Origin of the sequence: Psychrobacter sp. M9-54-1 (assembly GCF_016613355.1) — a bacterium.
GTDB classification, from domain to species: Bacteria; Pseudomonadota; Gammaproteobacteria; order Pseudomonadales; family Moraxellaceae; genus Psychrobacter; species Psychrobacter faecalis.
Map to the genome: position 1 here is coordinate 230,686 of NZ_JADGFW010000006.1, position 57,671 is coordinate 288,356.

Sequence of the window (57,671 nt, forward strand, 5' to 3'; positions counted from 1 at the left end):
AGCACAAATGTCTGAGCTGTTTGGTCGTGACCAATCAGTGATCTCACGTCATATTGCCAATGCTATAAACGATGAAGAGATCGCTGAAAAAAGCAATATGCAAAAAATGCATATTGCAAATTCTGATCGCCCTGTGACGTTTTATGACTTAGATGTGGTTATCTCAGTGGGTTATCGCATCAAATCTCCCCAAGGTGTGCAGTTTAGACGCTGGGCAACCCAGCGCCTACGTGAATACTTGGTTCAAGGCTACACGCTCAATCAAGCGCGCTTTGATAAAAACTCAAGCGAGCTACAACAAGCATTGAATTTAATTCGAAAAACCGCGCAAAGTCCCGAGCTTAAAACCGATGAAGGCCGCGGCTTGGTTGAGATTATCAGTCGTTATACGCAGACATTCTTGTGGCTACAGCGCTATGATGAAGGCTTGCTTGACGATCCTGCAGGGGAGGATGGCGGTATCTTGCCCAGTCCGACTGAGGCAATGGCAGCGCTGACGGATTTGAAAGCGCAGCTGATAGATAGAGGTGAGGCGACTGAGCTATTTGCCAAGCCTCGCGGTGATGGTTTGGACAGCGTGCTAGGTACTTTAGAGCAAACGGTGTTTGGCGCGCCTGCATACCCGACCATCGAGAGTAAAGCGGCGCATCTGCTGTACTTTATGGTCAAAAATCATCCCTTTACCGATGGCAATAAACGCAGCGGCGCTTTTTTGTTTGTAGATTTTCTGCATCGGAATAATCGACTGCTCAATGATAAAGGTGATATGGTTATTAATAACACGGGGCTTGCTGCTTTAACCTTGTTGGTTGCCGAGTCTGACCCTAACCAAAAAGAAACCTTGATTAAATTGATTATGAATATGTTGTCGTTAGAATCTTGATAAACAGGTTTATTGTCAGCACGATTTAACCCCTTAAAAACACATAACGCTAATAATAAAAAGCACAGCCTAAAGACGAAATTAAAGGAAATTCAATATGTTTAGCATGATAAAAGACTGGCGCGAGCAGCGCATATTGGACAACAGCGAGTTTACCCATGCTGACTGGCTGCAAGCGGCCAAGCGTATTGTGATACTTGAGAGGCTAAACGAGGATGAGCTAACACGCTTATTTGAGCTGGCGACGTTGTTTTTGGCGGATAAGTCGATTACTGGCGCGCAGGGTTTAGAGATTACCGATGCGGTTAGGCAATCTATCGCCTTACAAGCTTGCCTGCCTATTTTAAACCTAAGCCTTGAGTGGTACGCTGGCTGGTCGGCCATTATTATTTATCCGGGTTCTTACAAAAGCGAAACCACCACCGTGGATGAGTTGGGGGTTGTCCATGAGGGCAGTCAGCACCGTAGCGGCGAAGCATGGCTGCGTGGTCCTGTTATTCTGTCATGGAAGGATGCCAAACACTCAGGCGAGCGCGATGGTCACAATGTTGTCATTCATGAGTTTGTACATAAACTTGATATGCTAAATGGTCGCGCTAATGGCTTTCCGCCGCTGCAACCGGATATGGATCCTGCGCGCTGGACTGAAATTATGAGCCGCGATTTTGAAGATTTTCAAAGCCATCACAAATCAGGTCTCGACCGTTATGGCGCGACCAATCCTGCGGAGTTTTTTGCGGTACTCAGTGAGGTGTTTTTTGAAACGCCGCAAAAGCTGATTGATGCTTATCCTGATATTTACGACATAATGGTGAAGTTTTTTCGCCAAACGCCGCTCTAATCAAAAGTGAATATATAGCAATAAAAGCAAATAAAAAGGGCAGTGTATTGACTTAATAGCACTGCCCATTATTGTTGGCTTTTATGACTGTAAGCGCTTGTTTTTGTATCTAAAAATTATTTAAACCGTCCATTGTTCATTGACGATAGCGACCAAATAGCGCTTGCCTTGGTACTCATCAAACACTAAGCGTAGGATACGCCAATCCATACCAGAGTATTGCTCTGAGCCTTTATGGTAAAACTCAACAAACTCAGAATTGGGATAAATTTCTTTTAAATTATTAATCATATTGCCGCTGTGCTTAAACTCGTTAACGCTGATACTGGCATTGTTATAGGTATCGCCATCGACCCACGTTTCCAAGTATTCTGGGAGCGGAATCACTAACGGCTCACCAGACCCATCACGTTCACCCCAAGTAAAGCGGATTTTAGATTGTTGTAAGTACTGCGCAAACTGCTCGCGGCTAAAGACTTTATCAGTCTCAGGGCGCACATAGGCATACATGGAAAAACGCACGCCGCGCGTCGGATGAATGTCGTTGGTAATGCGCGCAAAGTCGTTGTTCGCTAGGGCTCGCTGGATACGTAAAGCTTGCTGCTTAAGCGTTTGCTGGCTCATATCGGAGACAACGGGTGCTGAGGTGTTGCCATTTTGTTGGCTGGGTATTTTGACGCTAGACTCAGCGGAAGATGAGCAGCCAGTCGCGAAAAGTATGGAAGCAAAGCACGCAGCAGTGGTTAATTTATACAAACCTGACTGAAAAATATTAAAACGAGATGATGCCTTCATAAAAATATCCTTATCGTAGCTTATTAAAATTAGAATAGCTTGAAACCTAGGTTATTACTGGTTTACATCGGTGTTCGCTTATCAGTAGCGATTATTTATCAATAGTACTCATAACTGCCTAAAGTTGATAATGTTGCTGTGTAAACGGGGTTTTGGTTTAAAAGCTTAATTGACATAATAATAGCGTAAAACGATGGTTTATATTTCTTTTTATGAATATAATACATAGTATATTGTAGCCGATGGAGAGCGCCATGCAGAAAACAATATTTTCTATCATGATGTTAATCATAGGGTTTTTTGCCATGTCTGCGACCGCCAATCTAACAGAAGCCTTGCAGACGACGTTTGCCATGAAAGTCACGACCATCGCAGATATGTACCAACAAGATATCGATAATCAGGGTCAGGATTATCCAGTGGTTTTGCACCAATATGGCAGCCAAGAGCTAAAAGCAGCCATGGAGCTTGAGCGGGATTATTTTGATAGAGAGCAAATGTCTTGTCATATCGGTTATGATGTTTTATGGAGTTCGCAAGATCCTGATTATGAGCAAGATAAGCAATTTGCAGTGACCGAGCAAGGATTGGTGCAAGTCAGTTTGGCACAAGGCGATGATGTGTATTATGAACTGTCATGTAAAAGCGTTGGTCATGACGTGGCTTGCCAAGTGACGGATGTCATCCTAGATAAGGATGGAAAATCTTTACGCGAGTATTTGCTAGAGCATTGTCGTTAGCTGGCGCTGAGGTTTTAAATGAATTTTAAAGTCGGTGCTGGTATTAATATTAAATGCGAAGATGAATATTGTAGATATTTAAGTTTGGCTGGAAACGAACGACAATTATGACAGATGAAGTTAGATAAAAATGTTGTGTACATAACTCTTAAGACCGTTGGTTTGTTTTCGCATAATGTATATTATGTTAAATAAGCACTCTGGGAGTCTTGCTAGCTATGGCTTTTCATTAAAGGGCTTTTTATTAAAGGATAAGAATTTAAAAAGCCGCTGATACCATATAATAAATAGCATTGTGTGGTATCAGCGGCTTAAATTATAGAAGCTCTCTTGACTCCAAACTATCTTATCTTTCTCAACCATTATTGGCTCTAGCCGATAACAGTGCCGCTATCAACTTCACTTGTTGTTAAAGGCTTTCCTAAATTTTGCTGCATATTTTGCAACACTTCGGTTGCGCCAGCAGCGCGCTTTATCAGCAGATCAACTGGCGCATCAGGACTCAATGTGCCAAAGGCAAGTCCATGCTCGCCTGTAAGCCGTGAACGACAAAATGCCTCTGCAATTTTCGTATTGTCGCTTGATAATAAAATTGACGCTTGCAGCATTAATGCTAAGCGCTCAATCACATAGCGACTGCGAAACTCTAAGGTCTCAATGTCATCAAAGCGTCCTGCTAACAGGCTAAGCTCGGTATCAAAATGCTGGTTTTTGCCAGCGGCTTTTTGTAGCTCGGCGAATAGAACATCACGGGTTTCGGGCTCTTTATTTAAGGCGCGCAGCACATCTAGACATTGCACATTACCACTACCCTCCCAAATAGAGTTTAAGGGCGCTTGGCGGTAGAGACGTGGCATGATATTTTCTTCAACGTAACCATTACCACCTAGGCACTCTTGCGCTTCATTAATAAGCACGGGCGTGCGTTTGCATATCCAGTACTTGCCAATCGCAGTAGCAATGCGTGCAAGGGCGGCCTCATGCGGGTCGCTTTCTATCATGCCTACCGCGCGCGCGATGCGCATCGTCAGCGCCAATGCCGCCTCCGACTCTAGCGCCAAGTCAGCAATCACATTGCGCATAATCGGCTGGTCAATCAGTAACTTACCAAAGGCTTCACGCTGACTGGTGTGATGAATGGCTTGTACAATCGCTTGACGCATTTGGGCAGCAGAACCAATCATGCAGTCCAAACGAGTCAGCGCCACCATTTCAATAATGGTGGCAATGCCGCGACCTTCGACGCCGACCAATTCACCAAAAGCGCCATGAAATTCGACTTCTGATGAAGCATTTGCCCAGTCGCCAAGCTTATCTTTAAGACGCTGAATACGAACGGCGTTTTTTGTACCATCAGGACGAAAACGCGGCACTAAGAAGCAACTTAGACCGTTTTCAGACTGCGCTAACACCAAATGCGCATCACACATTGGCGCTGAGAAAAACCACTTATGACCGATAATTTCATAAGTACCGTCTTCTTGGCGTGTTGCTCGCGTGGTATTGCGACGTAAATCGGAGCCACCTTGCTTCTCAGTCATGCCCATACCCATGGTACAACCGAGTTTTTGTTCCATCGGCAAGCTACGTGGATCGTATTGTTGCGATAATAGTTTGGGTAGCCATTTCTCTGCAATTTGTGGCGTATGGCGTAAGGCAGGAATGGCAGCATAGCTCATCGACATCGGGCAACCAAAACCTGCCTCAGGCTGCGAGCCTAGATACATTACAGCAGCGCGGGCTACATGGGCGCTTTCGCGGTTTTCATTGCGCCAGGCAAAGTTATTCATCCCGTACTTCACGCCAGCCGTCATAAGCTCATGATAGGCTGGATGAAACTCAACTTCATCTAAGCGGCGACCATAACTATCAAACGCCCTTAATTTAGGTGGGTTTTCATTGGCTAAAAATCCACTAGCCATCATATCACCGCCAGTAAGAGCGCCAAACTCGATTAAATGATCTTTCGCCCACCCTGCTCCTTCGCGCGCGACCGCTTCCATCAGAGCTATATCCGTGAGCCAAGCGTTATAGTTCGCAAGCGTAAAAGGTTGATTATTGACTTCATGCGTATTAAATTGATTTGTCGCTGCCATAACTGCTATCTTCCTTGATTTTGGCTTATATATACTATTTTAAAACGCTTAGTATTACATCATACTGTTTATTTCGTCAAGGAATGTAATATGAATAACCCTAGTCCCCGTCTGCTCATTATGCGCTTGTTGACGGTAGCGGATAACCATACTCTTAATATTAGTGAAGCTATTTTGGCAGGCACGGTATTTGGTATCACAGAAAACAGCATTCGTGTCACTATGGCACGCTTAGTCCAATCAGAGCTTGCTGAGGCAATCGCACCTGCGACTTATCGATTAGGCCCTAAAGCACAAAAACTAGGCGATGATGTGGCTTCATGGCATACGTCCAATACAAAAACTATGAAATCAGACGGTTCGTGGATAGCAGTAGCAACAGGTGGTTTGCCGCGCAGCGATCGCAAAATACTCCGCGCTCGTGACCGCGCTTTATCCTTATTAGGATTTCGCCAGCTGGATAAAGGACTATATATACGCCCAAATAATCTACACGGCGGTATAAATGGCGTGCGCAAACGTCTATTAAATTTGGGATTAGACGAAGAAGCCATCATCTTTAAGGCTGGTGATTTTGATGCGTTAAGACAAGAAAAGGCTTTGGCGCTGTGGTCAGATATGCAATTGGTAACACACTATAAAGAAATGTCTGCTCAATTGAATGAATGGTTAGCCAATAAGGATAATTTGAGCGCGGATACGGCTTTGCGCGAGGTATTTATGCTTGGCGATGCCGCTATCCGCAGTGTGATATTTGACCCATTATTACCTGCGCCTTTAGTAGATGAGACGGCACGGCAACAGTGTTTTGATACGGTACGGGGCTTTAATGATGAAGGCCGCCGTCTATGGTTAGCGTTTTTTGCGGCAAATACGGTGAAGATTGTGCAATGATTTTTAGGATGAGCGTAAGAATTAACAGATAAACGGTATCAAAACACAAACTTGTTGATCAAACCCCCTTTTATCTCAGCTTAGTCATTAGTCTCACGATACAAGGTACTTTGCGACTCTTGTCTAAAGTCCTCGTATGTGATCACAGGCTCAGGCGTCGATTCATCTTCTGAAACATTGATAGCAGCGGCTTGTTTATTATTAGCCCCTTTGACGTCAGTGTTTGCTATATTGGGCTGGGTATCTACCGTCGACTGATTGCTGCTATAGGCACTATTGTTTGCTGTATTTATGGTATTACTCTCGCTGTTATTGCTACCGTTCGACGTGCCAGCGTTATCAGATGCCACCACCTTAGATACAGGTGCAGGCGCTGTGGTTGACGTTGATAAGATACCCGTAAAAATAAGCGCCAATACCACCGCAGCAATTAATAATGAGCCCACTATCATGCCGATAATGAGCGGTTTTTTGCTACTTGCCAGCTTTTTATTTTTTGAGAGAATAAATGCGGTTGGGTTTTGTACCACCAAATGGTCGTTATCAATACTTTCATCAGAGCTTTCAGAAATGTGCTTGGCATCATCTAAAGAGTCTGTACTGGAAAAGGAGGCTTTTTCTTTTACCATAGCATCATGAGGTAGGTCAGCTTCATTGCTTGCTGTACCACTTACCTCTAGACGCTCATCTTCATCAAAGAAATTCAAATGAACGCCTGTACTTTTGCTGCTCGTTCGCTGTAGGCTGCTCTCTTGTTGAAAATCCTCTTGCTGACTGGCAAACAATTCGAGCTCCGCGGCACTCAAAGGCTCGTATGAGGACAGTTTATCAGCGTTTTTTAGCGGTGCGAGCCTACCGTTGCCACTAATGCCATTAGCTTGTGCGCCGCCATCTTCGTTATCATTGCTGTCCACATTTTCGACACGCGTAATAAAACGCTCATAGATATCGTTTTTACGCGAGCGTCGGCGCGGCTTAGCATTAGCGATTTTAGCCAAATTTGCCTCTAGATCAATGCTTTTCTTGCTTTTTTTGTCGCTCATGAAGAGATACCAGAACAGTGAATGCCACAAAAATTAGATGATTGCTAAAATTAGGGTAAAAATATTTTTTTAACCGTTTTATCTATATAACTAATTTACATCAATTGTTTGCTAAATTGTAACACTATCGTTGCCACACAATATAGTGGGTCGCCTCCTATCCTTCAAGTATAATTTTAGCTAGGTCATTGCTATTTGTATAAAATAGCGACACTCTCTGATTAAATAAGCATCATAAACAGGTCAGCATCATCATATGGATTTAAAACAGCTCAATGCCTTTATCGCTATCGCTGATCTCAAAAGCTTTAGCGCAGCTGCTAGCAAGACGGGATTGTCACAGCCGACGCTCAGCCGGTTGCTCAAGCAGCTTGAAACCGATATGGGGGTAGAATTAATCGACCGCTATCATAGACCGCTGCACTTGACCGAAGCGGGTGCATTTTTTTACGATAAAATCAGCGCCATCCTGACAGAGATTGATACCGTCACCAGTATGACCCAGCGCCTATCTGCACCAAGTGCGGCTTTAAATATTGGCTTTGTGCCGTCGGTGCTGTACGGGCTATTACCCGAGGTTATCGCTAAGCTTAAGCAATCTAATCCGGATATCGAGGTCAATCTCAAGGACATCAGCTCCTATCAGCAAATTGACGCCCTAAAAAGCGGTGAGATTGATATTGGCTTTGGGCGTTTTGCGCATCAAGATCCGTGGATTCAGCAAATACTATTGCGTCATGAGCGTTATCTGGTGGCGCTACCTAAAGCGCATCCGCTTGCCGATAGCGATGAGCAGCGTCTGATTGACTTGGCAAATAACCGCTTGATTTTATACCATCAAACCCATCTACCTATTTCGACGACCGCGATACCTATTAAGCCTTCTAACGATCAGCCTTCTTTTGAGCCAGTCACTGAGCCTTTGCTGTATCTATTTGCCCAATATGGTATCTCGCCATTTATGACCACCACCGTCAGTGATTTACAAGTGGCGCTCGGTTTGGTAGCCGCGGGAGAAGGTATTACCTTGGTACCCGCCAGCCTAAAAACGGTGCGTACCGAGCAAATCGTCTATCGTCGCCTATTGCATGAAAATGCCACCTCTCCTATCTACCTGCATACCCTTAAAGACTTTGTCCATCCAAAAATCCCCGACTTACTTAGCGCGATTTATCAAGTCTATGAGCGCCGCGGTATCACTTATCGCAAGCAAAGTTTTACCTCGCAAGGGTAAAGAGTATTAAAGTACGTCGAAGCGTTTTAAATCGTGCGAAATGGCAGCTATCGGCAGCATATTGTGGTATAAAGAACCGGCAAAAAACTTGGCGCTAACCCTTGATATCCATAAATTATTATGCTAACCATCAAGAATAGGCATGCAAACTATTAGTAATAATAATTAAAATAATCCTTATCTTGCTCAGCAGCAGTATGCTAAAGTCGATACAAGATGAATCGTTTTATATTTATAGTTTAACTGCTATATATATTGTATAAACCGTTTCTCTCATGATCACTGGCAAACTGACACAGGTAAGTGATGTTTTGCCGTTTTAACCATTTCGAGGTATTCATGACCACACAACCACTCAACACTCCAAGCGCCACCGACGATGGCGCAACTGGGCACGCTGTTCCCCAGCAAGAAGGATTTAGCTGGCGGATTTTTGGCCCCGGTATATTAATGGCGACTGCTGCTATCGGTGGTTCGCATCTGATTTCATCGACGCAGGCGGGCGCGCTATATGGCTGGCAGCTGGCGATTATGATTATTTTAGCCAACGTCTTTAAATATCCGTTTTTTCGCTTCGGCACCGATTATGTTTATGATACGGGCGAGAGTTTGATCGCAGGCTATGCCAAACGCTCAAAGGCCTATCTTTGGATTTACTTTATTCTCTCCATCCTATCAGCGGTGATTAGTACGGGTGCGGTGTCCCTAATAGCAGCGGTTATCTTAGGCTTTATGCTGCCCGCCTCTCTGCAGCTCTCAACCATGAGCTTGTCGATGATTATCGTAGCAGTATCATGGTTCTTCTTGATTGCTGGTCACTATAAGCTACTCGATGGCGTGACCAAGTGGATTATGATTGCCCTGACCACAGCAACGGTCGCCGCGGTGGTGATTGCCGCTGGCAAGCCAACTGTTATGGTGACAGATTTTGTCGCCGCATCTCCTTGGAACCTTGCGACCTTGGGTTTTATCGTCGCGTTGATGGGCTGGATGCCAGCGCCACTTGAGTTTGCGGCGATTACCTCGATGTGGACGTCAGCCAAAAGAAAAACCGACAACACCACTCACCGCCAAGGTTTGTTAGACTTTAACGTTGGTTACGCAGTGTCGGCTATTTTAGCCCTGTTTTTCTTAGCGTTAGGCGTGTTCGTACAGTATGGCTCGGGTCAAGAGATTGAACTGGTCGGCGGCGCTTATATCAATCAGCTGATTAACATGTATACCGCCACCATTGGTGAATGGTCACGCCTACTGGTCGCCTTCGTCGCCTTTATGTGCATGTTTGGCACCACAATTACCTGCGCTGATGGTTATGGGCGTGCCAATGCTGAATGCTGGCGTTTGATTAAAGGTCAAAGTGAGATTAATAAAAAACAAATCGCTTTTTGGACCACTTATGCGATTGGTGGCGGATTGGTGATTATCACTTTCTTTACCGGACAATTAGGGGCGATGCTCAAGTTTGCCATGATATCGGCGTTTGTCTCGGCGCCTATTTTTGGTTGGCTTAATTACTCATTGGTTAAAAACCATAAAAAACTATCAATGGGTATGAATGCCTTATCGATTGCAGGGTTGATATTCTTGACAGGTTTTGCACTTTTGTTCCTTGCCAACCTTGCAGGATTTATTGGTTAAGCAATATTTACCATTAAGATTCTATGATAGAAGTAAAAAAAGCCCTTTTAGCCCTGCTATGAGGGCTTTTTATTGTTAAGTGATTATTTTTTTTAAGAGTTGACTGACAAAAAATCCAGCTATTTGTAACTAAATGTAAATTAATTAATATGGTAAAGATGACGACTTTAGTAATATGAATAACTATTATGATAAAGGTTTAAAAAATGGATATTACTATTCTATAATTGAATATATTTAATATAAGTAATAACTATTTAAAGTAAGTTTAATATAAGCTTGCGAAACACCGCTTTGCAGTCATGGATAATTGGGTATAATCAAGCACAACAATTTTATCCTTCATCACACGATAAGATTACCCTCCACGTAAGGACGACGATATGACCTCTTCAGCTGGCGCTCGCTTTCGCAGTGCAATAAAACAAAAAAACGATAACAACCAACCATTACAAATTGTCGGCGCGATCAACGCTTATACGGCGATGATGGCGACCCAAGTCGGTCATCAAGCGCTATATCTCTCAGGTGCGGGCGTGGCCAATGCCTCATTTGGTCTGCCTGATTTGGGCATGACCAGCCTTGATAACGTCTTAGAAGACGCACGCCGTATTACCGATGCAGTGGATACGCCGCTATTGGTTGATATCGATACTGGTTTTGGCGGCGCTTTTAATATCGCTCAAACCATCAAAAAAATGGAAAAAGCCGGCGTTGCAGCCGTTCATATCGAAGACCAAGTGGCGCAAAAACGCTGTGGCCATCGTCCAAACAAAGAAATCGTGAGTATCTCTGAGATGGTTGATCGCCTAAAAGCGGCGCTTGATGCCAAAACTGACTCTGACTTTGTAGTAATGGCGCGTACTGACGCCCTATCTGTTGAAGGGCTTGATGCAGCGGTTGAGCGTGCCGTTGCTTTTCAAGAAGCGGGTGCTGACATGATTTTTGCCGAAGCACTGACCGATATCGAGATGTACCGTAAGTTTACTGACGTACTTGATATTCCAGTCCTTGCCAATATGACTGAGTTTGGTCAAACCGACCTTTATACCACTGAGCAGTTATATGGCGTTGGGGTTGATATGGTACTGTATCCCTTATCAGCGTTTCGTGCGATGAACAAAGCGGCATTAAACGTTTATCAGCATCTGCTTGATGATGGTACGCAAGAAAAAGTCGTCGATACCATGCAAACGCGTATGGAGCTTTATGACTTCTTAAACTATCATGAGTTTGAGCAAACGCTAGATAAGCTGTTTGCCAATAGTAAATAAGCATTAAGTCAACCATAAGCAAAATCATCTACCTTTGGTTTTGCTTATTCACTTTTAGTCATCTTTATTTTTTAACTCAAAAAGAGCTACCAACAAAAGGAATTTAACATGGCAGCACAGAACCAATCAACAAAAGTATTGTCAGGCGCAGGTCTACGTGGTCAGGTCGCTGGCAAGACAGCACTATCGACGGTCGGTAAATCAGGCTCAGGGCTGACTTATCGCGGTTATGATGTGTCAGAGTTGGCCGATAAATGCGTCTTTGAAGAAGTGGCTTATTTGCTACTTTATGGCAACTTGCCAACCCAAAGTGAGCTTGATGCTTATCAGACTAAATTGAAAGGTTTACGCGGCTTACCTCAAGCATTAAAAGATGTGCTTGAGCGTATTCCTGCGGACGCCCATCCGATGGATGTATTACGTACCGGTTGCTCAATGCTTGGTAACCTTGAGATGGAAACTGACTTCTCACAACAGAACGATAAAACCGACCGCATGCTGGCGGTATTCCCATCAATCATCAATTACTGGTACCGCTTTACCCACGACAATGTGCGTATCGAAACCGAAACCGATGATGATACGATTGGCGGTCACTTCTTACATCTGCTTAAAGGTGAAAAACCAAACGAGCTGCATACCAAAGTTATGAACGTATCGCTCATTCTTTATGCTGAGCATGAGTTTAACGCCTCAACCTTTACCGCACGCGTGTGTGCGTCTACCCTATCTGATATCCACTCTTGTATCACTGGCGCGATTGGCTCATTACGTGGTCACTTGCATGGCGGCGCCAATGAAGCGGCGATGGATATGATTGAAGGCTTTACATCAGCCGACGAAGCTGAAGAAGAGATGATGGCAATGCTGGCCCGTAAAGACAAAATCATGGGCTTTGGTCATGCCATCTATAGCGAATCAGACCCACGTAACGTCGTTATTAAAGGTTGGGCTGAGAAGCTAGCCGCCGATGTTGGTGATGAGGTGCTATACCCAGTATCAGTACGCTGTGAAGAAGTGATGTGGCGCGAGAAAAAACTCTTCTGTAACGCCGATTTCTTCCATGCGTCTGCCTATCACTTTATGGGTATTCCAACCAAACTGTTCACGCCAATCTTTGTTTGCTCGCGTCTAACAGGCTGGGCCGCTCATGTGTTTGAGCAACGTGCCAATAACCGTATCATTCGCCCAAGTGCGGAATATACCGGTGAAGAATTGCGTCCAGTACCAGAGATGAGTGCGCGTTAATTTTTCGTGATATAGAAGGTTTGTAGGGTGTGCTTCATCTTCATCTTCATTTTTAGTAAAACAGCTGAAGACACGCCCTACAAATCCCTACCTTCAATGTTTAAAAAATTAATGCTTAAAAGTTTTTTTAGCAAAGTCTGATTTTATTTTGACGCTTTTACTAAAAAAATTTACCCCTTTTTAGCCTCATTGCAACCAGCCAACAGCCAAAGGTGACTTATGGACAATGCCCTCGTACAACCGATGAATGAACAATTTAAAAAGCCATTACCTGGCACAGACTTGTATTACTTTGACGCTCGTGAAGCGATTGAAAATATCGAAGCTGGCGCCTATGACAAACTACCGTTCTGCTCAAAAGTATTGTGTGAAAACTTGGTACGCCGCTGCCCACCAGAGGACTTAACCGCAGCGCTTAAGCAACATATCGAAGGCAAGCAAGACCTCGATTTTCCGTGGTACCCTGCCCGCGTCGTTTGCCATGATATTTTAGGTCAGACCGCATTTGTTGACTTAGCAGGTCTTCGTGATGCTATCGCTGAGCAAGGCGGTGACCCATCAAAAGTGAATCCAATCGTTCCAACGCAATTGATTGTTGACCATTCATTGGCCGTTGAGCATGCAGGCTTTGAAGAAAACGCTTTTGAGAAAAACCGCGCCATCGAAGAGCGCCGTAACGATGACCGTTTTCACTTTATCAACTGGTGTCAGTATGCCTTTGATAACGTCAACGTCGTACCGCCTGGTAACGGCATCATGCATCAAATCAACCTAGAAAAAATGTCGCCAGTGGTGCAAGTGGTACAAAACAAAGCCGGTGAACAAGTGGCGTTTGCCGATACCTTGGTCGGTACCGATAGCCACACGCCGATGGTTGATGCTTTAGGTGTGATTTCAATCGGTGTTGGCGGGCTTGAAGCCGAAAGCGTCATGCTAGGTAATCCATCTTATATGCGCCTGCCAGATTATGTTGGTGTTAAGTTAACGGGCAAATTGCAAAAAGGCATTACTGGTACGGACTTAGTATTGGCAATGACCGAGTTCTTGCGTGATGCAGGCGTAGTCTCTACTTATATCGAATTCTTCGGTGAAGGGGCACGCCAATTAAGCGTTGGTGATCGTGCGTCTATCTCAAACATGACCCCAGAATATGGCGCAACCGCCGCGATGTTCTATATCGATGAGCAAACCATCGATTATTTGCGTCTAACGGGCCGTAGTGAAGAACAAATCAAACTGGTTGAGCAGTATGCTAAGCAAACCGGTCTGTGGGCTGACGGTATGGAAAATGCCATTTATCCACGCGTTCTTGAGTTTGATTTATCAAAAGTCGTTCGTAACATGGCAGGTCCTTCGCGTCCGCATGCGCGCGTTTCAACCACAGACTTGGTTGCGAAAGGCATTGCTCACGGTGAAGGTGACAAATTACCTGAACCAAAAGATGGCTTAATGCCAGATGGCGCCGTGATTATCGCCGCGATTACCAGCTGTACCAATACGTCTAACCCGCGCAATATGGTTGCTGCTGGTCTGGTTGCGCGTAATGCTAATAAAAAAGGCTTATTGCGTAAGCCTTGGGTGAAATCATCTTTAGCACCCGGCTCAAAAACGGTCAAAATGTACCTAGAAGAAGCTGGCCTGATGCCAGAGCTACAAGAGATTGGCTTTGACGTGGTTGGCTTTGCTTGTACTACCTGTAACGGTATGAGTGGCGCGCTAGATCCTGATATCCAACAAGAAATCATCGACCGTGACCTATTTACCACCGCGGTACTATCTGGCAACCGTAACTTTGATGGTCGTATCCACCCGTATGCTAAGCAAGCGTTTTTAGCGTCACCGCCATTAGTGATTGCCTACGCTATCGCCGGTAACATTCGCTTTGATATCGAAAAAGACTCATTAGGTAAAGACACGGATGGCAATGACGTGTATTTAAAAGACATCTGGTTTGATGACGATGAAGTTGATGCTATCGTCGCGGCAGCCGTGAAGCCTGAGCAATTTAATGCCGTGTATATCCCAATGTTTGATGAAGCCAAAAAAGACACCGGCAAAGCGCTAAGCCCACTTTATGACTGGCGCGAGATGACCACTTATATCCGTCGTCCGCCGTATTGGGAAGGCAAAATGGCGGCAATGAATAAGCTAAAAGGTATGCGTCCACTGGCGGTACTTGGTGACAATATCACTACTGACCATTTATCACCGTCTAACGCGATTTTGGGCGATTCGGCCGCTGGCGAGTACCTTGATACCATGGGTCTGCCTGCGGAAGACTATAACTCTTATGCCACCCATCGCGGCGACCATTTAACTGCCCAGCGTGCGACCTTTGCCAACCCTAAATTGCTCAATGAGATGGTACGTGACGAGAAAGGTGAAGTCATCCAAGGCTCATTAGCCCGAGTCGAGCCAGAAGGTCAGGTCATGCGCATGTGGGAAGCGATTGAAACCTATATGAACCGCGAGCAACCGCTGATCATCATCGCCGGTGACGGCTATGGTCAAGGCTCAAGCCGTGACTGGGCTGCCAAAGGTGTACGTCTGGCTGGCGTTGAAGTCGTGGTTGCAGAAGATTTTGAGCGTATCCATCGTCAAAACTTGGTCGGTATGGGCGCGCTCCCCTTGCAGTTTAAAGAAGGGGTCAATCGCAATACCTTAAATATCGATGGTACTGAAATATTCGATATCGAAGGCGAAGTATCTGCTCGTGGTGAGATGACGCTCGTGATTCACCGTAAAGACGGCAGCGTTAATAAAGCACCCGTTATCTGCCGTTTAGATACCGCTGATGAGGTGAAAATGTATAACGCTGGCGGTATGCTACAACGCTTTGCCAAAGAGTTTATCGATGGCACGTTAGATATTGCGTAATCCGCATGAATTTTGAGTAATCAAAGAGCCGATGTTGTATAAATTATACGGCATCGGTTTTTTAATCTTTGGATATGAAAAATAATGAGCCTAGTGCTTTATAACGAGCATTAAAGTATTAATTTAACATTCCGATAAAAGTTTTCATGTGGGCCAAACATTAACAAGGTAAGGACAAGTTGACCATCATCGATTTGATAAGCCAATAACGTTAACTGCTTTAGCATTTTAAACTTATAAATTCGTACTGATGATAAGTCACCTACCTTTTGCACACCTATATCAGGATGGTCAATGATGGCACGTACAGCATCATCTAAATCAGCTTTCTGATTATTGTGCAATTTTTTAACGGCTTTTTTAAAACTATGCGATTGAATAACACTTAAAGACTGAGTCATTGTTTATCCAAAGTAAACTATCCAAATTCGTAGGGTTCAACCATACCAGCATCAACTTCTGCTTGCGCAATCAAAAGATGACGAACAAATTCGTAAGACAGATCAGGGTTGTCTTCCATAATTTGCCCAATGGTAGCCCAATGCTCTATTTGCTTTGGCGGGGTACGATGTTGTGCTTTAGATATCGCATAGGCTTTATCAACTAGCGCCTTGTTAAGACGTATGCTTGCAGTGGACATAACTTTCTCCATATTCAAAATATTAATCCTTGTGGCATTTTACTACAAAAATAGTGTATTAACGACTCTCATCCTCATAAACAGATATAAGGAATAAGAAATGACCCAATCAACTTTAGAAAACACACCAAAATTTGCCCCACAAGTCTCCGTCCCCGCTACTTATATGCGCGGCGGTACTTCAAAAGGCACGTTTTTTAAATTATCCGACTTACCAGAGCGTTGCCAAGTTGCTGGCAAAGCGCGTGATAATTTCCTTTTGCGGGTCATTGGTAGTCCTGATCCTTATGGCAAGCAAATTGACGGCTTGGGTAATGGTAGCTCTAGCACTTCAAAGACGGTGATTTTGTCTAGAGCATCACGCGCAGATCACGATGTGAATTACCTGTTTGGACAAGTCAATATCGCCAAACCTATGATTGATTGGGCGGGAAATTGCGGTAATTTAACCGCAGCAGTTGGTGCTTGTGCGCTTAATATGGGCTTAGTTGATGCTGATAAAGTTACTAATAGTATTGATGACAGTAGTGAGAGTGGCATTTGCGAAGTACGCATTTGGCAAGAAAATATCAGTAAAACCATTATCGCTCATGTGCCTGTTTACTTAGATGCGCAAGGCAAGGTACAAGTGCAAGAAACCGGCGATTTTGAATTAGACGGTGTGACCTTTCCTGCTGCCGAAGTAAAGATTGAATTTATCGACCCGGTAGATTCATCAAGCGATATGTTCCCCACGGGCAACCTAATCGATGATTTTGATGTGTCTGGCTGTGGTCTAAATACCGATAGCGTCAAGGCCACCTTTATCAGTGCCGGTATCCCAACCATCTTTATGAAAAGCGCTGATTTAGGCTTTACTGGTACTGAGCTGCAAGGCGACATCAATAGTAGTAGCGAAACCTTAGCTAAGTTAGAGGCAATCCGTGCCAAAGGTGGCGTTGCGATGGGGTTATTTAAAGACGTCAGTGAAGCACAAAGTAGTCAACATATTCCAAAGATTGCTTGGGTTGCCCCTGCACAAAGTTATAGCGCCTCAAGTGGCAAAGCCGTTGATGCCGCAGACATTGACTTAGTCGTACGCGCGATGAGTATGGGACAATTACATCATGCGATGATGGGTACGGCAGCGGTGGCGATTGCCGCAGCAGCGACCACACAGGGTACACTGGTCAATGAAGCGGCAGGTGGTAGCGAATTAGGTGAAGTGCGCTTTGGGCATCCATCAGGAACGCTACTCGTCGGCGGTAAAACCGAACGCGTGAACGGACGCTGGCAAGCCAAAAAAGTCTCCATGAGCCGCTCTGCTCGCCGTATTATGGTTGGTGAAGTTTTTGTACCAGCGGATGCTTTTTAATAACGACAATTTTTAGGAAACGAACTTAAAAGAAAATTAAAGGTAACAAGGTTTAAGATACTGCTTAAAGTCTTTATACTGGTGGTCGCTTATTATTATGAATAATAAGCAGTTAATACATGCCAATATCAAATTAAATAGCGCCTTAACCCTATGAGTACTCCGCCACGCCGTGTTCCTTTAGACATCAAGCCGCCCACCAAAAAAAAGGAACGGGGGGCTTTGCTGTGGTCGATTTTAAAAAGGCTCGGAGAGTTTGCAAGACCCTATCGCGGGCTTTTTATTTTAACCTTAATATTGACAGTGCTTGGGTCGTTTACCGCGCAGGTGAATGCCTTTGTCTTGCAATATACCATCGATACTTTGACCAATATTGTTGGTTTACCTGACCCATGGGTAGAAGGTATAAAATTACTGACGCTGATTAGTGTGATTTTATTGGTCAAAGAAGTTCTCAACGTCATCATCACCTTTGGTCAGCGCTACTTTGGTGAGCGTATTCGTATTAACTTATCGCGTGATTTGTCACAAAAGGTGGTCGACCGTATTTTGTCTTACAAAATGGCGTTTTATACCAGCGACGAGAACGCCAGCGGTAAGCTGCAAACCCGCATTGATTTGGGGGTCAGTAGTCTCACGCAATTGGTACAAAACTTCTTTATTGACATGTTGCCGCTGTTTGCCAGTGCCATCGTGTCATTAATCATTATGTTTAACGCCAATTTTTGGGTCGGTATGGTCGGGCTAATTATCGTGCCGATTTACTTTTTTGTCAGTCAGCGCCAAGCCAACCGTCTGCAAGGGTTTCGCAAACAAATGCGCCAATATCGCGAGACCAAAAGCGGCTTGGTGATTTCGATTATTGACTCTATCACGGTGATTAAATCCTTTGTGCGCGAGCCGATTGAGTCCGGTAAGCATTGGGACATCCAAAAGGATATGACCGCCAATCAGCTACGTATTCGCAGTATTGCGTTTATGTATAACGCTGGCAAAACCTTTATCGAGCAAATCGGCGTGGTGGCAATTATTGTCCTAACCTCATATTTTGTGCTCAACGGACAGATGACCATTGGCGCCATTATGTTCCATATCCTACTGTTTCAAAACGTCGCGGCTCCCATTCGCGAATTGCACCGCATTTACGACCAAATTAATAATGCCCTCACCTATGCCGAAGGCTTCTTTGATATCTTGGACGACGACCAAGCAATTGAAAACGAAGGTAAAGTCAAATGTACCGATTTAAAAGGTCATATCGAGCTAAAAGATGTCAATTTCTCCTACCCCAATGGCAAGCAGGCGCTGCATGATGTGAGCTTTAATATTCATCCCAATCGTATCACCGCTTTGGTCGGATTAAGTGGCGCAGGTAAAAGCACGATTATTAATTTATTGGTCAAATTCTATGATCCAAGCAGCGGCACTATTTGCCTCGATGGGCGTAATTTAGAGGACTACAGCACCCATGACTTGCGTGAGCAAATCGGCTTAGTGCTACAAAAGAACCATATTTTCTCAGGGACGATCGCCGACAACATTCGTTACGGGGCGATGGATGCCACCGATGAGGAGATTATCGACGCCGCCAAACAAGCCTCTATTCATGAGCAAGTCGTTGGTATGCCTGAAGGCTATGACAGTGAAGCCAAACTACTCTCCGGCGGACAGCAGCAGCGTATCGCGCTGGCAAGGATGTTTTTAAAAAACCCACCGATCGTATTTTTGGATGAACCAACGGCCAGTCTTGATGCTATTGCCACCCAGCAGATCAAGCACAGTCTAGATTTAATTAAAAAAGACCGTACGGTGATTATTGTCTCGCACAATATCTCGCAAATTATTGATGCTGATGATTTGGTGGTGATTGAAAATGGCCGTGTGATGGAGACTGGCACGCATGAGGAGCTTTATGCCAATCACGGTAAATACTATGAGATATTCAATGCCATGTCCGATAGTTTGAATTTAGATAAAATCAGTCAAACCTTAAATAGTTAATATAGGGCGAAATCGTTATAATGCTCAGTCTTTAAGACATTAAAAAACCCTTTAAATCGTTAAAAGCTAGCCGACTATGACCTGTGAATTTTCTATAAAAACCTTTGATGAGCTGACCACCGTTGATGTTTACCATATTTTAAAAGCGCGCTCACAAGTATTTGTGGTCGAGCAAAACTGCCCGTATCAAGACATGGACGAGGTGGATTTTGATTGTCTGCATCTGGTCGCCCATCAAGACGAAGCCTTGATTGGCTATTGCCGCATCATTCCGCCGCAATTTAATCATAAAAGATCCTCGGTTAATCCATCAGGTCCGATACCAGCGATTGGCAGGGTTTTGGTGCTAGCAGAGCATCGCGGCTATGGCGTTGCCCGTCAAATGATGCTTGAAGCCATCAAATACTGCCGCAAAAAGTATGGTAAAAAAACCATCATCATCTCCGCGCAGACTTATTTGCTAAACTTTTACGAATCACTTGGATTTATCGTTGAAGGTGAACGCTACCTTGAAGACGGTATCGAGCATGTCACCATGGTTTTACCTGTCATTAAAAAAGTAAAGGTGAAAAAAGAAAGCTCGGGAATGGTGAGTAGTATTCTCAGTTTTTTGTTATTAATATTGGCACTTTTATTCATTGTCGGTTTGGTTTATCTCATGGTGTAACTCATGAAACGATAAAACAGTCTTACACGACTTCACTGTTGTTCGATATTGAGTATGTTATTTTTGATGCATCACTGATTGATAAATCATGTCGCTTATCAATCGCTCCAATATTCGACTCAAGGAAGAGGTAACGATTATGTCTACGACTCAAAACGCTACGGTAGAGAGCAATGTCCGTCCAGAGTATGACGATGAGATTCAAAAAATCGCCGACTATGTGCTTAATTACTCTATCGATAACGACTCGCCCAATAGTGCCGATGCTTGGAATACGGCTCGCCACTGTCTGATGGACACCCTAGGCTGCGGACTGCTTGCACTGCGTTTTCCTGAATGTACCAAACACCTCGGACCCGATTGCGCCGATCAAATTACTCCTAATGGCGCACGCGTCCCTGGTACGCCTCATAGACTCGACCCCATTAAAGCTGCTTTTGATATTGGCTGTATGGTGCGCTGGCTTGATTATAATGATACGTGGCTTGCGGCCGAATGGGGCCATCCCTCAGATAACTTAGGCGGAATTTTGGCAGTGGCGGACTATATCAGTCAGCAAAACGTCAGCCAAAATAAAGACCCACTCACCATGCGCGACGTTTTAGAAGCGATGATTATGGCGCATGAGATTCAAGGCGTGCTTGCTTTAGACAATTCATTTAACCGCGTGGGGCTTGACCATGTGTTCCTCGTCAAACTCGCCTCAACGGCGGTGGTCGCCAAACTCTATAAATTACCACGCGAGCGTATCATGGCGGCGATCTCGCAAGCGATTGTCGATGGTCAAGCGCTGCGAACCTATCGTCATGCACCCAATGCTGGTAGCCGTAAATCATGGGCGGCAGGCGACGCCACCAGTCGTGCGGTACGCTTAGTCGATATCACTCGCCGCGGCGAGATGGGCATTCCGGGAGCATTAACCGCGCCGCAATGGGGTTTTTATGATGTGTTGTTTAGCCATACCAATAAAGACCTAGCACTCAAACCTGCAGGCGAGCGCCGTTTTACCTTTCAGCGCGAGTTTGGCAGCTATGTGATGGAAAATATCTTATTTAAGATAAGCTTTCCTGCCGAGTTCCATGCCCAGACTGCTTGTGAAGCAGCGGTTATCTTGCATCCTATGGTTGATGATAGGATTGATGAGATTGAAAAAGTCGTCCTGACCACGCATGATTCAGCCATTCGAATTATCTCAAAAGAAGGCGCACTTGCCAATCCTGCCGATCGCGATCATTGTTTGCAATATATGGTTGCCGTGCCTTTATTGACGGGCGACTTGATGGCAGAAAACTACGAAGATGATTATCACGAACAGCATCATATCTTGATTGATGGGCTGCGCCGTAAGATGGTGGTCGTTGAAGATCCCAATTATTCAAAAGATTATCATGATCCAAATAAACGCTCGATTGCCAATGCCATTCAAATATTCTTTAAAGATGGCAGCAGTACCGATAAAGTCGCTGTCGAATATCCTATTGGTCATAAGCGCCGCCGCGCTGAAGGCATCCCCGTATTAGAAGCGAAGTTCCGAGCAAGCTTGGCAACGCGCTTTATTGACAGTCGTTGTGCAGATATCTTTGCGCTATGTGATGATCAAAAGCGCTTAGAGCAAACCCCAGTCAATGAGTTTATGGATTTATTTGTGGCATACTAAGTTATACTTTATTGAATTAGAATACGCATTGTAAATTTCTACAATAGTCCTAAAAGTACCTTGGGGTTAATAAATTATGAGCATTAAAGGATTGTTTACTTTTGTTTTATTAAGTTCCTTTCTCTCAGCTTGTACTTCTAGTATGCCAATGAATAGTAGTGTCGTTAATGCAAATGATAGGCCAAAATTAAGTAACGTTTTCTCTTACTATGATGAAAGTAACAATGTTCAGTTTGCTGCCTTGATATCGGGAAAATTTATCTTCAAAGATAATTGTTTATTTTTGGCTGACGGTGAAAACATCACTACGCCTATATTTAATACAGACGATGTGAAGTTCAATGCTGAAAAAAGAGAGGTTTACTTGAACGGAGGGGTGATACTTTTAGATAAAGATTTAATGTTGGGAGGAGGGTTTATAGATAGTAAATATCTACCAAAGCTCGACTCAAAAGCTAGTGATAGCTGCTTAACTGATAGGGTTGCTATCTTGTACTCTGTAGTTGAAGATACTCCAGAGCTGAGGAAACGCTGGTTAATACCATAGTGTATCTACAGCAGACATACTTAAAGTATGCTTTAGTAAGTTATACCCATGACTTATTTTTTATAATTAATAATCTACTATCACCAAGCTATCGACTCACCTGCCCAATCGACAAAACAACCAGATTGGGCGGAAGTCATCCTATCAAGTACTTCTAGTAAACACTGAGCGCTATAAGCTGGCGAGAACAGTTTTTCGTCAGCCACATTGCCCTGAAAAGGTGATAACAACTGGGTATCGACGGTGCCTGGTTGCATGACGACCACGCAAACATCCTTTAGCGACCGACTCCATTCAATGCTCAAATTTTTCATACCCATATTCAGTGCCGCTTTACTCATACGGTAGCTGTACCAACCGCCAAGCTCATTGTCACCGATACTACCAACCCGAGCCGATATGGTCGCAAAAATCGCCGGTGCGTTTGTACTGCGCTCAGCTTTAGCCAGTAGTGGCTTGATATGCTTGGCAATGAGCAAGCTGGCTAAGGCGTTAATCTGCATACTCTGCAAAAAGAAGTCCGTCTCCAGTTGTCGTAGTGCTTTTTCTGGTTGATTATGCGGCGTATGCAATAGCCCCACACAATTAATCGCCCAATCAATATGAGTGGTTTGCTGCTTAATATCAGCAATGGCTTGCTCGATACTTTTCTCATCGCTGACATCCATCGGTAACCAATACAAATTATCGGCTGCAAAGTTAGGCTGATTTGTATGATAAGTGGCAAATATTTTTCCACTGCTTTTATTATTAGCACTTAACTCTATCAGCTGTTTAACCATCGCTTTACCGATACCACCGGTGCCGCCAACGATGAAGTAGTTTTTTTGATTCATAAGGCATTCCTTATTGCTATTTTTATGATGTGCGACTACTAACTTGCATTCATTTTGGCGTATTTACTTTACATTTACTATGCTAAAACGCTAAGAATAATAGAAGTTATCGCTATTCTATATAGGCTACAATAATCACTGACGGGTAAATACTCGACATCTATCAGTTGAGATGTCTAAATACCGTTAACCTTTAATCTTAACCTTTTAAATTTAACCAACGCCTTTATACGGATGTCATCGCCCTATGCTATCGCCCCAAGACCAATTGACTGAGCTCGTACGAACGCTTGAGACGCAGCAGCATGTCTTTGCCACTGACCCGCTACTTATCACAGAAAAGCTGCAAGGCGAGGATGGGAAGCCCATTCAAAAGTTACATCGCCGCGCTTCGCGTATCGATAGTAACGGTGCACTGGCACGTGTACTTGGTAAAATTGATGGGCGCATCAAAGGTATTATGCTAGTTATGAGTGTGGTGTGGTGCATTTCGGGGTTTTTGGGGCTGTTTACCCTGCTGCAGACCAATGTGGTGAATTTCTTTTATGTGCTGGTCTGTCTGCTTGGGTTTCATACCATCATGCTGTTAGGCTGGCTAGTCATGACTTTGATTAATCAAGGTAAGCAGTCGTCAAATTGGTTTGCCAGTTTTGTGAGCCCAAGCTATCTGATACGCGGTAAGGACGATGTCACCAAAGCGGCGGTTGATTTGTACGAGCGTCAATTACAACATAGCGGTATGCGTTGGTATCTGGGGCGCTTTAGCCATCAATTGTGGCTCGCTACCTTGACTGGTATGCTGCTTGCGATCATATTTTTGTTGATTGTGCGTCAATATAGCTTTAGCTGGGAGTCGACATTACTCTCTGATCAGGCGCTGATCAGTTTGACTCAAATACTCGGCTGGTTACCAAGCAAGGTTGGATTTACCGTGCCTGACAGTGCTGCTATCGTACAGAGTCGTTTGGTGACGGATGCCATGCCCTTATCGATGGCGCGGCAATGGGCAGGCTTATTGGTCGGTAGTTTGCTGATGTACGGTATTGTACCAAGGGCGATTGCTTGGGCATTTTGCGCCTTGATGTTCCGCCGTAAAAAGATGCGCTTGGATATCAAGCAGCCGTATTATCAAAAGATTCTAAACTTTTGGCAGCGTCATGTGGTTGATGAAGATGATTTTAAGGCAGCGCCCGCTCCTGTCGCGCCAAAAGCGACAGTCAGTACTGGTAAAAAACTGGTTGCTTTACTTGAATACCCATCACAGCAGGATCATTGGTGGCAATCAGGACTGAATGCCGATATAAGTAGCCACAGTAATAACAGTAACATTAGCAATGTCGAGAACTTCGGTATTGTTGATGACCGTGATGATATGGATCGCTTAACGACTTATTTGGACAGCCATCCGGTTCAAGTATTATTAGGTATTCATAGTAAAGCGCTACCTGACCGAGGTACACTGCGTAAACTTGATCGTATTGCCGAACATGCCGCGGATGGCCTTATTGTACAACTGCTCAGTGATACCAGCGCTACTAACACCCACGAGCAAGAGCAAAGCCCAGAAAACCAAAGATCAGAAAATCAGGACGTTCGTTATCAGCAGTGGCAGACCGCCCTTGCCGCTCGAAAAATCGGCTTAGTTTAGCTTGGTGATATTCTCTCATACCGATACTCAATAATATGGTGGTGTTCTAAAAAGTATGCTGGCGATAAAAGCCAATAAGAAATCTATGCGAAGTTCTCTGATTCTATAGGGCTTTCAAGACTTCAAAAATTATTCAAATTTTAATCAGCATACTTTTTGACACACCACCAATAATATTAATAATAAGATTCTATTATGAATAATGACAATAATAATCAAAGCAACCATCAAGATAGTGCCAAAGCTGTCGGTCTCTTTGCTGATAAAGCCTATGAGCCAATACCTGCGCCAATATCCGAAATATCCGACTCAGAAACTGCAGACGAGCATACCGGCTTTAATAATAATGTCTCTAAAAAAACCATTGCCAGTGGCGAAGCGCTCAAATTAGCAGTCGTTGGTCATACCAATACAGGTAAAACGTCACTACTGCGCACGTTACTACGCGATGTTTATTTTGGGGAAGTGAAAAACGAAGCAGCAACCACCCGCCATGTCGAGCAAGCAAAATTGACCGACAGCCAAACGGGCGAAGTATTAGTGGTGCTTTATGACACACCGGGTTTAGAAGATGCTTCAGGATTAATGGATTGGCTAGAAGACAACACTGCCAGTCGCCGTGATGGTATTGAGCGCTTGCAGCAGTTTTTAGCAGCCGACATTGCTCAAGGCGTCGATGCGCTAACTAGCAATGGTAGCAATGAGGACTATAGCCAAGAAGCCAAAGTAATTCGGCAGCTGCTGGCAAGTGATATGGCTATTTATGTTGTCGATGCGCGTGAGCCGGTACTCGGTAAGTATAAAGATGAGCTGGCTATTTTATCTTGGGCGGCGATACCGGTTATGCCGGTATTTAACTTTACTGACAGTCAAGATGCCAATATCGACGCATGGCAGACGATGCTGGCAAGACGTAATTTGCACATCTCAACGCGCTTTGATTCCGTGGCTTTCGAATTTAAAGATGAGATGCGCTTATGGCAAAATCTTGCCATCATGCTCACCCATTCTGAGATGCTTAAGCAACTCATGGTACGCCGTACGGAGAACTGGGCACAGCTCTATGAGGAGGCCAATATCATCATTGCCGATTTTTTATTAAATGTTGCCTCCTTTGTGCGTGAAATTAGTGAAGATGACGATCCAATGCCTGTGCTTGCGCAAATGCAAGAAGCGGTCAGACAGAGTGAACGAGCAATGCAAAATAGCCTGCTTAACTTATATAAATTTTATGATAACGCCGTGGCCGCAACGCCACTTGAGTTACAAGCCTATCAGCAAGACCCTTTTGACCCTGAGCTGCTCAAAAGCTATGGTATTCGCACGACATCTGGTGCAGCAGCGGGCGCATTATTAGGTTTGGGCATTGATGCGGCGGCACTCGGCACCACGTTAGGTTTGGGCGCGGCCATCGGTGGTATCGCAGGCGGGCTATTATCCAATACCAGTAGTATCGCTGATAGAATCACTGGGGTAAAACGCTTATATATCGACCCTGCCACCCTAACCTTGCTCGCCACGCGAGCGATAGATTTACTCACCGCCCTGCGTCATCGTGGTCATGCGGCAACCGATGCCACCCAACTGATATATAGCGGCGCAAAAAATGATGCTGATATCTCAAATAACGACAATTTAAGTAACGACAATGAAACTAATGTCGTGACGCCATGGCCGCCACATAAATTACCCAGTGAGCTTAAAAAAGCTCGCGGCAAACCACAATGGTCATCACTTAGTAGCGGTAAATCTGAACAGGCTCAGCTACTGCGTGCAGATATGGCGTGGTCGCTGGCAAATAAATTACAGTTATATAAGCCTGAGCGTTAAGTATTAACGGTCGGTTTCTTTTATTTTTCAAACATATGGCTTACAAGCGACCTTTACGATGAGGGGCGTAATAGCATACTTAATGCTTCAGTACCGCGTACGTCTGTTTGCTGTAAATAAATCGGATACAGTGGATAATTGGAGAAACTGTTTTCAATATCCTGCAGCAATTGCTGTTGCCGCTCGGCACGAAGACGCCAAAATTCATCTGACTGCGTGGGTACTATCAGCTGATTGATGACTATCGCGGCTGGTGTGAGTTTACTTTCTTCCAATTGTTCGATAGCGCGTTTGGTTTCTGCCAGTGGTAGCACATCGGCAGTCATCACCAATACAATCGCTGTTTGGCTACGGTCATGAAGTAGTATCCCTGCTTGTCGAAACAGCTGTTTGCGTTTTTCTAGGACGGCTACCGCTTGCTCCCAGCGGTCAGATTTTTTTTGGGCAAACGGATTTGGCACATCTTTTTTATTGATGTCTTTTTGACTGCTCTTTTGATTGTGGCTATCTAAATGGTTCGCGACTGAGCGTAATTTTGCCTGTCGGCGCTGCTGCGCTAGCAGCCCATCTGTCCATGCGCCCATCATCTCTGGCAATACGAGTAAGCGCAACGTATGCCCAGTGGGCGCGGTATCAAATATGATATGTTCATACCTTTTATCAGAGTCAGCATCTGCAGCTGTGATTAAATGCTGGCATATAGATTCGAGCATGGCCGCTTCTTGTGCGCCAGGCGCTGACTTTGATAGACGCAGGTGCTCACGGATTTTGGGCATCATATCTGGATTGGCATAAGATTTAATGGTAGATTCAACTTGAGCAAAATGCGCATCGACGATGACATCGGGGTTTAACTCAATAGCATCAAGATACGGCGTGATGGCAGTTTTCTCGTTATTGAGCCGTACATGTAACACATCACCGAGGCTATGCGCTGGGTCGGTTGAAACAATCAAGGTCTTTTTTTGCTGGCTCGCATAATAGCTGGCAAGTGCCGCAGCGGTCGTGGTTTTACCGACACCGCCCTTGCCGCCAATAAAGATAATAGGCTGGGTCGATAGTTGGTCTACTAATCTGTGTAGTGGGTGTAATGCCATATTTTTATCTCAATTTGCCATCTCTGTTTTTAATCACATTATTAATAAATCTTTTATACTACATCGCAAACTAACAGCAACCAACGTGGTCAAAGGGGCATTTATCCAACCCCATGCGCGTATGCCATTCATGGAAATTTTCCAAAAATAACGGCTGCAACTCCAAGGTATAAAAGCTGGCAGGATTATCAATGCCTAGGCTCTCTGCAAACATCAGCAGCATAAAGAAATCTTCTTCATCACGCGCAGCGCGTGCCATCGTCTGGCGATAAGGCGCATGATAAAACTCATTGAGTCCTGCCGCAAAACGTTGCCACCATGGTGCTTTGTTTTTTACTTGGTTTGACGGGCTTTCTATTTGTTTTGGTATCGGGTTATCTTCCATGATTTATTCACCTCTGCTTATTTCTTATTACCTATCATCTCTATCATGCCTACCTCATACAAAAAACGCCAGCAATTGCTGCTAGCGTTTTTTTGATAAAAGTAAAAATGATAAGATTTAATCTCAATTACGAATCCGTTTTACCTTTATGCAATGTCCATTCTTTACGCAGCACAGATAGACTCTCGAACGTTACTAGAATCGTTGCGATCAAAATAATAATGTCCATAATAATCAGCAGCCAATTGCCCTCGGTAAAAAAGGTTTTTAGCTGAATCAATAAGGCAAAAATGGTCATAACTAGCAAAAATGACAAAGGTGCTAAGGTGTACCAAACCGCTCTGCCTTTACGTAATAAAATAACCGTGACAATCATAAGGGTTAATGCTGCCATGAGCTGATTGGTGGTACCAAATAGTGGCCAAATAATCATGCCACCTGCACCATCAATACCACCGGCGCCAAATGCTAATAATAGACAGCTACCGACGGCAAGGAAAGTAGCCACGACACTTTTACTTAGCACTGGAATGTTATAAAACTCACCAAACTCTTGGAATATATAACGTTGTAAGCGGACACCCGTATCCATCGTGGTGCCAGCGAATAATGCTGCCATAACAGTGAGCATTGTTTGAGAAAGCACCATATCGATACCAACACCTGCATTTAAGATGGTCGCACCACCATCAATAAAAGCACCGATAGAGCCGTCGCCAAATTTTTGATAAACCGCTTGCCAATCACCGAGTGTCGCAAAACCTGCGGTGGCCGCAAGAATGGCGCCCAGTGCGAGCATACCTTCACCCATAGCGCCAAAATAACCAACAAAACGTACATCGCCTTCTTTATCAATCTGTTTAGAAGTCGTTCCGGTCGCCACCAAACCATGGAATCCTGAGATAGCGCCGCAAGCAATAGTGACGAATAACAATGGCATTAATGACGGCGTGCCGATGGGTAAATCATGATTAATCGCTGGCGCGACAATGTTTGGTGTCGCAATAAATACGGCTGCATACAATAAAATCAAACCAACAAATAATTGTAACCCATTAATATAATCGCGCGGTTGCAGCAGCATCCATACTGGTAATAATGAGGCAATCGCCGCATAGGCGAATAAGATAATAATCCATACGGCGTTATCCGGTAGCCCCATAAAAGTCTCTGGTAACACGACTGGGAACATAGGGCCAAGATAAATAAGTCCATATAGAGCGACAACGCCAATAATGGATACCCAAACCAGATTCATCTTATAGCGATAGATACATTGACCGATGATGAAGGCCACGACCAAGGCGCCCCAGACAGGTAACACAGAAGATGGGGTCTTAATCATCATATTGGCAATAGCGACGCCAAATACTGCGTTTACCATTAATAATAATAAGAAAATAACTACCATCATTAAGCTACGTACACGTGTGCCCATGACGGTACCAGCAATCGAGCCAATAGACTGACCCTTATTGCGCATACTGGCCCAAATGGCTGACATATCATGGACGCCTGCCATAAAAATGGTCCCTAAAACCACCCAAATAATGGCCGGCACCCAGCCCCAAATAACCGCAATTGCAGGACCGATAATCGGCGCCGCCCCTGCAACCGAGGTAAAATGATGCCCCCACAATACATATTTATTGGTGGGGATATAATCTACCCCATCTTTCATCGTATGGGCTGGCGTGGGACGACTGTCATCCAAGGCCAAAATCTTAGTGGCGATAAATTTTGAGTAAAACAGATAACCGCAAAGCATTGCGGCCACACCAACCAACAGTACAATAGCACTATTCATCTTATCTCTCCCTAGACAAGTATTAGATAGCCTTACAAGTTCAAGCTTTTTAAATCAAAATCTTAAAAATATGCTAGATTAGTGAGCAGTGAAAGACTCGGCTCACTGTTCTTCAAGAAACAGTTGCTAAGAAAACAGCTATCAATGAGATAACAGCATATCTTCTTGTGATTACTGGCTAATAAAGCATAGTATTTTAAGGTCAAAACGCTTGACCAATTAGCCATGAAGTATGGTGGTGAGTCTTTACTTCTTGTGTGACTTAGCATTCTATGCCTTAAATAGTAACTCATTTGGCAGTAATTGTAACGTTGGTGAAACATTAAAAACGATAAATACAGGAGTTAGAATGGCCCATTATTTTGGATTTATACCGTCAGATGAATTAAAAGCGCTGATTATTGAGGCAGAGCAAATCGTTGAATCAAACGTAAAAACAGATTATTACCCCTATCGTGATGCCTTAACCCACCAAACAGCGCGTGACCTCACCGATAAATTATTGGTTGGACTGGTAGATATTATTCCAAATCCTGAGCGCCAAGCCGCCATGCGTAAAGTGGTCGGCACGGTCGAAAAAGCAACTGACACGCTGCTTAACATTCTATTGGGTAAAGAGAATAACGAAGAAGTGTTGCCGAGTTTTCATTTTTTACGTGATAAAGCGACCTTTATCGATAACGAAGGTGAAAAGCGTATCGGCTTTAAATTGTCAGATGCTGACGCCAAAATCATTGATGCTGGTTTTGCAGCGGTTACTCCTGAACACGTAGATATGAAAACGTTTAAAACGGCACTTGAAACGATGAATGAAGAAACGTTAACGCATTTCATTAGTCGCTATGCGGAAACGTTGAAGCTTGGCATGATTAAGCGCAAATCTGTGCCAGTTGCCAAAGCAGCTATTGATAAAGGAATGACCATGGCACTAAATAAATTACTGCCTGATCTACCTGATGCATCATTGAATCGTTTGGCCAATTATTATCGACCATTTATCGTAAAAAAACCTGAATAGCGGTTGTATTAGCAACTATTATGTTTTTATTAAAACGGTAGTGTTGGGCAAATTTGCTAAAATTTGCTAAAATAGGCGGCACTTTTATCAAAGGCGCAACTCATGACCCAAATTAACAACCAAGAAATTGAAAAAACCCTGCGCAACTCAGAGTGCCTGATCAGCAGTATCGAAGTAGCCGCTGCTTATGAGCGCTTGGCCGCCCAGCTCAATCTACATTATGCCGGTTTAAACCCAATCGTGATGGTCGTTATGAACGGCGGACTTATCCCAGCCGGTCAGCTATTGACTCATTTAACCTTTTACCATCGCATGCATTATATCCATGCATCACGCTATCGTGATAATGCGGGTACCAATGAGCTTGATTGGAAATTTAAGCCTGACGTAAGTATCGAAGGCGAACACGTTTTATTAATCGATGATATTTTTGACGAAGGTATTACTTTAAAAGCCATCGTTGAAGAATTAGGTAAAGAAAGACCCCTATCGATTGAATGTTGCGTATTGCTCAATAAGGAACACGATCGCAAGGTTGCAGACTTTGATGTTGATTTTGTTGGTATCAACGTTGCAGATCGTTATGTTTACGGCTGTGGTATGGATTTTCATGGTTACTTGCGTCATCTGCCTGGTATCTACGCTATTAAAGAAGACAAAATCTAACTATAGAGTTTTATATATAAATAAAAAAGCATCCGACTGGATGCTTTTTTTACGCTCGTTTTTTTGTTCTCTTGCAAGTTATCTTCTCATAACCCTAAACACCTAATCTTGTAAGATAAGGTCACTCACCTACTCTAGCAATTTTCCAAACTGTAAGCTCAGTCCGGTTTGGCGTAGCGTTGGCGTCGATAATGCCGAGGTCATTGCCGAAGCAGTACTAAAAATAGAGACTTGTTTTTTGGCACGGGTGACCGCGGTATAAATCAACTCTTGGCTTAACAAGCGGGCATTATTGTCATCGAAGCTAATCGCTACATGGTCAAATTCTGACCCTTGTGATTTATGAATGGTCATCGCGTACGCAGTCGCAATCATCTCATCACTCAGCATATTAATATTGACACCATGCTTTTTATTTTCAAAAAATACCTGTAGCCGCCCCTGCTCTATTTGCAGGCAGATACCGATATCACCGTTAAAGAGCCCTAGTTCATAGTTGTTTTGCAATACCATGACTGGACGACCGTGATACCAAGGCGATTTGGAAAGTGGCAGTTTTAATTGCGTCTTATGCTGCTCGCTTAGATAATTATTGATGTAATGGTCACCGCAGCGGCCATGATGTCCAGCGGTTAAAACTCGAAAATGATTGAGTAGCTCTATGTGCTTATTAAAGTCAGCAAAATACTCTTTAGTTGGTATGGATTTCGCTTTTTTGATTTTGGCTAATGTTTCTTGAGTTTGATTAAAGTATTTAAGGTAATTGTTAGATAGTATTTTTAAAAACTCATGATTGCTTAGGCTATTTTTTATCTTATTATTTGTAGTATTGCTGTCAGGTGCTTGAGTAACATTCGCTGTCAGATGATAAAAACTTAATGCTTCGTCTTTTTCAAACAGTTGCCAGATAGCGTTCATATTTTGCGCTTGGGTCTGAGCTTTATCTGTTTGATTTATCAGTTTAGCAAGCTTGCCAATACCTGAGTCTTCTTTGAAACGACGACTGGCGATTAAACGTTGGTGCACGTCTTGTAGCACTGGTATACGGCATAAGTCTGCCAATACTGCTCCTGCATCGACCGCTGCGAGCTGATTGGCATCACCAAGTAATATCAGCCGCGCATTGGGCTTTATGGCGCTCACTAGATGATTGGCAAGCTCTACCCCAAGCATCGACGCTTCATCGATGATGACGATGTCTTCGCTGAGTGGATTGTTCTTATGGTAACGTGGGCGACCGCCCTGCCCGATACCGAGCAGGCGATGGATGGTCTTTGCTTCTGGCAGCTGTAAAGCAACGCCCGCTTGCTGTATGGCGTCCTGTAGCGACTCCTGCATACGCTGAGCGGCCTTCCCTGTCGGCGCTGCTAGTGCTAAATTGGCCTGCGAGTTACTGCCTTGCTCGTCTGTCATCTGCTCTTGTTGCAAAGCCATGACCAACTGTGCAACGGTAAAGGTCTTCCCCGTCCCTGGCCCACCAGTGATGATGCTAAATGCCGAACGATTTGCCATATGAATGGCGCCTTGTTGTTCATCATTCAGCAAGGGGTTCGGTGTAATCGGTAGTTCTATGAGGCTTTGATTTTTAATACGCAGCACGTGCTTTGCCAAAGCGTACTCCGCCTGCCAAGTGCGATGCAGCCATAAGGTGATTTTTATAGATTGATTGGCTGCGTTTTTGTGTGCGCCTTCGTTTATTTGGAAGACAATTGGTCTTGAAATATCGGATTTGTCTCTTGTACTGTTATTAAAAAGTGGGTGTTTGTTTAATAGTTCACTAAATTTACTTAGGCTATTTCCTACTGGATCAGTCGTATTGGATATATCTTTTAGTAAGTGATAAAGTTTCACGCAAGCTTTGCGGCGCTGCTCTGATACACGCTTGTCATAGGCCGCCAGTGTAGATTGACGCATTACTGTTTCCCACAATAACTCATCTTCTAACAACGCTGCCGCCGTTATGTCTGCCATATTGGTACTGGAAAATGCTGAAAAAAGTGGTTGCATTAAAGGTTGTAGCAATTGATGTTGCCAAGCAAATAACTCTTTGTCGTCATCAAACAAATTGACGCTAGCTCCATGATTAGACGCCTCAAGCTCTAATACGGTATGCCCTTCTTCCAATCGCTGCACCAGTAATTCAAACATCACCTCAAACAACCAATCTTCATTGTTTTCAGTCCCATTTGAGCTACTCATGAGCAATTGATTTTGATAAGAAGTCTGAGTTTGTGCGCGGCGCTGTAATAAATACTGGCCAATCGTCGTCGCCCAACTATTGCCAACGTCATCTACAACATTTTGAGCGCTGTTGGTTACTTTTGCTGACTTACTCACGTTATTTATACTTTGCACATTACTCATTATTGATCCGTTTTTATCATTATTTTAAGTTTATTGATTTAAAAATTACAAAGCGCTAGGGCTACCAAACATCTCATCCAATGCTTTAACCAGCTCAAACGGTATTTGCCACTGGATTCGTCCATAGTTTTGCGTACCTTTTGAGTCGATACCTCGCAAGAATACATACTCTACAGCGCCTAAATACTGTGCTTCATTACTGACGTAACCTTTTAAACGCAAACGTAAAAATCGATGTAATGCCACTTGATAAATAGCCGCCTGTAACCAGTAGCCAGCTTTATTCATAGCCGCGTTTAGGCTTTCGTTATTATAACTACTTAGGCTATTTCCTAAATAGTTGCTTTTATAATCCACCACGTAGTACTTGCCAGCGCACTCATAGACAAGATCAATCTCACCGCGTAAGTACCGATAAATATGGCTAGAAAATTGTGGCGTAAGCTCAATGTGTTTTTCAGGCTCATCCGGTAAATACTGCGTAAAAATATGATTGATACGCTCAGGGGTAAAATCTTCTGACAGTCCCATATTAAAACCAAGCTCAGCAATACGTTGCCTAGTCGGTATGGCTTGTAGCGGTTGACCTGAAGCCAACAATGGAGCGGCCAATACATCGGCCACCCAAGCTATCAGCTCTTCATGGGCGTCACCTAACTGAGCGGTCGCCGCTAAATTTATACTTTCATCTGTCTCTATAGGCACGGCTGTATTTTGTTGCAATCGCTGCTGCGTCGTAACGCTAGCATAGCTAATCGGCAGTTGATACTGACGAAGACTTTGGTCAATAATAACCGACCATTTGCTATTATCGGTAAAATCTATCTTTTCAAAAATCTCGTGCAAGAACGTACCGGCATTCGCGCCCTTCACAAAACGAAAGCGAATATTGTCGCTAGTAATAGGGTCAGCACCAATCTCGCTATCGTTGAGCAAATCCTCTCGAAGCTGGTTGTTCTCTACAGAGTTAGTTAGATTAATACTGTCAGTCAGATCCAACTCATCTTCTACCCCATCATTGAACACTGCTAACGCTTGGCTTTGTTCATTCAACTGACGCGATAACGCGGTAAAGCTGGTCTTCGCCCAACCTTTAAAGGTGTTAAGTTGTATCTGCGCATAAGCGCTTTGGTAATCGATACGCTGTGCTGTCTGTAACTCAGATGATGAGTCCTCAAGAGGATTAGTATTTTGAGGCGTTTTATTGGTCTGAAGAATCGTTTCAGCGATGGGCGCAATCGCTACGTATTCTAGCCAGCCAATATAAGGTTGTAGTCTATCTGGTAGTACAAAATTATGGTCCTCACAGCTTAGCCATTGCAGACTTGGCTTACGCTCAGCATCGGTTTTATTATAAGCATCACCAAACACCATATATAACTGTTCACTGGCACGGGTAAAGGCCACGTAAGCCAGTCGCCTAAGCTCCTCATAGTTTTCTATGGTTTCGAACTGGGCATAATAATCTGTTGGCTTTTCACCTTTAGCAGATTTACTATAGCGCTTGCCTTTACTGGCAGACAGACGGCGTTCTGTTTTATTGTTTTCTATATCAGAATCGTATAGAAATAAATTATGGTAACTGCGCCCGCCCGCTTTAGGGCTCGCGCCATCCATACCGACGACGTAGACAATCGGGAATTCAAGGCCTTTAGACTTATGAATGGTCATAAGCTGTACCCCTGACTCTGTCGGCAACGGCTGCTGCTGCGCCCATTCCGGTGTACGGCTACTATTCATATTTTTCTTGTACCATGCCAGTAGCTCATGCTCACCGATATGCATGCCGTGCTGCGCTAAAATATCAAGCAGATGTCGTAAATCCATTAAGTAACGCGCGCCGTCTTCTAAGTCAGCAAGACCGACCCATATATTTTGGCTCTGCACTTGTCTATCAGTTTGTCCATCAGATAGCACGCTCTTGGCGCTCACCATAGGGTTTCGAGCAAACAAATAGTGCAATGCTGATAAAATACCATTGTGCTGCCAATGCGAGGCAGCAGTCTTTAAATACAACTGGAAATCTTGATAGCGCTGTTTTAACTTGACTTGCGCAGAATCTATTTTTCTATGCATTTGGTCAGTATCAGTCTCGCTTTCATCTTCATCGAGCATCAACGCTTGCACATCATTGAGGCTCATCTGATAAAAATTACTGGTCAATACCCGATTAATGATGTCACGGCGATGGGGGCGCAACATCGCTTCTAACAAAGCCGCCAAATCAGCAGCGATAGGCGTATCAAAGACATTTTTTTCAGCGGTTTCTAGCGTTGGAACGCCAAGTTTACTGAGCATATCTTCCACTTGCTTAAGCTCATGTTTACGGCGACCGAGCACGCCAATATCGCTGGGCTTAATAGGTCGCCCTTCTAGTGTTTGCTCGCTTGCCAGCAATGCTGCAATATGTAGCGCGGTGAGCTCACAAGCGTTGTGCTTGGCCTGTTTGTCATAAGGCAGATGAATGACACTGACAGGGCTATCTGATAGCAAATTTTGCACAGATGCTTCTTGTTTTTGCTCTAGCGCCATTTGCCATGACAGGCGCAAATCTTTGTTGGCAGCAGTGATATATTGATAATAGATACTTTTACCCAACTGCGCGAGTTGACTGGCTTTATCAGAAACGGCCTTACCAGAAGTAGCATCTTGTAAGTCTGCAACAGGAGTCGGTCTGCCAAACCAGTGGTTAAGCGCGGTAATCAAGCGCTCATTAGAGCGACGATTGACATCCAAGCTCATAACTCTATCTTTAGCAAACTTTGCCTTCATGGCGTTATAGTTGGCAACGTCACCGCCACGGAAGCCATAAATCGCTTGCTTTGGATCGCCAACGAGCAAGAGAAAACCGCGACCGCCGCTCTGGCTCGCACTATCATTACTCTTAGATAAATAAATACGCTCAATCATGCGCGCTTGTTCACCATTGATATCTTGCGACTCATCAATCAGCGCTACTGGATAATGGTGACGAATATAACGTGCTAAGCGTTCGCCCTGCCTCCCTGATAGCGCTTGGTTTAAGCGCACCATTTGTAGAGCAAACGTAGTCTCGCGGCGCGTTTCTAATATAGGGGGTAGTTTTTGCCGAACTTTTAATGCAATGTCACGGTTAAGGTTTTCTATAAGGGCGTCGAGATATAGTTCAATCTGTTCAGTGTAACTGCGTAGTGACGCTAATAATTGAATACCTTCAAAATTTGCAAGTATTTGACGCTGTTCATCAAACTTCTTTTTAAAAAGATTACCGCCATCTTCTTCGCTAATAAAAAGACTAGATACCAAACCATAAAAACTCTCAGAATCAGCATCTAAATTTGCGAAAAAAGCACCCTCATATTGATGAACCAATTTTTGAATAGTCGCAATAGCGTATATGGTCTTACCAAATTTACCGCCTTTTTTTAGCCCTTTTTCAATACCGAACTCTATATCGAAATACGGCTCAATATCCTTTAAATCGCAATTTTTAAAAGTATCTAACGCTTGCTGATAAGCGGCAAAGTCTATTTCTTCACCCATCTCAACCGCTTCAATTGGTGTCGAAATAAACTGCATGGATTTTTGCGCGACGCCAATATGATCAGCAGGCGCTGTCAAACGCTTAGTATGCTGCAATAATTGATAAATCTCAGGCTTTTGATTGTACAAATAGCTGTGATGCGCGCGTACGGTATCATGAATGATACTTTCGATGACTATCTGCTCTTGATCGCTAATTTGGATGCCTTGCTGATGACCAGTCTCAGCACTATATTCAGACAGCCATTTTTGTGACAAGCTATCTAAAGTACCGACAAACAGCTTATCTAGCGTCGTTAGCACCAACGCACAACGTCTTATGGCATCCGCTAATGGATAATCTTCGGTATGGTCCAAGAGATACGTTAATAAATAAAGATTGATAGGATCTGATAACAAATCGGCATTGCCAGACAGTTTTGCTTTTTCTGCTAGCCATTCTTTACGCGTCTGTCGTTGCTCAGCGCTTACTTTTTTATCCGACTGCTCATTTTCTGAGATAAAACCATCTCGCACTGCCGTATTTTTTTTATTAATATCAACAAGCTGCGGGTAAAGAATAGCATGCGTGTTTGAGTTTACTTGCAGGTTATTCAGCCATTGCAATAACTGATAAAAATCAACCAAACGATCATGGATACGTTGGCGCATCTCCGCAGCTGCAGCGCGAGTAAAAGTGGTGGCAATAATATGCTCAGGCGCACGTTTGGCTTCGATAAGCAGGCGCAATACAATTCCGGTCAAAGTCCAAGTCTTACCCGTGCCCGCCGACGCTTCTATCAGATACTGACCGTTTAATTTGATACGAATCGCAGGTGGCTCTTCTGACTTATCAGCGTTATCAGCGCTACTATTAAGCAGATTCTTAGTTAAATTGTCGGGGCTGGTATGGCTATCATCGTTGTTATTATTATTAATAATATAATTCCCACCACTATAGGTATGACTGTAGGTATGGCCGACATTCTCTAAGCCATGAGCAGTATGGTTAGCGTTGTTATATTGATCCATAAAAAATCACTTGTTCAAAATCGTACTATTAACATCATTATTATTTACTGTTAAAAACAAACCACTTTATAGCGCTTGTAGAGATTCATCCATCGTGCCAAATAAAGGCAACGCCAATGCTTGCAGCGCGTCTTTTAACTTGGCAAAAACATCTTGTTTATAAAGAATGTATTGCCATAGCTCATGCTGCGAGCAAGTATCATAGATAGTATCACTGTTAAAACTTGGCCATAACCAACTTTCAAAGTCACTACGCTTGGGCTGATAATCGGTATCTTTTGCGCGGGCTTCATTGAGCTTATCTACATAAGTAAGCGCGTGAACTGGCAGCACCGTCATCGGTATCTTGCCCGCCATGTGGGCAAACCTTACCCATTTAAGCAGTTCCGTTAGGGCGTTGTTATAAGCGATCGGCGCAAGCTCAAAGGTAGTTTTACCTTTAAACTTTTTATACTCATCGCTGCCTTTATTAAAGCGCCAAATACTTCTACCATCACCAGCAGCTACTTGCTCATGCGTAGTACGGCGGGCAACCTGCCAATAGACATGCGCCAACCAAAAACGCAATAAATATTGGCTGCGCGCGCTATTGGGAAGAAGATTTAACCACAGCTCAGGCGAAGATGACTCCTCCTCCAAGTCATGATGAGTGGCAGGCACTTTAACAGGTACCATGCCTTTAATTTGTAATTTGCCGTGCGTATTTATATCTGGGGTCGCAACCGTGGTCATGGTTTCTGCACAAGGAGTTAGCAAAAAACGACTGGCATTGTTCTGAGCATCTATGCCTAATGACGATAGCTGCTCGGCAAACGCTTGGCATTGCTGTTGCAATTTTAGCTGCTGATACTGCAGTGTTGATTGCCGCGCCACGCCAGCGGGCATGACGGGATCGTATAGCAGTTTGCTAAGCGACTTAACAGCCGTGTCATCGTGGTCTTTATTCAATTCATCAAGTAGCTGGGTATTGACGGTATAAGCGCTTAGACCTGATAATGACAAAGGCTCTTGGTGCGCCATCTCATCTTCAGGCAAGACTACATGTACTTGCTGCTCGCGTAAAAAATGCTTGGCAGGGTGACGCACTTGATAATATAGCGCCTGCATATCAACTTGATTAATCTCAAAGCGCTCATCAATATTTGGTAAAGGTTCTTTATGCAAAGCGCTATTGAGGTCAAGACGCTGAGCAATATTGGCATAATCCTCGGCGCTCGGTAGCTCAACTTTAAGCGCGGGCAAAGTAGCGTCATCTTGAGAGCTTAAGCGCTCAAACACCTCGTGCCATACTTTGGCTGGCGCATTGGTACTTTGCTGGTAGGCTTTTTCTTTTTGCATAGCGCGGGTAAGCAAGTCCATCAGAACGTCACCATCCTCTTCATCGGATGTTGAATTATTTGCATCAGATGATCCATTAAGCGCGTCTGGTTGCACAAACACTTCTTCGGCAAAAGGCAGCGCTGGATGGCGCGTCACTAACCATTGCTCGATAAGTTTTGGCAGGTAACGCTGCACTTGCATTGCCAACGCTGACTCTTCACTATTTTCCGTCATTAACGCTTGCGTTTTAAGCTGCTCAGCTTTTAATGGGTCCCATTGCCATTGCACTTCACCTTTTAAAAATTGTAAGAGCTCACTCACCGGATTGGCAGGTAGGTGATCATGGGTATCGGTCAAGCGCTGGCCATTATAAAAAATCCAGCAAGCGTTGCGCGCACAAAGCAGCGCATCCAAAAACGCGCCATTATCATCATCTTCGCTAAATCGATCGCCGCGACGTGCCAGCCCAGCTTTCATCAAGTCATAACGGTTATCGCGGTCACGGTTGGGGAACTCAGCCAAATCCATATTAAGCATCACGACCAAGCCAAACGGTACATTACGCAGCGCCCCAAAACGCCCAAAGGTAATCACGCCTGTTGGCTCGGCACTGACTTGTTGGCTCTCTAACTCATCCTCGATACTATCGAGCATAAAGCTCAGCTTTAATGGCAGATTGCTGACTTGTGATAGCCTTGATTCTACTTGGCTGGCTTCCAATTGTAATGAACCCTGTAGGTCATTTGATGCTCCATTGTCTACTAGCATAGATGATTGATTGTCATTTTCGCTATGATAGCGCTGATAATGACGGTTGGCGCGTAAGCTACTTTTAAAGCCGTTCATCGCGTTAAAAATAGCGCGCATCGGCCGCGTTTGATCAAGTGCACCAAAATACGGATGAATGATATGATTCTCAATATTATTGAGCCATTTTTCGGCATTATAACGGGCTTCAAACTCGTAACGGCAATGATGTAAGCCATTATAGACACGGCATAAGGCTTCAATAATCACCGCATCTGCCAAACCAATCGCTGACATCGGCACGGTTTTTTCTGCTAAAGCATTATCTTGCCAATTATCAGGATACAGGCAATCACTAATCTCAGCTTCAGGCATGACCAAGCCTAGCGCCACTTTATCCAGCGCATGGACAAAGCTAAACCGATAATCATAGTCATCGACGTCAAGGGTTTGCTGCAAATGCGCTTCATCAAAACCGCGCACAAACCCTGCTTGCTCTAGCAACTCACAGGCGCGGCTCATCTGTTCATGCGTTAAACCGAGGCTTTCATATAGCGGTGGCAGCATCAACCAATCAAAAACTTCAGCCGCTTCAAAACGAGCGCTTTCACTGCCCAATAATCCATAAAAGCCGCGTATCGCTTCCCATAACTGGCGAATGGATTTGTCGACGACACCCGTGACTTTGGCCGGTAGCGTCAGACCATCTTGCCCCTCACCATTCACAAATACCGAGTTAATCAGTTCATGATGACGATCAACGTCGGGGAGTAGCACAACGATATCTGAGAGATGGCGCATACTGCCGTCTTCGTTTGGCTCATTTAACCAGCGTCCAATCATACTGCGCAATATCTCAAGCTGGCGTTGCAGATTATGGCAAGAATGAATGCTTAGGCTATTATCATATTGCGACAATTGCCATTGGCGCGCCTGCTCGTAGCGCTTACCCCTTAAATGCTCATCGCTATATAATGAGTCGGTATTACTGTTATTACTTAGGCCATTCTTAGATTCTTGCAGTTGCGTACTGAGCGCAGCGCTTAGACGCCCAGCAGTCGTTTGCTGCGTTGCACTTTCATCGAGCATAAGCACATCTTGTTGCAGATGCGCAAGTAAACTGAGCGGCCGCTCGGCTTGCACATCAGTTTCGGGGGCACCTACATCAAACTTATCCTGCCAATCAAGCGTAAAACCATTTTTATCTTCGTTACCCGATAGGCTTGCCAGCATGGCAAAGGTCTCACGCGACTGCTTGCCCAAACGCGACAATAGCGTATGTCCATAATCACGAAAAAACACGCTTTCGGGGTTAATCACTTGCTGACGCTGCAGCCACTGCTTATCGACAATATCCGCCCAAAACAGTTGCGATGGATTGTAATGCAATAAGATGATATCCATGTAAGTGGATAAGCGCTGCAAGAAGTTCAGCTCATTTTGCGGTAATTGCTGAATGGTAAAAATATGCAGCTGTGTTGGCAGTATCGCTTGTATATCTACCCCACTATCCGCTTTATCTTGTTCCATAATTTGCCAAAAACGCGTCTCAATCGAGGCTCGATGCTCATACACCGACGCAAACAATAACCGCCATAAATGCCGCTGTGCGACTTCAAGCTCAGTATAATGCGCAACCAACCACTCAGGCGTACTGCCTGCGTATTTATCAAACTCCATCGTGAGCTTGTCTTTTTCAGCGATAAGCAGCTCAACATTGACCGCTTTATTAGCAGACCATAAGCTTAGCCAATCCTCACGGTGAGTCAAATAACGGCTAAATACCCGTGAAAAATCGGTTGCCAGCGACCATAGACGTATATCTTGCTGACTACGATCTGCTTCTTTATCAAGCAGCGCCGATAGCAGCGGATACAGAGGATGTTTCTCATCATCCATGATTTGCGCTTGATAATAGGTAAAATAACCAAATAGCCGCCACTGCATCACCGCCCCTGTTAATACCGCAACTTCGGGCACCGTCACAATCTCTTGCGTTCTCTGATTGGCCTCAAGCCAGACATTGTGTTCAGCCAAGACCTTTTGCATCAACGTCCATTGATACTGTCCCCAAAACTTGGTGGTCACCAAAGTACTGATACCTGCTTGACTGGCAATCGACTTGTCCAACCAATCGCCCAATACCATCGATGGCACGATAACGATGAACTCTGCAAAGATAGGCAGGTTTTTAGACTGATAAGCTGTGAGTAGCTGCTCAACAAGATGTTCGGTGCGGTGCGACTGAATAATGGTAAACATAAATGAGGTAATCTATTTGAATGAATAAAGCTGGAATAGTAAAAATTGAGTATTAAAAACAACACGACAAGCCTGTGATTTTTACCACAAAGCTGATGATAGCGTATGGTTTCATACTTTTTATGAAGAAGAAACGTGGCAGACAACACTCATCAATCTATGTTTGCTGCTCGTTAGTCTGTTGCATTTCTGCTAGCATAATGTCGATTAAAAACAGTAGATATTATAGTACCAATTCATGCATAACGCCTTGTGTTTGGCAGTAAAACTGTCGCTAATAATAAACGATGAGTATTAATAAAACGGTTGGTAGTGAGAAAAGTTGATAACGTGCGCAACCTGCTGATTAGTGTGCCATTGTTCGTGGTGGTTTACCAGCACGTCACCTATAAAGCAAGGGCGCACGCGACAACAGATGTCGCCCTACCCTTTACCTAAACTTTTTTGTCAAAGAGATAACAGAATACTATGCCCATGCGCCCCATTGATGCCATTTTCGTTCATCCTAAACGCCGGTTATATGTTGTATACTACCGCGGTGAGCTGTGGGAATTGCCCCGCATGAAAATTGATGATAGGTCATGGCAAAACAGGCAGCCTTATACTGACGATAGCAGTGGTCTTTATCTTAGCATTCATCAAGCCATTAGCGACCCGATATTGGCTCAAAAGCTTCGTACTTTAAACTTGCCAGCAGCGGTGCGTGGCAGCACGTTACCACGCTTTGAAGCATGGTGGGAAGCCCACGGTTTTAAATGGCTTAAAGACAAACTTACCACCGGTGAATCGCCATTGGCCGCGCATCAAGCTTTGCAAGCAGTGTCTACTAATATGGCAGCTGCTCAAGCGACTGATAAACAAAGCGCGCCTGTTTCAAGCTACCAAGTAGTATCTAATGATGCTAGCAGTAATAACGAAAATAATCCTACCCAGCAAGAAAGTAATGAGCCAAGTACGGCAGCCCCTGTAGCAAAAGACGCAGACATCTTTGCTCATATGCTGGCAGATTTAGTAGACGAAGTACTAAACCATCAAGAGTAAATCTGTTACCATTTATCATTTATTCCATCACTCACCACATTAACCAAAGAAAAGAGCGGTAACTTATGAGAGATTACAAGCTGCTATTAGCGGGGCTTATTTTACTGCTGCTGATTATTTTTATCGCCATCTTTACTTGGTTATGGACCAGTAACCGCAAAAACATGGATCCTCTGCCAATTATGGCAAATAACAATGATACATCGTCTGCGGATAATGACGAAAATACCATTGCGAAAAGCACCTTGCACATCCAAGCAGAAGATGGGCTGCAAGCACCTTTAGATGCGGTGATTGCAAGCTTTCAAGCACGCTACCCAAATATGCAAATATTGACAAATTATGTGTCTTCGGCTGCCCTTCTAACGTTATCCGATAATGATTTTTCTGACAGTCATCGCACCGACGATGAGCGTGCGTCTTTTCTCATAAATACCGATTTGATCATTGCGAATGGCAAACTGTCACAAGAGCGCCTAGCGCCTTTGCAAGAACAATTAAAAACCGCTCAAGACAAATACAACCAAAACAAATTGAATGATAGTAGCGCCCAAGATAAAACAGCAGAAGACGGCGTAGATGAAACTGATGCAGAAGTGGACGCTCAGGCCAAAAGCGATAATACCAATACCCGTAGCCTGAGTTCTTTTGGCTATGCCCTGCAAGGCGAGCAAGCGGTAGATGGCGTGGTATTAACGCAAAACTCTGCGGCGATTAATTTTAGAAACTTTTTGCTCTCAAGTACCGGACAAGATATCTTAAGCCAGCATGATTATACCAATATCGACGGTTATAAGAATGATATGGATAATTTATTTCAACCAAGTTCACGCGCCAAACAAGCAACCGGCGAGCTTTCGGTAGATGTATCCGACGCGCTTAGCAATGGTAAATAAGTCTAAGGCTCGCTGCTTGATGATTACGCATTGCTTTTGTCAGACCTTTTTTTTACAATAGCACTCCACCACGCGCCTATAGCTCAACAGGATAGAGCAGTTGCCTCCTAAGCGATCGATCGGGGTTCGAGTCCCTGTGGGCGCACCAATCATTGTATTTAGACATAACCTCGCATTACCTCAAACCCTCCAAACCCCTTATACATATACATAGTTGTCTTTATTGATTACTTGTTATTACCTGCTAGTACCTCTACAATGTTGTTAAATTAGTTGTTAAATAATATGCAACGTCATTTTCTGTTGTTAATTATGCAGTGAGGTTGTTGTTAAACCTCCAAGCGCCTTTAGGTATAAGCCATGACGAGAAGACAAGACTACCGATTAACTGACGCTGGTGTGAAAGCCATTGCCAAACAGTCCACTCCCACCAAAGTCACGCGCCATGGTGATGGCAACAATTTATATCTTATACAACATCCAAATGGCTCGCTATTTTGGCAGATGACTTATCGCTATCAATCCCCTAAAGATCTTAAGCCAAAGCAAAAAACTTATCAGATTGGTATTTATAAATCTGCCAAGCAAATCATTGGCTCTACATTTAAACCAGAGGTGTCACTAAAAGAGGCTCGGCTGGTACGTGATAAAGCTCAAGCATTACTGGCTGATAATATTGATCCTACTGAACATAAAAATAATGATAAAAATAACTATGAGCAGAAGGACTTATTTAAAATTATTGCTAAGAGCTATATTGACGAAAAATCTACCACTACCTCTAAGAAGAATATTCAAAAACTTCACAACTATCTAAATAGGCATATTGCACCCCATATCGGTGACTATCCTATTGCCTCTATCACTGCACAGGACGTCATCAAAACAGGTCTAGCAATTCAAAATCACTTCGAAAAACAAGGCAAATGGACAGCCGATACTACAAGTAAGTGTGTTGAACTAATTGGCTCAGTTTTTGAATATGCTATTAATACGTTAAGCTACGATGTCATTAATGTCGCTTATGGTCGTAATAAAGCTTTAAGACCTCATCAGGCTAAGCGTATGAAAGCGGTCGAGCAGCATCAGTTTTCCGAATTATTACGTAATATTGATAAATATGTTGAAGATCATCCGAATGCCCATGAACAAACCGTGGCTGGCATGCAGCTGATGACCTTCTGTTTTGTTAGAACGAAAGAACTACGATTTTTTGAATGGTCAGAAATTGACTACCATAAAAATGTCTGGCGTATCCCAGCACATAAAATGAAAATGCGTCAAGATCACATTATTCCCTTGTCACCGCAGGCAATGGCCATTATCGAGCGTATGCGACCTTTAACAGAAAAAACAAATTACGTATTTTATAACTTCACGAAGAATCAGCCTTATAGTGAGGCTTGGTTTAATCAAGCTCTGAAACGTATGGGCTATACGGGTAGTCCCTACCCTGAAATGACTGGACATGGATTTAGGCAGCTTGCCAGCACGGGATTGTATGAATTAAAGTTCAGTGAGGATGTGATAGAAATACAGTTAGCCCATCTTAATCGGTCTAGTGTCAAAAAGAGATACGATTTATCTGCACATCTAGCAGAAAGGCAAATGATGATGAATCAGTGGGCAAATCATTTAGATGACCTTCGAGCTGGCAAGGCTGTTAATTTTGACTTAATGACGCCAGATGAAATTACTAAAAAAATGCGTAGTCGTGATGAGCAAGCGGTCGATATAGCTTTGCATGATAAAGATGTTTTAATAAAAAGCTTACAAGCACAAGGTGTGTCGCCTGATCTATTAATACAGATCGTTAAACAAATTAAATCAAACTAATTACAGCTTTCCTACATGTCAAAATAATATTAAATTAAAGTTATACGTCTCTGATAAATTTACCAGCTACTAGAATTCTACATGCTTTGTCACGCAATCACATATAGAAATTTTATTTAAGACAGAACGAATTTACTTTTAAAGTATTAAAAGATTAGTAAGGAAAACTATATAACTTTCATAAATATCTTCTATGAATCTTAACTATTATATAGGCATAATCGATGAACTCCAGTAATCAATCAACCACCATCTCTTCAAACAAAAAATCTTTTGAAAACTTCTTAACAAAGCAGAATTTTAAAAACGTAAATACTGCTATAGAACAGACTATATCTAAGCCAAGAACTATAGATATAGCTAGACGAATCCTAGAGCATGAAACATGTCATATCCATAAGCAAAGAAATAACATTTTCTTTTTAGATAGCGTAGAAGTGTTTGCTAAAAACTATGTAGATACGAAATTTGAATTTGATGATGAGTATTTTTTTAAAAATATAAAAAAATACTCAGAAGGTTATGACCCTGAGATACATAATGTTGATATAGATCAGTATGCTTTGAACCGATATATAGAAAGCAACTTCATTAAAATTGATGAATCTTTAGATGATATTGAGAATAAACGTGAAATTTTTCATAAAATATTAAATCCTCATTCCATTGAAGAGATTAAAAGAGTTGGGATTATGCTAGATGAGATTTTTAGAATATATATTTTTAAGAGTATAGCTCTGATAGCTTATGAATCAACTGCATACGAATTGTGTTTAAATTACCATGACTTTGCAATGTATCTTTTTGCTGGCAGTGCTGTGCAAATTGGTTACGATAGAAATGATTATTTCGAAAAAATGGCTTCCTTAAATGGCACTATAGCATCTGAAGCTAGATGGGCTCCACAGTCTGAGTATAGACAACAGAAGAAAAAAGAGTATCTTGCAATAATGAAGGAGCAGGGTTTTAAAAAATATGCTGAAACTGCGAGGTATATTAAAGAATACATAGATACAGATGAGAAACCTACTTATGAATATGTTTATAAGTTGATAAGTGAAGCTGCAAAAGGTAATTTATCATAAAATTTATTATGCGCGCATAACTATACTATTTGTTAAATTTGTCGATTATCATTACTCAACAGCACTAGCCACTACTGGCCATAACCATGCTGCGGAGTAAACTATAATGAAAACGAATGAACAATTTCTACGAATGTCAGACCTTGCTAACTGTCCCGAAATCAAGGCACGAACATATACTACCCAGTCTGGTCGCCAGAAAACAGTTACTGCTAAAAGCGCCAAACGAGGTATCGTAGGTTTCTCATCCAAACATATTTATAAGATGATTAGACAGAATCGATTCCCAGCGCCCATCAAAATAGATGGAGCTAGCCTCTGGCGTCTATCTGATATAAACAAATGGATAGAGAAACATTCTGCGTCCTCTAACGATGGGGAGAGATAATCATGAGTAAGAATGATCATATCTCTCTTCCTGAGTTAGCCGATAAGCAATCAGCTGACCCAATAAAAAAGCTGCTCATCTTGCAGGATGACCAGCTCTCGAAAACCACTACAGATGACATTGACGAGCCATCATCGATTATTTTACCACAACAAAACCTAAAAATTAGCTCTGATTTAGCACAAAATGCTATTGATAGGCTTGCAACATTATCAGAACTAGACTATGAGCTAGAACGAACTGAAATCGCAAAATCTCTTAATAATATGTCTGTTCGGTCACTCGACAAGCTAGTCAAGAAAGCTAAAAATAAAGTAGCTTCTGAGTTTTCTAAAGGCTCAGTTGTTGATACTAAGCCATATGCTGAGCCAATAACTGATATAGCTATAGTAGCTGATCAGATATATCAAATACTAGGCGATCATATCGCCTGTACTGAAGCAGTTAAAGTGGCGGCCACATTATGGATAGTAATGACATGGCTTATACCAGCAGCTCACATTTCACCCATTGCTTGGATTAATGCGCCTGAAAAACGCTGCGGTAAATCCACGCTTTTAACATTAATGAGCCGTTTGAGCAAAAAGTCGTTATCAACATCAAATATCACAAAATCTGCTCTATTTCGCTCTATTGAAAGTTACAAGCCTACGTTATTTATTGATGAGATTGACACGTTTATCAATGATAACGAGGGCATACGAGGCGTATTAAATGCAGGGCATAGCCGCGATAACCCGTATATCATACGCTGCGTCGGTGATGATAATGAACCCGTACCATTTAATGTTTTTGGAGCTAAGGCAATATCAGGTATCGGTAGAATTCCTGATACATTGATAGATCGTTCAATATCGCTAACTTTGCGTCGCAAAATGAAAAATGAGACAAAAGACCGAGTTCGCGATCTACCTGAAGATGTCACTGACAAAATCCGTTCGCAGCTTGCTAGGTGGTCTGATGATAACCTACAAGCAGTAAAAGATGCTAAGCCAGTGCTGCCTATTACGATCAACGATCGTGCGCAGGATAATTGGCAGATACTCTTTAAAATAGCTATGTTATTGGGTGAGGAGTGGTTAGAAAAAGCTCATAAATCATGCATGGAGATATCAGGTAGTGATAGCGATGTACCCAGCTCAAATGAGCAGCTATTATCTGATATTAAAACCGTTTTTAGCTTAACTCAAACGAACAGACTCTTAAGTAGAGATTTATTAACTGAGTTACGTCGAGATCCGGAAATGAGTTGGTCAACATATAATGAGGGCAAGGCAATTACGCTACGACAAATTGCAAAAAAACTGAGTGGATTCAAAATTTCATCCAAGGATATCAGGGCTCAGGACTTACGCGGTAATGAAGTACGAGGTAAGGGCTACGACATCAAAGACTTCCAAGACGCTTTTTCGCGTTATCTATCCTAGCATTTGACTCTATTTCCGATAGCTTAAGGCATCAATCTTAGTTATTTTCTTAAATATCAAAGCATACTTTTTCCTATATGCCCGAGATCTGTTTAATCAGGTCTTAGGCATTTTTTGTCTAACTGGATTATTTATCATAACCAATGCTAAGACTTGCCTAATTTTAAAAAACAGAGTAAGTCATTGACAAGATTGGTCGCTAGTATAGACTGTATTTTAATGTACTCTTTCGACATTATCAGGAGCTATTCGTCATGGACAGTGAAGTACTAACTATTAAAGAAGTGGCTGAATACCTGAAGGTTAATGAGCGTACTATTTATCGATTGGCAGCTAGTAACGATCTACCAGGGTTCCGAGTAGGGAACGCTTGGAGGTTTAAACGTAGTGATCTCGAAGCTTGGGTTTTAAAGCAAACTGAGCAAACTAACAGCAAGGAATAGTTATGAACTACGAGAGTCAAAACTCACTACTTAACCAGTTAGTTGATCAACTTAAAACGTCAAAAAAATCTGCAGACGACCTCTTTAGTGAACAGCAGGAGATTTGGCATTCTTTAGGTTTTAATCAAGCCCAAGTAGCACTATGGCTAGCATCCTTGCCAGCACGTAATATATTAAACGAACCTAAATCAGCATATCAAACAACCTCGAATATCACAGAGCACATAGCTACTCTATTGCAAAATTCTGGTGGGCGTATGCCTCTCTCACAAGTCTTAAAGAAGCTACCAGCTGGCACGACTATCACTGAGCAGCAATTACGTAAACTGGCTGAACAAGACCAACAAATGAGCGTCAAAGGACCATTTTTAGTACTCGATACTTAACAACCATCTGAACATTCAAACACCAAATCTTAGGAATTAAAACATATCATGGCAAAAGACAATAAAATCGAGCAACAAGTTCAACTCACTGACCTATTTAACCAACTAGTCAAACAACATCGAAATTTCGATCAACCTGTATTAGAGCTATCATCACACGAGTTTGCCAAAGCAGGCTTAATACAAGGAATGGTAGAAGGCAATCTGACGCCACCTGTCATGTTACTAGCCCTAGCAGAAGGTCATTGGGAGAATGCTGCTGATACGGCTAAGTTTGATAATTTAGCATATACGCTACTAAGTGATACTGATAGCGATTGGCCAGTATTCGCTGTCGTCAGTGATGGCACTAATAATCGCGTCCTAAGTCTATTTGGTTCTGATGGCTCTGACGGTACCCATGGCGTCGATACCCTCCCCAGCCTAGAGGAATTAAACAGCTTTGATAAGTTAGAGCGAGATCCTACTTTCCGCTGGTCAATGCGTATTTATACTCGTCTAATGCACCGCTTTGATGCCTTTCATGAGAATGTGTATCGCGTGACTAAAGATAAAGTTAACGATAAAAACGACATTATCGAAGAAGTAGCTAAACTGTTATTTTTAGAAAGCTTCCGCATTTATCATCCCGACATTCAATTCACTGATAAACAAGGTAATAAGCATCTATTTAGCAGAGTATTTAATTGGCAGTATGTAAAAGAAGAAGGTGAAACAGCTGTCAACCTAATCAAAGATGCTTTCAATGAGTTTAAATCACATGAGGACTATATTGTTACCAGTGATGATGGCTCAAATAACGCTATATTTTCAGAAGATACTCATTTGAGATTATCGGTGCCAAAGAACTATGAAGATTTGCTAGAAGCCTTACAAAACCTTGGTCCCGTTATTAGTAATGATGGGCGCATAGCAAAAGAACAAGGTACCTTAGGCGATGTCTCTGGTGACTTATTAGGCCGAGTATTTGATGTCTTTCTGCGCGCTAACTTTGAGTCTAAAGGAGGCCTAGGGGTTTACCTTACGCCTAACCCAGTCAAACAAGCCATGCTTGAGATAGCCATTCATGATATCGCTAATGACGATGAGGCTATCGCACGCTTATCCAATGGTGATTTCAGATTCTGCGATCCAACTTGTGGCTCATTTGGCTTTGGCTCAGTCGCACTAAGTCAGCTAGACCATCTCATTGATACCCAACTCGGAGGCTTAAGCGATTCTGAAAAAGAAGCACTAAAGCAAAAGTTACGTAATGAAGGCTTTACGGGCGCCGATGCCGCCCCGCGTATGGTGATGCTAGCACGGGTGAACATGGCATTGCAAGGTGCCCCAAAAGCTCAGATATTCTATACGGACAACTCGCTCACAACTAAAGCGCTCAAGCCCAATAGCTTCGATATTATCTGTACCAACCCCCCATTTGGCACACCAAAATTCGATAAAGGTAAGAACGGGCAATCCTCAAAAAAGAACTATGAAGCGAATATGGAACAAGTACTTGGAGGCTTTCGTCCAACAGAGAAGGTAGTTGATAGTTATAACGCTTATTACGATCATCTAAAAATGCGTTGGGACGATACGGGTGATTTATACCTCGATGAGGAGGGTAACCCTAAGTGGGCCGGTTACCGTACTGACCTACGTCGCACTGGTGGTACAGATAAAAAGCCTATATACAGTCTTGTCCCCTCTACATCAGGCTTAGCTCTAGGTAGCAAGCCTGATAATAAAGGTAATTGGAAGCCAGTCGGTGCGACCATTGACCCGGCTGTGCTATTTATAGACCGCTGCTTGCAATTACTCAAACCCGGAGGACGACTCATGATTGTACTGCCTGATGGCATATTATGCAACTCAGGCGACCGCTATGTTCGTGAGTACATTATGGGTAAAAAAGATGAGCAAACTGGCGAGTTCGTCGGTGGCAAGGCAATCGTCAAGGCGGTGATATCACTACCCAGTGATTGCTTTAAACTGTCAGGCACTGGTGCTAAGACGTCGATTATGTATTTACAAAAGCGCCGTGCCAGCCCTGACCAACCGGAGCAGTTCTTACCTGAGCCACAGACTGATGTATTTATGGCAGTAGCTGACACTCTAGGCTATTTGGTAAAAAATAATGTCGAAGACTATAACGCTGGCGTGCCAAATGACTTAGATATAATTGCTTCTGCTTATAAGCGGGGTGAGTAATGTTTATAAATAGAGTTTCGCCGCAGGATATTGTCAAACACCGTATAGAAGCAGAATATTATAGTCCGGAAAAAATGGCTCAGCTATCTGCTTTGAGTAATCTATATGAAAAATGGAAATCACTTGATGATCTATGTGAGTTTATTACCGATGGAACTCATCAAACACCAAATTATACAGACAAAGGAATAAAGTTTTTAAGCTCAACTAATATTGGCGAAAATCAAATAGACTTTGAAAAGACTAAATTCGTGAGTGAAGGATCATATCTTGAATTAAAAAGAACTAAATGCAGTCCAATTATTGGTGATATTCTAATATCTAAAAATGGCAAAGTAGGTACAGCTAGCGTCTATAAAGAAGGGCACCCTGAAGTAGGACTTTTCGTGAGCGTTGCACTTCTGAGATACAATGCGAAACTTGATTCAGATTACGTATGTGTTTTTCTTAACTCATTTGGTGGACAATGGCAGTTCAAGCGAGCAGCAAAGACTGGCGTTATTACAAACCTCCATTTAGAGGAAATTCGCGAAGTAAACATTCCAGTACTCGATTCAAAATCCCAACAATACATCGGAGAAAAAGTTCGCCAAGCTGAGCAACTACGTGCTTGGGCTATTTCACTGGAACTTAATTTTGAAGATCAACTTAAATCTTTCTACCCTGAAGCTTTTAAGAACAAGAGTACTGGGAAGAAATATTCAATAGCACCTATTGAAGATGTGTCATATACATTAAACCCAGGTGCATTTGATGAAGAACGTTTACGAATAAGATTATATTTAAAAAAATGCGGTGCAGTTAAGCTGAAAGAATTAGCTCATATTGAAGGCTCTACAAGATCTGATTATTCGCAAGATACAACATATATTGGATTGGATTCTATTAGTTCTAAAACCTGTGCTTTATCACCCTCGACTATTAGTAAAAGTGGAGTTACTGGAACCTCCCGAATATTAAATGAAGGAGTAGTTGTCGCTAAACTACGCCCTTACCTTAACAAAATATCTTATATACCTAGATCACTTGCAGGCTCTGTCGGATCAACAGAGTTACTATGCATAAGACCTAAAGACAGACTTAACGGATGGTACATTTACGGCGTATTAAAATCTGATATCGGACTTCGTCAACTCAAACCTTTAGCGAGCGGTTCAACCCATCCTCGTATCGACCAATACGATCTTTATGATTTAATATTTCCGGTTCATCAAGATAATAAAACTATGGGTAAATGGTTGGAAAACGCTCAAGCAGCTTACTTTATGGCTTCTTATTTAGTAACTTCCGCCAAAACCTTAGTCGAAGCCTTAATAGAAGGCCAACTAACCGAAGAGCAACTGATACAAGCTCAACAAGCTTTAGAAGATGGCGACAACACACTAGATAAAGCTATCTTAAGCAAACTCAGTAGCGAAGGCTATGCTGTAGAGGGTGCCGCACCACTATTCAGTGATATAGATGAGCTGTATCGATTGCTAGCGAGCGCCACTCCCGCTGCAGACAGTGAGGACTAGCGATGACGGCTATCAGCGAAACTTCATTACTGCTGCAGGCAGAACGTGCCAGCACAATTTGCGCGCTACTCTGGCAACGAGGCGGCATAAGCGCCGAACAAGCGGCTGAGGTCTTCGCTGCTATGCCACTTTTGCAAAATGGACTGCTACAACCTATTAGCGACGATGAAGACTCAGACACACCGAGTGCATATATATTGACTGCGTCCCTATTGACGGCGTTTAGCACATTAAGCCAACTTGGTGAATGGCAACTGGCTCTCTTAGGCTTAAACCCAAGCTACCGTGCACATTGGTTATGCTTGGCTGCTGCACGCTGCCGTGAAGCTGGTAGCATGCGTGATCCGCAGATACTGATTAAAATCATTAGCCAGCTGGGTAATGCCAGCGCATGGGTACTAGAAGTCCTCAAAGACACTTCTGTGAACCCTCAACTCTGTGCTGGACCTTTAAGCGATCTAGAGCATGAGCTAATCGGTCATAGCCTGCATGACAATGCCGCCTTGCCAGCACTACTTAGGATTCTAAAAGCCAGTTATCAGCTGCATAGTTTCGTTCAGCGTAGTGCTCATGAAGCTGAATCCACACTACCCCCGCTACCATCCATTGATCCTCGTCCCAAAGCCCTCGATAAAAACTGGTGTGAAAGACGCTTATTAGCACTACCTTATTCCCTGTTAAATCAAAATAGACCTCACCCATCATGGATACTCACTGAACGAGGTTCAAGTAGCGATACTTCTTCACATTTAACCCTATTCACACAGCAACCTTGGTTATTCCTTCTGAGCTTACTCGTCTTTGTGCAGGATGCCTGGGCAGCTGAACAACGCGATAGCTTATTACTTACATTACCCAGTAACCAGAATGCTTTTTCGCCAACAGAAATTAGTTTAATAGTACAAGGTGTGGAAGGTGATGAGGTCAATGTTGGAAATTTTGCAGCGTTTTTAATAGCCCTACTCAATAACCTAGATATCTCGCTTTATCCCCAACTACCAAATCCTCATGATCTTAATCGAGCTTTAGCACCACTAGTAGCAAACCTACTAAGTCGGCAAATTTGGCAGTTTAAAGAAGGTGGGCGCAACGAAGTGGGGTTTTATAGTATCAATCCAAACTTTAGTGACGCTTGCTATAGCTTGCCGTTAGCACCTATTTTTAGCTACAGAAGCACTCGCCTGCAACAGGCTATTAAACAGACAGCTCGAGATATACGGGCAGCAAAGCTTATTAACATTCAAGGAAGTGGGCTATGAATTTTGAACTAGATGATCAATCAGTTGCTACGCTTGCCAAGCAACATCGCTGGGCGGCTACTGGTGTTTCTGACTATCCACCGAGTGATCCGTTGGTAGGCCAAAGTCGATTTTTCAAGCGCTTTCAAACCTTTTTACACACCGTAGACCATGAAGAAGACCGTTTTGCCCATGTTTTTGCGATAGAGGCTGAATGGGGCCGCGGTAAATCGCGCTTGGGCCATGAGCTGGTAGCACAAATAAATGACTGTTCTAGAGGTTGGTTTGTACGTGATGAAAATGGCAAACTACATGATCAGCAGCTTTTCGACTCACAAGCGCAAGATAAATATTTAGCGCTCTATATTCGCTACTCTCAAGTTGCCTCGGACTATCAGAATTCTGATAACTGGTTTGCCTTTGGCTTGTATCAGGCATTATTGCCTTTAGCAACGCAGAAATTCGATGGTTCAATTCAAAGTGAAATTGCCAAGCAAGCCTATGAGCGTTTAATGCCGCTTGGTTTCACTGCGCAGGATTTGGCGGATGCTTTAGAGCTCAATGCCAACCATAGCGAAGAAGACTTATATACCGATCCGACATTGGTAGTAGATCTTGTTCAAGCCGCATATAAAGTATTAGAACGCTTTGGCATATCTTATGTGCTTGTAGTCTTAGACGAGCTGGAAACTGTAGCTGAAGCTGCCACCTTTGGATTAGAAGATGATGATAGTAAACGCTTAGATGGTCAAGCTATTCGCTTAATTGGTAAAGCAATCAAGGAAGAGGACCCTCGTCGTAAGCTACATTGGCTGCGTTATGTGGCGCTATGTTCACCCCTGCTGGGGCAACAACTTCGGGAGATTCAATCTGTTGCGCGTCGGTTTGAATTGGTTGAGCTAGAGCATAATGCCTTTGCCGATGTTTCTGACTACGTAGCAAGCCTACTGACAGACGGTAAACTGGCATATGAATACCCTACTGGCTTGGTAGAGGCAGCTTATGCGATGAGCGGTGCAAACTTCGGCTGGTTTAACGTCATTATGGCTAACGTTGACGCTGTTTTATACCACTATCAACAAGCGAATCGTCAATTAAGTGATATTGGAGAGCTGTTCGAAGCAGTACTTGCAGGTTCTGGTCGAGTGGCCAAACATGTATTAGATAAAGGTGCTATTGAGGGCATTCAAACTCGTGATCAAACGTTATTAGCTGAATGTAAAAACTTACTATATGGTCAGTTACCTGTTCGAATCAATCAAATAGCAAATGCTCAAGACTTATTAGCGCTTAAAAATGAAGATGAAGAGCCGATTGCCGCTCTTTACCGCCAGTTAAGTCTAGAACGCTGGCAATGTCGAAAAGCTCTAGAAGAAGCCAAATTTCGACGTGAAGGTGAAGAATGGTACTATCCCACTGTAGAACAAGCCCTTAGCTTAGATACTTTGCTCGATAATATATCTACCTTTTCTATCAAAGAGCAGGTCCAAAGCGAAGATAAACATGCCGTGTTACTACCGCTGTCTAAAGGTGAGTTTAAGCACTTACTGAGCTTACTATATGATCATCCAGCGATTGAATTTGCCGCCGATGCGCTATGGCAAAAACTGGTCGGTGAAGCGACCGAGCTTGATATAAATGAAGCGACCCACATTGGACCCAGCGTTGCGATGCTATTACGACTAGACTTGCGCTACCGCAGCGTGCAACAAAACTCGCTTATTTTTAAAGACCCTAGTATGGGCGATGGTCACAAAAAAGCCATGGCTGAGCTTTTACAGGACAGTAATCACAAGCCCATTCTAAAATCTTTGGCTCGTTTGACAGGCTTTATCCGTTTATTAGACAACAACTGGAGATACGATCAAACCCTACTAAGTAATAGTGCTGGTAGTAATGGTCAGCCTTTAGTACTGCTTAGCGAACCACGAGGCGGATTGTTTACACTAGATGGTTTCAAACTACATCCTGATGGTAAGGTGTTACTTGCATGGATAAGCAACAAAACCGAGTTGGACCAATTGCACGACTTTGCATCTGATTACGCACGCAAAAATGGTCGCACACCTGTGTTGGCACTAACGGCTTCTGCTCACTTAATGGAACAATACAGCCGTTTAGAGAATGATTCTCTACTGCGTGATGCGGTACTATTACACTATGTGAATTCCAGCGAAACAGATCAGTTAGAGCGTATAGGCTTGAGCTTAGCGCTGTGCGAAAAACACAGCATCACTTTAAACACTGAGAGCTTTACAGCAAAATTTAGGAATAAGCTA

The 57,671-nt window shown here is 43.3% G+C and carries 43 protein-coding genes and 1 tRNA gene (2 of these 44 only partly in view); 32 read left to right on the forward strand and 12 right to left on the reverse strand.

Annotation, left to right across the window (positions count from 1 at the left end):
* Together rhuM and IQ457_RS04390 are read left to right on the forward strand one after the other, a co-directional pair.
* Nucleotides 1-883 carry the 3' portion of a RhuM family protein gene (rhuM, locus tag IQ457_RS04385; protein WP_200662222.1) on the forward strand. The gene continues 110 nt to the left of window position 1, outside the view, so the window shows 883 of its 993 coding nt (coding positions 111-993); the start codon falls outside the window, past its left edge; its stop codon occupies nt 881-883.
* Nucleotides 884-980: 97 nt separating this feature from the next.
* The gene (locus tag IQ457_RS04390; RefSeq protein WP_200662223.1) at nt 981-1,724 is read left to right on the forward strand and encodes a M90 family metallopeptidase; all 744 of its coding nucleotides are present in this window, start codon (nt 981-983) and stop codon (nt 1,722-1,724) included.
* A 120-nt stretch (nt 1,725-1,844) separates the two neighbouring features.
* Here IQ457_RS04390 and IQ457_RS04395 read toward each other — a convergent pair whose 3' ends face one another.
* A complete protein-coding gene (locus tag IQ457_RS04395) occupies nt 1,845-2,519 on the reverse strand; it encodes a hypothetical protein (protein WP_200662224.1) in 675 nt (224 codons plus the stop codon).
* Between the two features lie 254 nt (nt 2,520-2,773).
* Here IQ457_RS04395 and IQ457_RS04400 point away from each other — a divergent pair, with 254 nt between their 5' ends.
* A complete protein-coding gene (locus tag IQ457_RS04400; RefSeq protein WP_144296160.1) occupies nt 2,774-3,259 on the forward strand; it encodes a hypothetical protein in 486 nt (161 codons plus the stop codon).
* A gap of 371 nt (nt 3,260-3,630) precedes the next feature.
* Here IQ457_RS04400 and IQ457_RS04405 read toward each other — a convergent pair whose 3' ends face one another.
* On the reverse strand, nt 3,631-5,355 hold the full coding sequence (locus IQ457_RS04405) for an isovaleryl-CoA dehydrogenase (protein WP_200662225.1): 1,725 nt from the start codon (nt 5,353-5,355) through the stop codon (nt 3,631-3,633).
* Nucleotides 5,356-5,445: 90 nt separating this feature from the next.
* Here IQ457_RS04405 and IQ457_RS04410 point away from each other — a divergent pair, with 90 nt between their 5' ends.
* Nucleotides 5,446-6,249 carry a PaaX family transcriptional regulator C-terminal domain-containing protein gene (locus IQ457_RS04410; protein WP_200662226.1) on the forward strand — a complete coding sequence of 268 codons (804 nt, stop codon included), beginning with the start codon at nt 5,446-5,448 and terminating at the stop codon, nt 6,247-6,249.
* Nucleotides 6,250-6,329: 80 nt separating this feature from the next.
* Here IQ457_RS04410 and IQ457_RS04415 read toward each other — a convergent pair whose 3' ends face one another.
* Nucleotides 6,330-7,292, reverse strand: coding sequence for a hypothetical protein (locus IQ457_RS04415; RefSeq protein ID WP_200662227.1), 963 nt, complete (start codon nt 7,290-7,292; stop codon nt 6,330-6,332).
* Between the two features lie 256 nt (nt 7,293-7,548).
* Between IQ457_RS04415 and IQ457_RS04420 the strand changes: the two genes are divergently transcribed.
* The 5 genes from IQ457_RS04420 (at nt 7,549) to acnD (ending at nt 15,563) form a co-directional block, all read left to right on the forward strand.
* Nucleotides 7,549-8,526, forward strand: coding sequence for a LysR family transcriptional regulator (locus IQ457_RS04420; protein WP_200662228.1), 978 nt, complete (start codon nt 7,549-7,551; stop codon nt 8,524-8,526).
* Nucleotides 8,527-8,865: 339 nt separating this feature from the next.
* On the forward strand, nt 8,866-10,164 hold the full coding sequence (locus IQ457_RS04425; protein ID WP_200662229.1) for an NRAMP family divalent metal transporter: 1,299 nt from the start codon (nt 8,866-8,868) through the stop codon (nt 10,162-10,164).
* 383 nt (nt 10,165-10,547) lie between these two features.
* On the forward strand, nt 10,548-11,438 hold the full coding sequence (prpB, locus tag IQ457_RS04430; RefSeq protein ID WP_068404723.1) for a methylisocitrate lyase: 891 nt from the start codon (nt 10,548-10,550) through the stop codon (nt 11,436-11,438).
* Between the two features lie 108 nt (nt 11,439-11,546).
* The gene (gene prpC, locus IQ457_RS04435) at nt 11,547-12,686 is read left to right on the forward strand and encodes a bifunctional 2-methylcitrate synthase/citrate synthase (RefSeq protein ID WP_198328868.1); all 1,140 of its coding nucleotides are present in this window, start codon (nt 11,547-11,549) and stop codon (nt 12,684-12,686) included.
* A 243-nt stretch (nt 12,687-12,929) separates the two neighbouring features.
* Complete coding sequence (acnD, locus tag IQ457_RS04440) at nt 12,930-15,563, forward strand: Fe/S-dependent 2-methylisocitrate dehydratase AcnD (RefSeq protein WP_200662283.1); 2,634 nt, start codon at nt 12,930-12,932, stop codon at nt 15,561-15,563.
* Between the two features lie 110 nt (nt 15,564-15,673).
* Here acnD and IQ457_RS04445 read toward each other — a convergent pair whose 3' ends face one another.
* A complete protein-coding gene (locus IQ457_RS04445; RefSeq protein WP_200662230.1) occupies nt 15,674-15,964 on the reverse strand; it encodes a type II toxin-antitoxin system RelE/ParE family toxin in 291 nt (96 codons plus the stop codon).
* Nucleotides 15,965-15,981: 17 nt separating this feature from the next.
* Entirely contained in the window at nt 15,982-16,203 is a 222-nt protein-coding gene (locus IQ457_RS04450) for a TA system antitoxin ParD family protein (RefSeq protein ID WP_200662231.1), read from the reverse strand.
* 100 nt (nt 16,204-16,303) lie between these two features.
* Between IQ457_RS04450 and prpF the strand changes: the two genes are divergently transcribed.
* The 5 genes from prpF (at nt 16,304) to IQ457_RS04475 (ending at nt 22,429) form a co-directional block, all read left to right on the forward strand.
* Nucleotides 16,304-17,557 carry a 2-methylaconitate cis-trans isomerase PrpF gene (gene prpF / locus IQ457_RS04455; protein WP_200662232.1) on the forward strand — a complete coding sequence of 418 codons (1,254 nt, stop codon included), beginning with the start codon at nt 16,304-16,306 and terminating at the stop codon, nt 17,555-17,557.
* A 153-nt stretch (nt 17,558-17,710) separates the two neighbouring features.
* The gene (locus IQ457_RS04460; protein ID WP_068404733.1) at nt 17,711-19,558 is read left to right on the forward strand and encodes an ABC transporter ATP-binding protein; all 1,848 of its coding nucleotides are present in this window, start codon (nt 17,711-17,713) and stop codon (nt 19,556-19,558) included.
* Between the two features lie 76 nt (nt 19,559-19,634).
* Nucleotides 19,635-20,225 (forward strand): GNAT family N-acetyltransferase, encoded by a 591-nt coding sequence (locus IQ457_RS04465; protein WP_198328871.1) that lies wholly within the window; start codon nt 19,635-19,637, stop codon nt 20,223-20,225.
* Between the two features lie 139 nt (nt 20,226-20,364).
* Nucleotides 20,365-21,882, forward strand: coding sequence for a bifunctional 2-methylcitrate dehydratase/aconitate hydratase (locus tag IQ457_RS04470; protein WP_200662233.1), 1,518 nt, complete (start codon nt 20,365-20,367; stop codon nt 21,880-21,882).
* 76 nt (nt 21,883-21,958) lie between these two features.
* Nucleotides 21,959-22,429, forward strand: coding sequence for a hypothetical protein (locus IQ457_RS04475; RefSeq protein ID WP_200662234.1), 471 nt, complete (start codon nt 21,959-21,961; stop codon nt 22,427-22,429).
* Nucleotides 22,430-22,509: 80 nt separating this feature from the next.
* On the opposite strand, the gene IQ457_RS04480 is transcribed toward IQ457_RS04475, so the two are convergent.
* Nucleotides 22,510-23,265, reverse strand: a complete 756-nt coding sequence (locus IQ457_RS04480; RefSeq protein WP_200662235.1) for an SDR family oxidoreductase — start codon at nt 23,263-23,265, stop codon at nt 22,510-22,512.
* 247 nt (nt 23,266-23,512) lie between these two features.
* Here IQ457_RS04480 and IQ457_RS04485 point away from each other — a divergent pair, with 247 nt between their 5' ends.
* Nucleotides 23,513-24,913 (forward strand): DUF2868 domain-containing protein, encoded by a 1,401-nt coding sequence (locus IQ457_RS04485; RefSeq protein ID WP_200662236.1) that lies wholly within the window; start codon nt 23,513-23,515, stop codon nt 24,911-24,913.
* Nucleotides 24,914-25,108: 195 nt separating this feature from the next.
* On the forward strand, nt 25,109-26,743 hold the full coding sequence (locus IQ457_RS04490; RefSeq protein WP_200662237.1) for a GTPase/DUF3482 domain-containing protein: 1,635 nt from the start codon (nt 25,109-25,111) through the stop codon (nt 26,741-26,743).
* 53 nt (nt 26,744-26,796) lie between these two features.
* Here the strand turns inward: IQ457_RS04490 and IQ457_RS04495 are convergent, their stop codons facing one another.
* From IQ457_RS04495 to IQ457_RS04505, 3 genes are all read right to left on the reverse strand, one after another.
* A complete protein-coding gene (locus IQ457_RS04495) occupies nt 26,797-27,840 on the reverse strand; it encodes an ArsA family ATPase (RefSeq protein WP_200662238.1) in 1,044 nt (347 codons plus the stop codon).
* Between the two features lie 70 nt (nt 27,841-27,910).
* Nucleotides 27,911-28,225 carry a cory-CC-star protein gene (locus IQ457_RS04500; RefSeq protein ID WP_207161689.1) on the reverse strand — a complete coding sequence of 105 codons (315 nt, stop codon included), beginning with the start codon at nt 28,223-28,225 and terminating at the stop codon, nt 27,911-27,913.
* A gap of 127 nt (nt 28,226-28,352) precedes the next feature.
* Nucleotides 28,353-30,032 carry a carbon starvation CstA family protein gene (locus tag IQ457_RS04505; RefSeq protein WP_068404748.1) on the reverse strand — a complete coding sequence of 560 codons (1,680 nt, stop codon included), beginning with the start codon at nt 30,030-30,032 and terminating at the stop codon, nt 28,353-28,355.
* 349 nt (nt 30,033-30,381) lie between these two features.
* On the opposite strand from IQ457_RS04505, the gene IQ457_RS04510 reads away from it, so the two are divergent.
* Together IQ457_RS04510 and IQ457_RS04515 are read left to right on the forward strand one after the other, a co-directional pair.
* Nucleotides 30,382-31,050: a hypothetical protein gene (locus IQ457_RS04510; RefSeq protein ID WP_200662239.1), complete on the forward strand. Its 669-nt coding sequence runs from the start codon at nt 30,382-30,384 to the stop codon at nt 31,048-31,050.
* A 102-nt stretch (nt 31,051-31,152) separates the two neighbouring features.
* Nucleotides 31,153-31,716 (forward strand): hypoxanthine-guanine phosphoribosyltransferase, encoded by a 564-nt coding sequence (locus tag IQ457_RS04515; protein WP_200662240.1) that lies wholly within the window; start codon nt 31,153-31,155, stop codon nt 31,714-31,716.
* Between the two features lie 129 nt (nt 31,717-31,845).
* Here IQ457_RS04515 and recD read toward each other — a convergent pair whose 3' ends face one another.
* The 3 genes from recD to IQ457_RS04530 form a co-directional block, all read right to left on the reverse strand.
* Entirely contained in the window at nt 31,846-34,080 is a 2,235-nt protein-coding gene (recD, locus tag IQ457_RS04520; protein WP_200662241.1) for an exodeoxyribonuclease V subunit alpha, read from the reverse strand.
* Nucleotides 34,081-34,125: 45 nt separating this feature from the next.
* Complete coding sequence (locus IQ457_RS04525; RefSeq protein ID WP_200662242.1) at nt 34,126-38,613, reverse strand: UvrD-helicase domain-containing protein; 4,488 nt, start codon at nt 38,611-38,613, stop codon at nt 34,126-34,128.
* A gap of 66 nt (nt 38,614-38,679) precedes the next feature.
* Nucleotides 38,680-42,942 carry an exodeoxyribonuclease V subunit gamma gene (locus IQ457_RS04530; RefSeq protein ID WP_200662243.1) on the reverse strand — a complete coding sequence of 1,421 codons (4,263 nt, stop codon included), beginning with the start codon at nt 42,940-42,942 and terminating at the stop codon, nt 38,680-38,682.
* Between the two features lie 312 nt (nt 42,943-43,254).
* On the opposite strand from IQ457_RS04530, the gene IQ457_RS13635 reads away from it, so the two are divergent.
* The 14 genes from IQ457_RS13635 to IQ457_RS04595 all read left to right on the forward strand — a co-directional run.
* Nucleotides 43,255-43,380 carry a hypothetical protein gene (locus IQ457_RS13635; protein WP_274600266.1) on the forward strand — a complete coding sequence of 42 codons (126 nt, stop codon included), beginning with the start codon at nt 43,255-43,257 and terminating at the stop codon, nt 43,378-43,380.
* A gap of 30 nt (nt 43,381-43,410) precedes the next feature.
* Nucleotides 43,411-43,983 (forward strand): hypothetical protein, encoded by a 573-nt coding sequence (locus IQ457_RS04535; protein WP_200662244.1) that lies wholly within the window; start codon nt 43,411-43,413, stop codon nt 43,981-43,983.
* A 65-nt stretch (nt 43,984-44,048) separates the two neighbouring features.
* Nucleotides 44,049-44,879 (forward strand): hypothetical protein, encoded by an 831-nt coding sequence (locus IQ457_RS04540; protein WP_193030644.1) that lies wholly within the window; start codon nt 44,049-44,051, stop codon nt 44,877-44,879.
* Nucleotides 44,880-44,951: 72 nt separating this feature from the next.
* A tRNA-Arg gene (locus IQ457_RS04545) sits at nt 44,952-45,027 on the forward strand.
* Between the two features lie 212 nt (nt 45,028-45,239).
* Entirely contained in the window at nt 45,240-46,715 is a 1,476-nt protein-coding gene (locus IQ457_RS04550) for a tyrosine-type recombinase/integrase (RefSeq protein WP_200662245.1), read from the forward strand.
* A gap of 224 nt (nt 46,716-46,939) precedes the next feature.
* Nucleotides 46,940-47,800, forward strand: coding sequence for a hypothetical protein (locus IQ457_RS04555; protein WP_200662246.1), 861 nt, complete (start codon nt 46,940-46,942; stop codon nt 47,798-47,800).
* Between the two features lie 133 nt (nt 47,801-47,933).
* Nucleotides 47,934-48,188: a helix-turn-helix transcriptional regulator gene (locus IQ457_RS13720; protein WP_227685993.1), complete on the forward strand. Its 255-nt coding sequence runs from the start codon at nt 47,934-47,936 to the stop codon at nt 48,186-48,188.
* Nucleotides 48,189-48,190: 2 nt separating this feature from the next.
* Nucleotides 48,191-49,615, forward strand: a complete 1,425-nt coding sequence (locus IQ457_RS04565) for a DUF3631 domain-containing protein (RefSeq protein ID WP_200662247.1) — start codon at nt 48,191-48,193, stop codon at nt 49,613-49,615.
* Nucleotides 49,616-49,869: 254 nt separating this feature from the next.
* Nucleotides 49,870-50,058: a helix-turn-helix domain-containing protein gene (locus IQ457_RS04570; protein ID WP_200662248.1), complete on the forward strand. Its 189-nt coding sequence runs from the start codon at nt 49,870-49,872 to the stop codon at nt 50,056-50,058.
* Between the two features lie 2 nt (nt 50,059-50,060).
* Nucleotides 50,061-50,444 (forward strand): hypothetical protein, encoded by a 384-nt coding sequence (locus tag IQ457_RS04575; RefSeq protein WP_200662249.1) that lies wholly within the window; start codon nt 50,061-50,063, stop codon nt 50,442-50,444.
* A gap of 48 nt (nt 50,445-50,492) precedes the next feature.
* On the forward strand, nt 50,493-52,637 hold the full coding sequence (locus IQ457_RS04580; RefSeq protein ID WP_200662250.1) for an HsdM family class I SAM-dependent methyltransferase: 2,145 nt from the start codon (nt 50,493-50,495) through the stop codon (nt 52,635-52,637).
* Nucleotides 52,637-54,154 carry a restriction endonuclease subunit S gene (locus IQ457_RS04585; RefSeq protein ID WP_200662251.1) on the forward strand — a complete coding sequence of 506 codons (1,518 nt, stop codon included), beginning with the start codon at nt 52,637-52,639 and terminating at the stop codon, nt 54,152-54,154. The genes IQ457_RS04580 and IQ457_RS04585 overlap by 1 nt, the downstream gene beginning before the upstream one ends.
* Nucleotides 54,155-54,156: 2 nt before the next feature.
* Complete coding sequence (locus IQ457_RS04590; protein WP_200662252.1) at nt 54,157-55,413, forward strand: hypothetical protein; 1,257 nt, start codon at nt 54,157-54,159, stop codon at nt 55,411-55,413.
* On the forward strand, nt 55,410-57,671 hold the 5' portion of the coding sequence (locus IQ457_RS04595; RefSeq protein WP_200662253.1) for a hypothetical protein. The gene runs 2,028 nt beyond the window's last position; the window shows 2,262 of its 4,290 coding nt (coding positions 1-2,262); its start codon is at nt 55,410-55,412; the stop codon falls past the right edge of the window. Before IQ457_RS04590 ends, IQ457_RS04595 begins: the two co-directional genes overlap by 4 nt.

What these genes read in the sequence shown, in the direction of transcription:
- IQ457_RS04390 (WP_200662223.1), top strand. Translation starts at nt 981, where the DNA reads ATGTTTAGCATGATAAAAGACTGGCGCGAGCAGCGCATATTGGACAAC.
- IQ457_RS04395 (WP_200662224.1), bottom strand. Translation starts at nt 2,519, where the DNA reads ATGAAGGCATCATCTCGTTTTAATATTTTTCAGTCAGGTTTGTATAAA.
- IQ457_RS04400 (WP_144296160.1), top strand. Translation starts at nt 2,774, where the DNA reads ATGCAGAAAACAATATTTTCTATCATGATGTTAATCATAGGGTTTTTT.
- IQ457_RS04405 (WP_200662225.1), bottom strand. Translation starts at nt 5,355, where the DNA reads ATGGCAGCGACAAATCAATTTAATACGCATGAAGTCAATAATCAACCT.
- IQ457_RS04410 (WP_200662226.1), top strand. Translation starts at nt 5,446, where the DNA reads ATGAATAACCCTAGTCCCCGTCTGCTCATTATGCGCTTGTTGACGGTA.
- IQ457_RS04415 (WP_200662227.1), bottom strand. Translation starts at nt 7,292, where the DNA reads ATGAGCGACAAAAAAAGCAAGAAAAGCATTGATCTAGAGGCAAATTTG.
- IQ457_RS04420 (WP_200662228.1), top strand. Translation starts at nt 7,549, where the DNA reads ATGGATTTAAAACAGCTCAATGCCTTTATCGCTATCGCTGATCTCAAA.
- IQ457_RS04425 (WP_200662229.1), top strand. Translation starts at nt 8,866, where the DNA reads ATGACCACACAACCACTCAACACTCCAAGCGCCACCGACGATGGCGCA.
- prpB (WP_068404723.1), top strand. Translation starts at nt 10,548, where the DNA reads ATGACCTCTTCAGCTGGCGCTCGCTTTCGCAGTGCAATAAAACAAAAA.
- prpC (WP_198328868.1), top strand. Translation starts at nt 11,547, where the DNA reads ATGGCAGCACAGAACCAATCAACAAAAGTATTGTCAGGCGCAGGTCTA.
- acnD (WP_200662283.1), top strand. Translation starts at nt 12,930, where the DNA reads ATGAATGAACAATTTAAAAAGCCATTACCTGGCACAGACTTGTATTAC.
- IQ457_RS04445 (WP_200662230.1), bottom strand. Translation starts at nt 15,964, where the DNA reads ATGACTCAGTCTTTAAGTGTTATTCAATCGCATAGTTTTAAAAAAGCC.
- IQ457_RS04450 (WP_200662231.1), bottom strand. Translation starts at nt 16,203, where the DNA reads ATGTCCACTGCAAGCATACGTCTTAACAAGGCGCTAGTTGATAAAGCC.
- prpF (WP_200662232.1), top strand. Translation starts at nt 16,304, where the DNA reads ATGACCCAATCAACTTTAGAAAACACACCAAAATTTGCCCCACAAGTC.
- IQ457_RS04460 (WP_068404733.1), top strand. Translation starts at nt 17,711, where the DNA reads ATGAGTACTCCGCCACGCCGTGTTCCTTTAGACATCAAGCCGCCCACC.
- IQ457_RS04465 (WP_198328871.1), top strand. Translation starts at nt 19,635, where the DNA reads ATGACCTGTGAATTTTCTATAAAAACCTTTGATGAGCTGACCACCGTT.
- IQ457_RS04470 (WP_200662233.1), top strand. Translation starts at nt 20,365, where the DNA reads ATGTCTACGACTCAAAACGCTACGGTAGAGAGCAATGTCCGTCCAGAG.
- IQ457_RS04475 (WP_200662234.1), top strand. Translation starts at nt 21,959, where the DNA reads ATGAGCATTAAAGGATTGTTTACTTTTGTTTTATTAAGTTCCTTTCTC.
- IQ457_RS04480 (WP_200662235.1), bottom strand. Translation starts at nt 23,265, where the DNA reads ATGAATCAAAAAAACTACTTCATCGTTGGCGGCACCGGTGGTATCGGT.
- IQ457_RS04485 (WP_200662236.1), top strand. Translation starts at nt 23,513, where the DNA reads ATGCTATCGCCCCAAGACCAATTGACTGAGCTCGTACGAACGCTTGAG.
- IQ457_RS04490 (WP_200662237.1), top strand. Translation starts at nt 25,109, where the DNA reads ATGAATAATGACAATAATAATCAAAGCAACCATCAAGATAGTGCCAAA.
- IQ457_RS04495 (WP_200662238.1), bottom strand. Translation starts at nt 27,840, where the DNA reads ATGGCATTACACCCACTACACAGATTAGTAGACCAACTATCGACCCAG.
- IQ457_RS04500 (WP_207161689.1), bottom strand. Translation starts at nt 28,225, where the DNA reads ATGGAAGATAACCCGATACCAAAACAAATAGAAAGCCCGTCAAACCAA.
- IQ457_RS04505 (WP_068404748.1), bottom strand. Translation starts at nt 30,032, where the DNA reads ATGAATAGTGCTATTGTACTGTTGGTTGGTGTGGCCGCAATGCTTTGC.
- IQ457_RS04510 (WP_200662239.1), top strand. Translation starts at nt 30,382, where the DNA reads ATGGCCCATTATTTTGGATTTATACCGTCAGATGAATTAAAAGCGCTG.
- IQ457_RS04515 (WP_200662240.1), top strand. Translation starts at nt 31,153, where the DNA reads ATGACCCAAATTAACAACCAAGAAATTGAAAAAACCCTGCGCAACTCA.
- recD (WP_200662241.1), bottom strand. Translation starts at nt 34,080, where the DNA reads ATGAGTAATGTGCAAAGTATAAATAACGTGAGTAAGTCAGCAAAAGTA.
- IQ457_RS04525 (WP_200662242.1), bottom strand. Translation starts at nt 38,613, where the DNA reads ATGGATCAATATAACAACGCTAACCATACTGCTCATGGCTTAGAGAAT.
- IQ457_RS04530 (WP_200662243.1), bottom strand. Translation starts at nt 42,942, where the DNA reads ATGTTTACCATTATTCAGTCGCACCGCACCGAACATCTTGTTGAGCAG.
- IQ457_RS04535 (WP_200662244.1), top strand. Translation starts at nt 43,411, where the DNA reads ATGCCCATGCGCCCCATTGATGCCATTTTCGTTCATCCTAAACGCCGG.
- IQ457_RS04540 (WP_193030644.1), top strand. Translation starts at nt 44,049, where the DNA reads ATGAGAGATTACAAGCTGCTATTAGCGGGGCTTATTTTACTGCTGCTG.
- IQ457_RS04550 (WP_200662245.1), top strand. Translation starts at nt 45,240, where the DNA reads ATGACGAGAAGACAAGACTACCGATTAACTGACGCTGGTGTGAAAGCC.
- IQ457_RS04555 (WP_200662246.1), top strand. Translation starts at nt 46,940, where the DNA reads ATGAACTCCAGTAATCAATCAACCACCATCTCTTCAAACAAAAAATCT.
- IQ457_RS13720 (WP_227685993.1), top strand. Translation starts at nt 47,934, where the DNA reads ATGTCAGACCTTGCTAACTGTCCCGAAATCAAGGCACGAACATATACT.
- IQ457_RS04565 (WP_200662247.1), top strand. Translation starts at nt 48,191, where the DNA reads ATGAGTAAGAATGATCATATCTCTCTTCCTGAGTTAGCCGATAAGCAA.
- IQ457_RS04570 (WP_200662248.1), top strand. Translation starts at nt 49,870, where the DNA reads ATGGACAGTGAAGTACTAACTATTAAAGAAGTGGCTGAATACCTGAAG.
- IQ457_RS04575 (WP_200662249.1), top strand. Translation starts at nt 50,061, where the DNA reads ATGAACTACGAGAGTCAAAACTCACTACTTAACCAGTTAGTTGATCAA.
- IQ457_RS04580 (WP_200662250.1), top strand. Translation starts at nt 50,493, where the DNA reads ATGGCAAAAGACAATAAAATCGAGCAACAAGTTCAACTCACTGACCTA.
- IQ457_RS04585 (WP_200662251.1), top strand. Translation starts at nt 52,637, where the DNA reads ATGTTTATAAATAGAGTTTCGCCGCAGGATATTGTCAAACACCGTATA.
- IQ457_RS04590 (WP_200662252.1), top strand. Translation starts at nt 54,157, where the DNA reads ATGACGGCTATCAGCGAAACTTCATTACTGCTGCAGGCAGAACGTGCC.